The organism is Nostoc sp. (assembly GCF_036916735.1).
In the GTDB taxonomy this organism is placed as follows: Bacteria; Cyanobacteriota; Cyanobacteriia; order Cyanobacteriales; family Nostocaceae; genus Nostoc.
Genome location: NZ_JBALFV010000031.1, coordinates 1 through 46,913, shown reverse-complemented (window position 1 = coordinate 46,913; position 46,913 = coordinate 1). Strand labels below are relative to the sequence as shown.

The following is a 46,913-nucleotide window of genomic DNA, read 5'->3' as shown; positions in this document are numbered from 1 at the left end:
AATAATTTTCGGGCGAGTCCAATCAGTTTTCCTATTGCTAGTTGAATAACATTACCGTTTTTTCTTTCCCCAAAGTAACAAAAGAGGGATTACACAACTTTTTCATTACGAGCGCCCGAAAACTCCGTTTCCGAACTATTCCTCAAGCACAACGTGCCCTCTCCAACCAACTGCACAAAGTTTTTTCTTTCTTTGTATGAAACCACTCTGCTCTGGCAATTTTGCCAGAGCAGTTGAGGGTGAGGGTCAAACCTGGAAAGTTCGTCAAATCTAGCTTATACGTTAAGTTGACACCTATGCCCTATGCCCCATTCCCCACTCCCCATGCCCAAAAACTCCATCCCCTTGTGGGATGGAGTTTTTCATGCTTGTAATTGACAGAGCAATAAACCAAACCATTGATTTGGATCTGTCCACACTTCGAGAGGTAATAAACCCTGTGTGGTGAGTTCTTGCTTGATAATATTGAGGTCAAATTTGCGGGAAATTTCGGTGAGGATAGTCTCACCTAGTGCAAAATTAACCTTGAGGTTAAGAGCGCGTAATTCTACAATTTGCGATCGCAGGCTACGTAAATGCATTTCTATTTGATGCTCATTTTGATTGTAAAATGCCCAGTGTTCAAACTGGGGGGTGTCAAAATTCCCCTCAAACTGTTGATTTAAATGCTCTAACATATTGAGGTTAAATGCTGCCGTCACTCCCTGGCTGTCGTTATAAGCTGGTTCCAAAATTTGTTTTGACTTTCGTAAATCTATCCCCAACAAGAAATACTCACCTACTTGTAGGGCTTCTGTAATTTGAGAGAAAAATATACTACATTCATTAGGTGTAAGATTACCTAAACTGCTCCCAAGAAAACAAATCATCCTACTAGGTAATTGCGTCGGTAGGAGTTTTGCAAGGGCTAATTCATAAGTTGCCGCTAAAGCATAAACTTGCAGTAGAGGATAATCTCTTAATAACTGCTTGGCGCTACTTTCCAATATACCTGCACATACATCAATTGGTAAGTAATGCAGAGGATAGTCTAGCTGCTGGTAGGCATTTAGCAAAATGCGGGTTTTGGTAGAATTGCCACTGCCAAGTTCTACTAATTCACAAGCGCCAGTTATCTTGGCAATTTCGCCAGCATACTGTTGTAAAATTATTGTTTCTGTGCGTGTGAGATAATATTCTGGTAAATCACAGATTAGCTCAAATAGCTCAGAACCACGGTTATCATAAAAGTAACAGGGGGGTAGAGATTTAGATGTTTGAGTTAATCCCTTCACTACATCACTCCCAGTACTAGGTGCAATTATTTGAGTTGCTCCTATCAAACACTCCATCCGCAAGCGTTTTTCAATGGTGTTTTGAGAAGTAACGTTCCTGTTGAGAGCTTTAGATATCGACATTAAACCTCCGTATGCTTGGCGTAATAGGTTACCTGTAATGGCACACCTTTACTCTAATTAGTGAAACACATAGCCTACGCCCCGCTACGAACAGAGCAATTACGTTTTGTGACAAACAAGCTGCCCAAATTAAAAGTATTTTGAAAACAGCAGGTACTCCTATCGATTCTTACGATGTACTGATCGCAGCAACAGCACTAACTCACAATCATATTGTTGTAACATCTAATGTTCGAGAATTTCAAAGAGTACTCAGCTTGCAAATAGAGAATTGGCGTTCTTATTAAATTACATATCAATGTATTGGAAATCGGGCTTTAGACTATTAATTGTATTTTTAGGGCTGTGGCTACTCCTGGATCTGGGTTCTTGCGTAGGATCAGAGATTTTTTGGTTTCAGGAAGTCGGTTATCTGCAAGTATTTCTGTTAAGGCTAGTGACTCGTGCTGTTTTGTGGATAGTGGTGGCTGGGATAACTGCTGCTTATCTATTGCTAAATCTGGCTCTAGCACAACGACTAAAATATTCCCAGTCTCTAAAAATTGAGGAAGTCAGGCTTGAAGAAGCAGAACTCACTAGTGAATTAACAAATTTTCTTAGTCCTCATTATCCAAGACACAACCAAACCCGTAGACTTGCACCGCAACGCTTAAAAAAAATGAGATTGCGCGGGTTATTACCCCTAACTCTAGTACTGAGTTTGTTGATTGGGTTAATGCTGGCTCACTATGGTCAAATTACTGTTTCTTATTGGCATTCTTCAGTTAACCAAGGTATTTTACCAATTCCCGTTTTATTCCGACCAGAGACAATATGGCAACTTTTGAGGGAGATTTTCTCTCAAGTCTCCTATCTTGGTTTAATTGTGGGAGTAGCGATCGCAATCTTAATTTATCCCCAATTTTTACTAACTGCGATCGCAATTCTCTTCAGTCCGATTTTTGCGTTCATCATATTCCAACACTGGCCAAAGGTGCTGCAATATTTCCATCCTACTCTTTTCAACAGTACTGAGCCTTTATTTGGTCAAGATATCAGCTTTTACATATTTTCCTTACCCGTTTGGGAACTGTTAGAACTCTGGCTAATGGGATTATGTTTGTATGGCTTTGTCGCCGTTACTCTCACTTATCTCCTATCGGCTGACAGTTTGAGTCAGGGAATTTTCCCTGGTTTTTCGCCTCAGCAACAGCGTCATTTATTCGGTATGGGTGGCTTGTTGATGCTGGTAGTGGCTCTGAGTTACTGGCAAAGTCGCTATGAACTTGTGTATTCGGCCCGTGGAGTAAGTTATGGTGCCAGCTATACGGATGTGACAGTCCAGTTGCCAGCTTACACTGTTTTGTGCATCGTGGCAGTAGCGATCGCCTTTTACCTCCTTTGGCGAACGCTTTTCTGGAAACCCAAATCTCAGTATCGTCACTTGGTGTTTTACGGGTTAGGGGTTTATCTCATATTAGTTGCAGCTGCTGACCTTGTTCTACCTAAGGTAGTGCAATATTTAATTGTTCAACCTAATGAGTTACAACGAGAACAACCCTACATTCAGCGTACTATTGCCTTGACTCGCCAAGCATTCGATTTAGAGGTGATCGATGCTAGAACCTTTAACCCCCAAGGAACATTAACTGAAGCTGATATTCAAAAGAATGACTTGACAATTCGCAATATTCGCCTATGGGATGAGCGGCCACTGTTAGAAACTAACCGTCAGCTGCAACAAATTCGGCCATATTATCGGTTCCCTGATGCCGATATTGATCGATATACTCTAGTAACAGATATAAATTCACGCCAACCATCAGCCCCCCAAAAGCCACCAGAACCTAAGCAGGAAGTAATTAAACCAACAGAACGCCGACAGGTACTAATTGCCGCAAGAGAATTAGACTATAATGCTGTACCACAGGAAGCTCAAACATGGGTTAATCGTCATTTAATTTATACCCACGGTTTCGGATTTACTGTTAGCCCAGTTAATACAGTTGGAGCGGGCGGGCTACCAGAATATTTTGTCAAAGATATTAGCGGTAATAGTAGCGCCCTTACAACTTCCAATGAAGCCATTCGTGACAGTATTCCTATTGGGCAACCCCGGATTTATTACGGTGAAATAACCAATACCTATGTTATGACTGGCACAAGAGTTAGAGAGCTAGACTATCCTAGTGGTAGCGATAATGTTTACAACTCTTACGATGGTCTGGGTGGCGTTGAAATTGGTTCAGTATGGCGGCGCTGGCTGTTTGCTATGTATTTGAAAGATTGGCAGATGCTGCTGACCCGAGACTTTTTGCCAGAGACAAAGGTGCTACTGCGGCGAAATGTCAAGCAAAGAATTCAAGCGATCGCACCTTTCCTCAAATTTGACAGCGACCCCTATTTAGTAGCTGCTGCTGCTAATCAAGATTTCCCAAGTAATCCCAGTTATCTTTACTGGATTGTTGATGCCTACACGACAAGCGATCACTATCCCTACTCAGACACTGGTAGCGAAGGGATAAACTACATTCGTAACTCGATCAAGGTAGTGATTGATGCCTATCACGGTAGTGTTAACTTTTATATTGCCGATCAGAGCGATCCGATCATTGCCACTTGGTCAGCAATATTTTCCAACATGTTCAAACCGCTCAGTACAATGCCAGTCAATCTCCGCAGTCATACGCGGTATCCAGTGGACTTTTTTAAAATTCAATCTGAGCGGTTGATGACCTACCACATGACTGATCCCCAGGTATTTTACAATCGGGAAGACCAGTGGCAAATTCCCAACGAAATCTATGGAAGTGAACCCCGGCCAGTAGAGCCGTACTATTTGATTACTAGTCTACCCACCGTGCCCTTTGAAGAATTTATCCTGCTTCTACCTTACACTCCCAAACAACGGACTAATTTAATCGCCTGGTTAGCGGCGCGATCGGATGGCAAGAATTACGGTAGGCTGGTGCTATATGTCTTTCCTAAAGAACGCCTGGTTTACGGCCCAGAGCAAATCGAAGCGCGGATCAACCAAGATCCAGTAATTTCCCAACAAATTTCTCTGTGGAATCGCCAGGGTTCGAGAGCTATCCAGGGCAATTTATTAATAATTCCCATTGAGCAATCGCTGCTGTATGTCGAGCCAATCTATTTAGAAGCCGCACAGAATAGCTTGCCAACTTTGGTGCGGGTAGTTGTGGCTTACGAAAACCGAATTGTCATGGCACAAACATTAGAACAAGCCTTGCAGGGAATTTTTAAACCACGAATTACACCAGCCCCGGCGATTATCCGTCCCTTTGAAGAAGCAGCCCCGCCAGGTTAAAATAATTCGTAATTTGTAATTCGTAATTCGTATAAACTTAAAGTTACCCCATACTCACCCGCAAGGGAGCTTTTGCAAAATATCTATTAATAAAATTTATTGCAGCAGACATAGTTTAATAATTCAACATAATGTAATAGACACTAAAAGTTAATGAACATGGTGCAAAGTAACCAACTAGAGATACGCCACATTAGTCCTAAAGTGAGGCAGTTGATTCAAATGTACGCCGATGTTAATAACTGTATGTGACCTGAGATGTTAGAGCGCATTGTTTTAGGAGCATCCCAATGCAAGCAAATTTATTTAAGATAATGAGTTGTCATTGCCAATGAAGCGTAAAGCCTTCTCTTCTCCTATCAAAGACGCTGCGCGAACGAGACGCTACGCGAACGGCATAGCTTCGCTTAACGCGGTAGCGTCTCTAAGAGTTGCGGAATGTAGGCGGAGCCTTCCCGAAGGGTAGCAATCGCCAAAGTACAGATGTTGCGATTGCTTTGCTTCACTACGTTACGCTCGCAATGACAAATCATGTTTTTACACATTTGGGATGCTCCCATTGTTTTAGAGTGGAACACCCAACAAAGCGAGAGTGAACGACCACCAGAAGACAAAGATGAATAGTTTTCTGCTATCATTTTTAGTCCGCTTTTAGCGAGAGACTTTCATGAATTTGGCTCTTTAGTTGTAAAAAAACTCCTTCAAAGTCATCATGCTGCCTGTTAAAGTGAATTTAGGAGTGCCATTTTGAGCAACGATTCTTACTTCACCATCTTGGATCTGAATCTTATTTTTAATGCTATTCCATAGAGTATCGAAGCTGTGATCATCGTTGTAACCATTGGCTTCAAGGAATCTTTGGCGTACTTCTGTTTTTAGTGCTAGTGCTTCTGCTGCTTGAGTTTGCGCCTCAAAATGCTTAATTACATCTTCGTAAGCACTCTCTTTTAGAGTTTTGTTTTCAGCCATAACTTGCTCTATCTAAGTTTTTGTGGCTTGCAGTTGGGACGCTAAAGCGGCTGATTTCTGATATTCAAGTTTTAAGGCTTGCTTTGCATTCGCTAACAAAGCTTTATAATCTAGCTGATTTTGATCTTAATTTTTTTCGGATTGCATTTTTATCTCTTGAGCAACACATTTAGGGTGAAAAACTTTCGTTAGTTATATTATAAAAACTGGTGAGAGTTTAATAAATGTTTTATGTGTTCTCTAAGTATTTATTATTGTTATACCAATAATGGTGATTACAAGCGAGGATTCTCTTGAATACTACTTATACTGTAGTAAGGACTTTAGTCCTGAATTTTTAAGCACGCTTTGTGATTACTACTAACACAAGTTGCGGATTATCAAATTCTAGGTTTTTTGCATTTGTTGATTTATGCGATTGTGCAACCCCAACTTCGACTGAATCAAAAATACAATTACTGAACCAGTTTAAAGTATTATAATTTGCTCATTCCATAAATGCTTGTCGAAGAGTAAATGCAAAAATAAATGCTTCAAGTTTCAGTAAAAACCTTTTATACGTCACTGCATGAATTGACTTTGGGAAAACACGAGTGATACAACTAAATACGGTTTTAATATAATGCCGAGTACATTGTTTAATGTATTGATTCCAAGGTGAGTCTTGACGCTTGGAATTTTTCTTTTGCATCACTTTTAACGAGATTTGGCTTGTTTGTTCCAGGTCATTCTCAACTGTGTAATCGGTAGATCCTCAATCGCGATAAACTTCACTCCCTGCTGGTAAATTTAACGGTAAACAATTGAATGCACACAGATCATTTGCACTACCAGGCATGAAGGCAAATTCAACAGGGATAACACTTTTTGTCGTTAATAACTGAATTTTCACATCGGAAAAATAGCGTTTTTAGAAGCAGTATAACCCGGAGGCAGAGCGTCTCCGGCTCCGCTCTGTATTCTTTCGAGTTGATTAACTTAACATTAAGGATACCTATGTTGTCACAAATCGCTACTGGAAATGAGTCTAAAAGATATTCAGCACAATCACTAATTTGTTTTAGTATCATTCCTATTTGATCAAACAAGTCGTTAATCAGCATTCAGACACCGTGTAGTCGTCGATGAAATCGTGATTTTTCTAACATATCAGATATCAAGTTATGGTCTTTCAGATAGCCACAAGCCTTATTCTGGTAACCGTCAAAGTATATCGCAGCGCAGATAGCAGTTGTAATAATTTAATTTCTGCATCGCTCATGTCTGTGCGACAATCTTCATTATGAGCGATCGCCTTCAACAGGTGATCGATGATAGCATAGACGGTAATTATTTCATTTAACATCTGCCCCTCCTAATTTACTTCTTGGATGGGATTTTATTACTTAACTGACCATCTGCGCTCTCTCGGCAGCATAACTAGCAACTTGGGTTACTAACTCATCAAAATTAATGGGACAGACCAGTAGTTAGCAAAGGCATCCTGTATAAGTACAACGGCTAAATCATTGCTTTGGGGCAAATCAGTATTTATAGGCTACAGCCGGGGCCTTCAAGTCCTTCTGCAAAGCTGATTAATTCCAAGTACTCTGGATTCTCTACGAACTTTTTGGCTGCTAGCAATCCGGCAATGCTCCAAGTTTGATAAATTCTAGCTTCTTTGCCAATCAAACGACCATTGTTGCCATCGTAGTATTCTGGGAATTTATCCTTAACTAAACGTCTTTCGGCAATGGCGATCGCTGCTTGAGCAAGTTCTGTTCGTCCTGCTTTTACTGCCGCAGCAGTAAAGAACCACAGTAAAACAGGCCAGTTACCGCCGTTGTGATAAGACCAAGCGCTATTTTTAGAGTCACATCCTGTAACAATTTTCCACTCTAAACCTTCCAAAGCTGGAAAGCAGATTTTAACAGGCATATAGCCAATCAAGTCTTGCCAGCGTTGGGCAAATAAATTCATGATGCTTTGAGATTCGGCATCGCTTGTTAAAGAAGCTAAGATTGCCATCAGATTTCCCAGAGCAAAAAAGCGGAAATCCATGCGTCCCGGGCCCAGATTTCCGGCTAAATATCCTCCAGTTCCAGGTAACCACTCGGTCAACCAACTGGGGATAGATTCTGAGTGGATGTTAAATTTATTTGCAACTTCTTTACCAAATTCGTTACCTTTGTAACGATAGATTTCCCCCAATCGCTTCAGGTCTAGCCAATAATAGTTGCTGATATGAAATTTCAAAGATCCCAATCTCTTATTGACTTTGCCAAGGTAACTATCGCCATCCTCATCTGGTAAAAGCAATTCACTCGCAGCCCTGAGAGACGCATAGAATAATACTTGAATTTCTAGAGGATGTTCGTAAACTCCCATCCGACGATCAATCATAAACGCGCCGTCGGGAACCAACATTGTTGGGTACAGGGAAAACCGATGTACCAGGCAAAGATCCAAAATTAGCTTGATTCCTTGTTGGAAATTTGACTGACGTGCTAGGGTTAAATCGCCTGTAGCTTTTTCATAAGCACGTAGCAGGAGAATCCACCACATACAAGAATCAACTGGGGGAACGCGAGCGATCGCCTGCTCACCAAAATCAGCGACCAAAAATTCCTCATTCCCATTAGAATAGACTTTGAAACTTGCAGGCATTAATCCTGCTCCCGGTTCAAAGCAGTCCATCTGCTTTTCATGACTTTGTAATTTTAGTGTTTCTACTAAGAAGTTACGCACAATCTCTGCTTTGCCATGCATGAGAAACACCAAGGCAGAAGGGACAAAATCGCGGAGGAAGCACTGGTCATAATTGAGTGCAGCTGACTCTAGATCGTGGGCGGCTACAGTACCAATGGGTTTTCCTTGGTAATAAATTACTGACTTTTCTAACAATTCCCAGGCTTCTGCTTCTAGCAGACTGTTCTTATCGATTGCGCTAGTCATGGGCGTCTAATTCCACTAATGGTATGTATCGGCTCAACTGTGGAAAGTACGCAAGCCCTATCTCAAGCTGACTGAAGAGGTAAGGGAACAGTGTTGACACAAATATGTCGGTTGCCATATTCCAATACTAAAGTTTTGGTTAGGTTTTCCATACCGTCTCCCTAAACCAGTAGCGACTTTACACCACAATTTTCGATATTTCCGCAGGCTTTTTGCAATGTCATTTCTTCCGTATCTATCGCAGCATCAGGGTCTTTGCAGTAATTAATGGCAATGTTGCACCCTTGTTGAGCAAGTCTGATAGCGATCGCTTGACTGATACCTGAAGTTGCACCTGTAATTAAACCATTCTTTCATTTTAACCCTATCATATTTCTTCTCTAAGCTGCCCTTACTTTTAATTATGAATTACGGATTTTTAAAGAGCGGTGTTTGTTACGGACTATGCATAATAGAACAATTAGCAATATAAGCGCTTTGATCGTTGATGGCTCCACTACCTTCTTCACTTCCGTAGGAGTCTTAGGAGTAACATTACACGGAATCTCAATGATCTGTGTGTGATCAGAACCATTACCACTGGGAGTCAGATCGCATTCATTTGTGTTGGTGAGAGACAAAGGAGTAACAGATGAAATAGATCCTTGAGCTGAAGAACTATCGCCATTCAATAGTAGAAGCAGAATTAAACCAAGACCTCCAATTCCGAATATTGGCCAGAGTGGAAAGGAATCAGGATTGTCTTGTACCAAAACATCTCCCGTAAAGGCAGGGGAAGTATCGAGGCCTATTACTTCTCCATCCAACGCTATTGGATTATCACTCAGTAATATATCTCCTGGAATATCTTCTCCTAAGAGTTGACTAAATTCCTCTGGAATTGCGTTATTAGGACGTCCGAGTTCCCCACCATTTTCGGAGTATGGAAATGATAGTACTTCTAAAATCCTCTGTTGAAGTTGGTTTGGATTTCCAGAACTCAACGCATCCAAGCCTGTAGAGATTTTATTGAAATAAAAATTCGTCATCTCTGGCGACAGACCTAAAGATTGAATCTGCTGCTTAATGTTGGGGATTTTTGAGGCTTCCTCAAAGAGTAGTCGTCCGTATGACAACTTCAAGTCTAGTAATCCGTTACGGAGACTGATCGAGTTATTGGCTCCTGAGTATGGTGACCAGTAGAACTGCTTGGTTACAAGTCCAAGTCCTTCTACTGGATTCCGACTAACAGGTTGTCCAAGAAGGTATTGAGATCCATCCATGATCTCGGGGGATTGGTTTCTCCAAAATGAGGCGTAAGGCACTTCAGAGAGATTGGGATTGTTACCGTAAAAGCTAGCGAAATTCTGGAAGTTTTTTTCCCCACCAGCTGCTCGTATCAAGAGGTTTTGATAGCTAGTTCCATCGTTTAAATCCAGTAATCGCTGGATTACCGAGCCAGTTTTATTGCAAGTCAAACCAAATCCCACATCACATCCAGGAATGACTCGCATCTGGCTCAGATTCTGGTTATTGATTTGGTATTGGAGATACTCATACTCCAATCCTTGTTGGATACCATAACGTCCAATATTGAGCTGTGCAAAAGCAGACTGACACGTAGTGAGGACTACTGCAACAGATGATAATACGATGGTCGCAAACCGAACCCCCTTCTCTATAAGATACTCCTCAAAAGGCATTGCAATTCTTTGAACAATTGATTTAGGCAAGATGCACCTCCACTAAATGACAGCAATTTCACTGGTTGTTCACGTCCCTGTTTTAGTTCGTAGGGTCGATATTAATAGCTTTGGAAATTCAATAGGTCATAGCAATACCTCAGACTCACCGAGTCTTAACATTCACTTTTAAGCTGTTCCACATTTAAATTGCATAAGCTGAGCAGGCTTTTCGGCCCACCCCATAAGAGTTATATTTAATTCGATTATGCAAATTAGATGTTTTTTAGCTTATTTTTGGTAGCTAAGATTGGGATTGGGAAAAAATTTTTTTATAAATTGAGTGAGGTTTGAATCCCATCTATAACTCATTTCACTCCCCACTCTCCCCTTTATTCAACTTTTAACTAAAGAAATGTTGATCGTGATTCCGGTACCTTTGAGATTTCCTGATGAGAGTGTGTGATATAAAATCAATCCCCGGTTTGGTTGGTCGAAAAGAAACCCGCGACGTGTGGGTTTGATCTTCCCTTCTTTTACTAACGAGACAAAAGCTTCTAAATACCTACGTATACCTTGACGGTTCTCTGGACTAGTACTCATGTGACGCTTAATCAGCATCATAAAGAAGTCCAAACTACGATTTTCCTGTCCCTGAATCAGACTGCCCTCATCTAGGAAAGAACTTGCTATGAGCCTGTCATCAACTTGTTTAACCTTAAATAGGGTAAAGTAACGCCCTTCTTTTTTAGGATCGTTGGCATAACAGACCCAAGAACCCTCTTGATTCTGTATAAAACCCTGTTCAGCAAGGTAAGAAAGCACAGAATTACTTGCCTTGGTTTGTACTGGAGGTAATAAATTATCAATGGGATCTAAAGAGCAAATCTTCTGCGTTGTTTTCCGTAGAGAAGCAGCAAGAGTCTCCTGGGTATAGACTTGCCGGGGCTTGTCATTAGCCATTGCCATACTAGACATCGCAACGATCGCAGATACTTGGATAGCGATCGCTCCAAACAAACCAACAATGATATTCATGTTTTTCCTGTTACTTTTGCTGAGGTTATTCAGAATTGAGTCGTTACTAAATCAAGATTGATCTAGCAGTCCTAAATCATTTATTAAATTTAAGTGTTTGCCTCATTTGGTCGAGGTAGCTTAAGTTTTCAACAATGAAATAGGGATTTTATATAGGTAACTAACCACAAAAAGAAATCAATATCTAAAGAAAACCCACAATATTAATGTCTTATTGACAAGACAAATTTAGCTTTTCTATACTTTTAGATATACGAAAAACAAATGACTTCCTGTCAAAATCTTTCTATTTACTCTTGTCTAATTTTTTGCCATTTGAAGAGGGTTTTGTCCCTTCGCTAGTTCTAATGATTTCTAAAAGAGGACTTTGTGAGCTATTTAGTACCTTATATAAGCAGAATTTCAAAAGCTCTGTGCTTTGCACATTATGGCTTTTGTAGATTTACTTGGGAGGTTGAATAATTTTTCTTTTTTGGAGGTAGCGCACTTAACTAACTGTTTCAGCATGTTTTAAAGTTGATGTATAAAATAATATCTCCTAACAGTAAAATAATATTACCATGAGCTTGAGACATGCAACACTATTGTGGACAGTTGTCAAAGTTGTACACAATGAATTATAACTACCTCTTGATTAAATTTCATCGTAAATAGCTGAGAATCAAAATCAATTTACTTCTAGATCACTAGTATTTTAAGATATAGTACTTTTGTTCTAGCAATAATAATATATATTTTAAATATAACTTTAGATTACTAAGTATAAGATTTCCAATTTAGCAAGCTGTTGTTGCTAATGCTCGTAGGACTCACGCATGAGTTACGGAATAACGTAGACGCTGCATCGGCTTGCCCCAGGCTACTGCAGAGGCGCACTGGCTTCTGTGCGCCCTTGCGGTTAAGAGACTTGTACCCCTCCGGGGAAGCAAGCTAGCAAGAGCGTCTCCCCTTGGGAGAAGCAACTGGCGCGACACGGAGAAATCAGAGTTTGAGAGATATTTTGCGTAAGTCCTAGATCGCTGTAGGCCGTTCTATGCAGACTTAGCTAGTGTCTATCCCGATGTTGGTAATGCTTACTATTATTTAAAACGTGTATTTAGGGGAAGAGCCGCCTTTTTACAACAGATTTCAACTTGGTGAGGTACAACAATACCCTACCCGCACTATCGCGCACCCTTCCCTTGGAAGGGGGAGGGTTAGGGAAAGGTATACCTCATCTAGTTGCAAAACGCTGTATTTGCCTGGGCACGAATGACAGCCTTGTTAGCATTTGCTTTTGGCGATCATGTTTCTCAGATATGGAGACTAGAAACGTTTTCGTATTCTCTTTATGCAGCTATAGCGATATATTTTAACAGAAGAACATCTATTTATAAGTGCATAATCTAATTTCTCCCCTTGGGTATATAACTTAAAAATATAAGCAAAACTATCGACAGATATGGCTAAGGTTTTATTTTGCTAAACCTATAATTAAACCTTTATAAACATTAAAACTTGATCTACTAAAAAATCTATACTAATTTAGTTATCAAAAAACATAATAAAACCTAAATCTTATCTTAAAATTTTTTTATATTTACATCTCTACTATAAAAAAATTATAACTTTGTTATGATTGACGTAATATCAAATCTTGTTTCTAAAATTTGGCTAAATTTTCTTTCTCAAAGAACGTCTATCCATTCCAATACGGTTCAGTTAAGGAAAATTGTAGGTTGGGTTAAGCAAAGCGCAACCCAACAAAGCCCTGAAAATGTTGGGTTCCCCTGCGGAATCTTGCTACGTTCTTCAAACGCCACTTGCTACCCTACGGGAACGCTAAGAGCGAACAAGTCGGGAAACCGCAAGGGCGCAATAGCTCTTCAACCTACACATTTTAAGATTTTTGGCACTAACCCAAGTGTATTACTATATATTCACAACGAAACAGTGTAACCAACCTAATCTCAATGACACAATAATAGTCATGATATTTTTCTAGTTACCAAAAATCAAGGCACTAAAGACATATAGTAAAAGGTAAATAATATGTATAATCCTCAAATGTTGGCAACAGCTATAGCAGGTAATAATAACTTAGATCAAGTAATCGTAAGTGAAGCAACAAAAGATAAAGCACAAACGCATGAATTAACTATTACTGATATAGCAATATCTTTATCCCCTGTTGGCTTTGTAATTAGTTGGATAGTTTTTTTCCTAATATTGCGAAAAATTAGGGCACTTTTAGATTATAAAATGGTGTTTCCCGTCAAAGTTTTATACAAACTCCCCTGTAAAAACTGTAGCTTTTATTCCAATAATCATTATCTAAAATGTGCGGTTAATCCTTCTATTGTTCTTACCGAAGAAGCGATTAATTGCTCTGAATACTCACCTAGCAAAAAAGATTCTTCTTCCAAAAATCCTTTTGTTTAGAAATAATAATTATTAATCTGATACTGCACGAGTAACAAAAGCTACATATTAAGTAATTTCTTTGATTGGTGACGTCTTGGTTCGGACAAGTGATCGCTTGTCTTTTTCCATTACTTTTATCTAGCTGTACCCTGATTAAGTTGAATTAATAACTAATACCAATTCTGTATGAAGATGCGCTTATGGGGCAAGAAATAAAAAACGAACCGCCAAGAGCGCCAAGTACGCCAAGAAATAATCAATTAAGAGATTTAGCGCAGCTTCACAAAGAAACGGTATAAGTAAGATAAGTACCCAAAGCGCTATATTATCGTAATCCACTGCAACAGCTAAAGATGCTACCTTATAACTTACTCATTATTCTGACTTTTCACGGTAAGTCCTAAAGCCCCGAAAAAGCGTGGCTTTTTCCATAGTCTAATTCTCAATAATTTTAAGTTAATGAAAATAGCTAACGAAAAAATTAGGGCTTGGGAAACCCTCAAAATGAGCTTCTCTATATACCGTGAAAAGTCAGACCCATTATTCAGCTTGATTTTTAGTTTTAATCTGTTTGTAGATAGCTGCAATATTGCGGGCATCATCAATGCCACGATGGTGTGTACCTTTTAATTCTATCCCCAACTCATTGAGAGCCTGTGCCATACCAAATTTTTTAGACACACCAAGATATTCTGAAAATTCCTCTTTGATGTTTATGTGTTTTGAACTAAAAAAATAAGGGAAATTATGAAACGCGCAATCTTGAATAAATTGCTTTTTGTCGTAATTGCCCCAAGAACAAAAAATATGATTGGGAAATAAATAAATCCATTCTTTGAAGTGAGAAATTGCCTCCAGAAATTTTAGCGCTTCGTCAACATCATGCTGACGAATACTAGTCAATTCGGTGCAAAAAGCTGTCAGTTGCGGATGTCTCACAGGTTGAATGAATTGCTGAAACTCAGAATCAATTTCCCAGGTTGCTCGATTGAGCATCACAGCACCAATTTCGATAATTTCCATTTCGTGACGAGGAATAGTCCCACTGTCACAGCATGTAGCCTCCAGATCAACTATCAGATAATAGTGGGATATTTTAGTTTTCATATTATATATTAGTAATAAATTATACTTAAGTTTCTAAAAATAGGGACTTTAGACTGATAGATAAAAAAGGTTTAACCCAACGGAGTTGAATAGCGACATTAAGAGCGATGCCTACGGCGGGCTGCGCCAACGCAGCCAACGCAAACCACAGCACACTTTCTCCCGCCAACATTAAAAAAGGCCAAATTGTGCTATTGGAATTCCAGCCAAGTTCTATCTGAGTTAATCCCCGCACTAAGCCAAAGGCCAGTACACCACCAGCTTTGAGTTGGGGATTTTTATCTGAGCGGATGATATAGCGGTAGGTGACACCAAATAGGAAACCAGTAAAACTTGCAACTGCACCACTCACCCACAAGTGCCAGTCAAGATCATTTTGCAGACATGTGAGTGTCTGAAAATGCTTTGCCAGTACTAAAGTATTCAACAGACTAGCGATCGCAAAAGCGAAATACACAGATAACCCCTCAATTATTCCAGCTTTAAGGGATTCTATGCGTTCTGCCATTAATTGAAGAGCTAAAGTTGTGTTCACTCTATATAGAAATTAGGGATTGGGTACTTGTACTGAACTTGTCCTGAGCGTAGCCGAAGGGCGTTGCCGAAGTATTGGGAAAATTCTTCCCCAGTCTTTAGTATGATAAATGCTAAAGCAGTTTTGTAATTAATTAAATGTTGCTATTCTATAGGAATTTTGATTATAAACTCGGTTCCTATACCTGGTTGAGAATTTACATCTAATACACCTTCGTGTTTCTCTACAACTATTTCATAGGCTATCGACAAGCCAAGTCCAGTCCCTTTCCCAACGATTTTTGTGGTAAATAACGGCTCAAACAAGCGTTGTTTAACCCGTTCAGGAATACCAATCCCATTGTCAGCAATCCGAATTACAACCGATTGTTCAGAATCTATTTCTGTTATAATCTGAATCTGAGGAATTTTATTGCTCATTTTGTCTTGGATAATAGCTTCATCAAGGGCGTCAATTGCGTTTGCTAGAATATTCATGAATACTTGATTCATCTTCCCGACATAGCAATTTACCAGTGGTAATGTTGCATAACTCTTAATAACTTTAATGCCGGGACGATCGCCATTCGCCTTGAGGCGGTGTTGTAAAATCATCAGTGTACTATCCAATCCTAAATGCAAATTTGCAAGTATTTTTGCATCACTATCCGAGCCAGAGAAGCTGCGAAGTGAATTAGAAACCTTCTGAATTCGTTCCGACCCTAGCTGGAATGAACTCAAGATATACCCAGAACTTTAGTATTCCCAAACCATGAAGTGGAAAAGCGCGATCGCTAATTTTTTACATTTATCTTTATTAATGCTTGAAGTACCACCGTACCAAGAAAAAATGATGTATTGTTTGCGTAGGCGTAGCCCACACTTCTCTACAAGACGCTTTTGCTAGCTTGCTTCCAGGAAGTGGAACCTATCCCACTAATACCGAAATATGGTAATCTACTTCTCGTATAAGAGGGGTGTATCTGTGTATGGCTGGGCGTTTTGAAGGATTAAGTGACCTGGAATGGAAGTTGTTTGAAGATATATTTTCTAAGGAGCCAAAAAAACGTGGCAAAGGAATGCCTCATGCTCCCTATCGTCATGTATTAAATAGTATGCTGTACATCCTGATAACTGGATGTCGATGGTGTGACCTACCTCAGGGGAATGTGTGGGCATCCAAAAGCTCATCTCACCGATGGTTAAAGCGATGGCGCTCAGATGGAACATTTGAATATTTACAAGCGCGTATTCTTGCGATGCCTGCGGCGGGCTACGCCTACGCTAATGAGAAAGGATTGATAAATTGGGACTTTGGCGCGGTTGACGGGTCTTTTTCCCCCTGGGAAGGGCGGGGGTGAAGAAGTTGCTTATGGTGGCAAAGGGAAAGGTATTTTAATACACACGCTTACCGAGGGGAATGGAATGCCCTTGGCTAATTGCACTACCCCAGCCAACGGTAACGAGAGAGAACAAGTAATACCTCTACTTGATAAAGTTAAGCTTAAAACATTAAAACGTGGCAGACCACGTAAGCGAATCAAAGTACTAGCTGCTGATAAAGGTTACGACTCGAAACAAAAATGTGCTGAGCTACGCAAACGAGGTATTCGTCCTCAAATCCCACGCGCGAGTTTGGAAAACCAAGAAAAACAGAGGAAGACCAATCAAAATTTCTGTTCCTAGATTTCAGCAAGAGCGGTGTTTTGCTTGGTATCAGCGCAAATATCGCCGTCTTGTTGTTAGATGGGAACGTCAAAAAGTTTACTTTGACGCATTCATTGACCTTGCTACAATTCATATCTAGATTAACAAAATAATATTAGTGGGATAGGTTCGAAGTGGTCCGACATGGTTCGACTGCGCTCAGCCGCTCAGTGACCATCGTAGACATGGCACGCCCAACTTAGAATGTCATTTCTAAAAAAATCTCAGCCTACCCAATCCCTGTATGATAAATATTAGAAACCTTTTGTAATTATTTGAAAAGCGGGACTATGGAGATTTTGACACTAGGTTGGGTATCACTGTTAGTTGTGTTCACTTGGTCAATTGCAATGGTAGTTTGGGGACGTAACGGACTGTAGAGGCATCGTGGAAAGTCCATTCTTGAGTATTTTAACTTTAGTTGCCGTAGTGCTACTGTTAGTAGTCACTGGTGGTATTGGTTATTTGACCGTAGCAGATTGGCGCGATCGCCGTCGTCGAGATGAAGACAAACGCACCACCCGCAGCGCCACTCCTAAGCGGCGATAATTTGCTTGTGGTTGAACAATCTTTTTGTAGGGACACGATAATATCGTGTCCCTACACTATTTTATTTGGCATTCCTAGTAAATAACTGTTACCTTTGCGATCACAACGGGAATCATGAGATAGAAGACTTTCAATATTTAAAGTCCCACTAGGAATGGAAAACTCCTCTACTACTCAACCCATAGAACCAAATTCACAACAGCAAGAATCTCATTCAAATGTGAGATCCTCCTTACGTCAAAATGAGCAACAAAAAGCCTTATCTGGAGTTATTGCCCGCATCCGCGAGTCTCTAGATATAGAAACCATATTCAAAATTACAGTTACTGAAGTCCGCCAGCTTCTGAAAAGTGATCGGGTTAGTGTGTTTCGTTTTTATCCTGATTTGGCATGGGAAGGGGAATTTATCTACGAAGATGTGGCAACAGAATGGGATTCGGCACTAGCAGCCAAACTGCACGACCACTGCTTTAGCGAGGAGTTTGCACAACTGTATCAGCAAGGTCGGATTAGAGCAATACCTGATATTTATCAAGTTAATGCCAGTGATTGCTACATCCAGATTCTAGAAAGATTTCAGGTACGTGCCAATATAACTGCCCCCTTGATCAAAGGTAAAGATTTATGGGGATTGTTGTGTATTCATCAGTGTGGTAGTCCTCGACAATGGGAAGCATCAGACATTGAGTTTGTCCAATTAATCGCCGAACATTTAGGAGTTGCTTTACAGCAAGCAGATTATCTGGAACAGGTAAAACTACAATCAGCAGAACTAGCACAAGCAAAAGCCAGAGAAAAAGCAGCCCAATGGCAGAAAACCATCGCCATAACCATTGAGAAAATTCGTCAATTCCTAGACTTAGAAAGCGTTTTCCACACAACCACCAAAGAACTTAGGCAGCTGCTAAATGCTGACCGAGTAGCTATTTATCGCTTCAATCCCGATTGGAGTGGTGAATTTGTGTTTGAATCAGTCGCAGAGGGTTGGGTTTCCCTTACAGAGAGACAGTCGCAACGGCCAGAATTGAAAGAGAACGTCAGCGAATGTAGCGCTAGAGATTTAGCTAACCCCCCAGTCGCTGATACCTACTTACAAGAAACAGAGGGTGGTAACTTCACTCAGTGTAAAGTGTATCGGCTTTGTAATGACATTTACAATTCAGGCTTTAGTGACTGCTACATTAAAATTTTAGAGATATATCAAGCAAGAGCTTATGCGATCGTTGCCATTTATCACGGTCAGAAGCTCTGGGGCTTGCTAGCAGCGTACCAAAATGCTGGAAGTCGTGATTGGCAAAAAGATGAGATTTACTTGCTTACTCAAGTGGGCACACAACTAGGTGTAGCTTTGCAGCAAGCAGAATTTATCCAACAAATGCAAATCCAAGCAGCAGATATCAGTAAAGCTGCCGAAAGGCAAAGGGCATTGGCGCACACAGTAGAAAAAATTCGTCACTCTCTTGATATTGAAGCCATATTTAAAACTACAACTCAAGAAGTCCGTCGGTTATTAGAAGTGGAACGAGTAGCAATTTATCGTTTCTATCCTGATTGGAGTGGCGAATTTGTCGCTGATTCTATTGTTGATGGCTGGACACCAATGATTAAGCCGCAGCCTGTGACAGAAGGCGTTTTTGTACAAGGAAAGCAAGCGGGTAAGTATGCACGGAATGAAGTTTTTGTGCCAATTTCTCAGGGCGAGAAATTGTGGGGATTACTAGTAGCTTATCAAAATTCCCAGCCTCGTTATTGGCAAGATGAAGAAATCAACTTATTGGCACAAGTTGGCGCTCAATTAGGGGTAGCATTACAGCAAGCTGAGTCTTTGAAACAGATGCAGTTGCAAACCCAAAAACTGGCTCAAGCTGCTGCACGAGAACGAAAAGCAGCCGAAAGACAGGAGGCATTAGCCGCAACGGTGGAGAAAATTCGCCAGTCTCTTGATATTCATACCATCTTTGCCACCAGTACAGAAGAAGTCCGGCGGCTATTAGAAGTTGATCGAGTCACAATCTATCGATTCGGGGCTGATTGGAGTGGTGAATTTGTTGCTGAGTCTTTAGCCCAAAGTTGGACACCAATAAGAGAAATTGTACCTGTAGTTGCAGATGATTACTTACAAGAAACGCAAGGCGGAAGGTTTGCTAATGGTAAAAGTAATGTCATTAAAGATATTTACAGCACCAATTATTCTATTTGTCATATTGCTCTGCTTGAGCTAATGCAGGCTAGGGCATATATGATTGTGCCAATTTTTCAGGGTGAGAAACTTTGGGGATTACTAGCAGCTTATCAAAATATCAAGCCCCGTGATTGGCAAGAGGATGAGGTAGATTTGCTGATGCAGATTGGTACTCAGTTAGGGGTAGGGCTTCAACAAGCGGAATTACTCGAACAAACTCAACGTCAAAAAGAAGAAATTACCCAGACTTTTAAAGAATTACAGTACACTCAGAGCCAGTTAATTCAAAGTGAAAAAATGGCGGGCTTAGGGCAGTTAGTTGCTGGTGTAGCACATGAAATCAATAACCCGATTAGTTTTATTTATGGCAACATCACTTATGTTACTGAACATACCGAAAATTTATTTAAATTACTGCGCCTTTATCAGAAACATTATCCTATAGCAACAGGAGAAATTCAAAAGCAAGCAGCAGCAATGGATTTAGATTTTATTAGTGATGACTTGCCCAAAATTTTGACTTCAATGAAGATGGGGGCAGAGCGGATCTCTCAATTAGTATTGTCATTACGAAGTTTTTCTAGACTTGATGAAACAGGAATGAAGCCTGTTGACATTCATGAAGGCATCGATAGTACTTTGCTAATTTTACAACATCGACTGCAATCACAAACTAATTCTTTTGCTATTGAGGTAGTTAAGCAATATGGTGAATTGCCCCCAGTAGTTTGCTATGCAGCCCAGATGAATCAGGTGTTTATGAATATTCTCAACAATGCGATCGATGCACTGGAAAACTCAGTAACTAGTGGAAAAATAATTGAAAATCCGAAAATTTGCATACGTACAGAAATCATAGAAGGGAATATTGTTCTGATTTGGATTGCTGACAATGGTTGTGGGATTCCAGAGATTGTGCGCTCACACATTTTTGAACCTTTCTTTACTACCAAACAACCTGGACAAGGCACTGGCTTGGGGTTATCTATTAGCTACCAAATTATTGTGGAAAAACATGGCGGTAATATCAAGTGTGTTTCTGAACCTGGTAACAGTTGTGAGTTCTGGATACAAATTCCGATGAAACCGTGAGTTAGCTAGAAGAACTCTAAGCCCAACACAGCACTGTTAGACGGCGATAACTTTTTTACATTTCGCTAAAAGGTAGAAATATTTATTAGCACTTTTACACCTATGCTAAAATCAGCCCCTAGCTTCGAGAACAGCTAGACTGTAGGAAAGCTTACAGAAAAAGTGAATACTACTTTTTGTTGGGCTTTTACTAAAGGTCTGAAAACTTTGATTTCTATTAATATACATAATTATAGATTTATATAGTGCGTAAGTCTTACCTAAGAATGAGGGCAATTCCGTAGAGTCTTTATAAGGTGATACCTGTACACTTATTTAATTTTGTTACGGAAATCACACCATGAGTTCTCAACAAAAATCCAATAGTAAACAAGGCGAGACTGCTGCCAAGAAAGAAAGCACAGCAGCTAAAAAAGCTGATAAAGCTGATAACTTGGATTTAGATTCACTTCTTTCTGCACTAGAAGGAGACTTGACTGCTCTTGATAGCGAAACTGCTACTGGCTTAATCGATGAGTGGTATACTTATTTACACAAAGCTAAAGAGCCAGAAATCAAAGAAATTGCCGATAACCTCAAGCAACTCAAGCAACTGGTCAAAAGTGGTAAGGCCACAGGTCATGAAATTGGTGAAGTGCTAACTGAAATTGGTGAGCAAACAGGCAATGTTGCTTCTGATACTGATAAGGAACTAAAAACTCCGTTACAGAAGTTGGGTAAGCAACTTCGCAATATAGGTGTTTCACTAGGTAAGGCGGAAGACCGCGAACAGATTGAACACATAGAATCAGTAATAGAAACCCTTGAAGGAGACTTGACTAAAATTGAACCTGAGGCGGCGCAAGGTGCAATTGATACGTGGTACACCTTATTGCATAAGTCTGAAAACGAGAATCTCCAAGAAGTTGCTAATGGACTTAAAGAACTTAAGCAACTCTTGAAGCGCAAAACCGCCAAAGGTGCTGACTTTGCCGAGGTGCTGACGAAACTGGGTGAACAAACTCAACAAGCTGCAACTGAAGCCCCAAGGGGATTTAAGGGGCCAATTCAAAGATTAAGTAAGCTTTTAAGTAAAGCTGGCAAGTCATTGGATTAATTTTAAACTCTGTTTAATTACCAATAATAAAAGCACCTCATTTCACTTTGGCTGAGGCTAATGTGGAGTGGGGTGTTTTGTATAATCACATCACTACGTTTTCGTGTTTTACAACTGGTTTATCTCAGTTACCAAATTATTTGTTAACGAACCACAAAGACACTAAGACACAAAGGAAGAAGAGGCGATGCCTTTGGCGGGCTTTCCTGCGGAACGCTACGCGAACGCCTATGCATAGTGGAGATTTTGCAGGTAATGCCTTCTCTACGAGACGCTAGGCGTAGCTTGCTTCTCCGTAGGAGTACGGCGGGCTTCTCTACCAGAGGCTACGCCCTAAGCATAGCTATGCCGCAGGCTTTACGCCTACGCTTTTTTAACGAACCTTTCTAGGCGCAGAAAACACAAAGGAAGAAGAGAGCGATCGCATTTGTTGTAGAAAATGGAATTAAGCGATCGCGTTTATTATGAAGGTGCAATTAGACTATGACTATTTCACTCTAATTCTAAAAACAGTGACTCTAAATCTCTATATCCACTGATGACACGGGCAATATCAATTCCATCTTCTCTGGGATAGTAGAAGATGATATATTCTTCAATGTTAAATCCCCGTAGATTCGCAGATAATTGCTCATAACTCTTCCCCATGTTGGGAAATCCAGCAACTAATTTGCATTTTTGGCGAATTGCATCAAAAAGTTTACTAGCAGCACTGGGACTATTCTGGGCAATATATTCACAAATAGTATTTAAATCTTTGACTGCTTCATCAGAAAAAGAGTAGTTACTCATTTTTTAGACTCAGCAATTTTATTGATTTTTTCTTGTAGTTTAGCAAATACTATCTCACCATCTGTAACTTCTCTTCTATCAATTTGTTCTTTCCCAACCACTATTTTTTGCCGAAGTTCTTTTAAACGTTGTTCTCGTGCTTGTAGCAATTTGAATGCTTCGTTCATTACTTCTTCGGCATTAGCATATCTCCCACTTTGAATTTGAGATTGAATAAACTGCTCATGCTCAGGTTTGAGGTAAATATTCATTGCAAATAACCCTACTAACTTCACTGTATTCAAATTTTATCGCTAATTGATTTGACGAACGAATACGGCTCAGTTTTCAACTCAAAGATTAATGTGATCGCATTTGTCATAGAGATGAAATCAGGCGAGCGCTTTTTTATCTCACGCAAAGGCGCAAAGGAAGAAGAGAGCAAGCGCTCTTTTTAACGAACAGCCAAGACGTAGAGGAAGAAGAGGCGATGCCTTTGGCGGGCTTTCCTGCGGAACGCTACGCGAACGCCTACGCACGGTGAAGATTTTGCAGGCGATCGCTGATCATAATTTCACTACCATTAGTAATATAAGTTGCTCTCTGAATAAATATGGAAACTAAAGAAATTCTTCAAGCACTTCCAAGCCTGAGCATAAGCGATCGCCTGAAGATAACTGAATCAGCCCTGCAATTGGTTCTTCAAGCTAAAGATGAGTAAAAAAGCCAATTAGCACTAGCCGCAATCACAGCAATTGTAGACTATGCACCTGGTAGTGAATTAGATATATTCTCTAACTTAGAAGGAGAAGACTTTTGTGAGTATCCAGATGAAGATTTCCACAACTCAAAGAATCATGTACAGAGGTGAACTGGAGGCATCCCCTCTATGCTTAGGCAATTTATGAGAAACTAGAAGATATTACAAAAAATAATTTATGTTAGGTTTGGAAAGAGTTACATTTGATCCTCGCATTATGGCGGGACAAGCGTGTATTCGCGGGATGCGGATTCCAGTTTCATTGGTAGTTAATTTGGTAGCTAATGGCAAATCTGTAGAAAAGATTTTAGAAGAATATCCTGATTTAGAACCAGAGGATATTCGTCAATCTTTACTTTACGCAGCTTGGTTAACTCAAGAACGGGTTTATCCTTTCAAAACTGCTTAATTCAGTAAAATGAAATTTTTAGCTGATATGGGAATTTCTCTACGCACTGTGTCTTGGTTGCGTAGTTCTGATTATGATGTGGTACATTTGCGCGATCAAGGATTGCAAAGACTACCAGATGATCAGATTTTAGTGAAATCTCGTACAGAAGAGAGGATTTTATTAACTGTAGACTTGGATTTTGCCCAACTTTTAGCCACTAGTGGGGATAATTTACCCAGTGTAATTTTGTTTAGATTAGGAAATGAAAATTACAACGCAATTAATGAGCGTTTGACAGAAGTTTTAAGGGAATGTCAGGCAGATTTAGAACTAGGGGCGATTATTTCTGTCAGTAACGAAACTTTCCGGATAAGGCGATTACCGATATAAGTTAAGTTGATTAATTGTTAGTGTAGCTTACTGTAGCGATCACATAGTGGAGATTTTTCAGGCGATCGCTCTTTTTAACAAACCACAGAGGCACAGAGAATACAGAGGAAGGAGAGAAAATATCGCACGGTGAAGTTTGGCAGGCGCTCGCTTTTTTTTACGAACCACAGAGGCGCAGAGAACACTGAGGAAGAGGAGGAGCGATCGCACTGTGGAGATTTTGCAGGCGATGCCTTCTCTACGAGACGCTACGCGAACGGCGGGCTTCGCCTACGCTTTTTTAATGAACCACAGAGGACAAAGAGGAAGAAGGGAAGAGGCGATTGCTTTTTTAGAATTTAGTAACATAAATATGTAATGCTAAGAGAAAATTTAATTTATTTAAATAAAATATTCTGCCAATGGATAAAATAGATGAAGGTGAATTTGCTATATACATTGATGATTCTGGAAGTCCAAAGCCTGATCCCAAAGACCAATATCCCTTCTTTGCTATGGGTGGCGTTTTAATCAAAAGGAACGATGAGCAAATAATTAAACAATTAGTATCAGAGTTTAAAAGTCGCTGGTTTATTCCTCAAGAACAACCCTTGCATGGTAATGAAATACGATCTCGCAAAAAAGGCTTTGCTTGGTTAGGTAAGCTTCAAAAACCTGAGCAAGATAGATTTTTGGAAGACTTGACACTTATTATTATTAGTTGTCCAATAATTGTTCATGCCTGCATAGTGTCTCGTCAAGGATATCTCAATCGTTATCTTGAAAAGTATGGTGAGGAAACCTGGGAGATGATGAGAAGTGCATTCTCTATTGTAGTTGAACGTAGTGCCAAGTATGCTGGGATGAATAATGGTAGTCTAATGGTTTATTTTGAAGCCGCAGGAAGAAACGAAGATACTTTACTTAAGCAATACTTTCATGATTTAAGAGCAAAAGGACATCCTTTTGATCCTAATAGATCGGATAAATATTCACCTTTATCTGCTGAAGATTTATCAAACACACTACGTGGAATAGACAGTAAGACGAAGGCAAACGCAATTATGCAGATTGCTGATTTATGTTTGTATCCCATCGTTCGTAGCAAAGACAAGCCCGATAACCAAGCATTTTTGTCCCTCAAGAATGCTGATCTACTTGTCGATTGTCGCTTGACACAGAATCAGATTAATACATTAGGAATTAAGTACTATTGCTTTGACAACCCCTAAAAACAACAAAACCGCCTTGTTAGCGGTTTATGATGCGGCAGTCATACGACTACCCCTAGGCTGTGCCTAATTACTATAATATCTTCTAACTTGCTGATTGTCAACTCAGAATCACTTAATGGAAATTTGGAGGTATGATCGCTTTTTTGACGAACCGCCAAGACGCACAGTAAGAAGAGGCGATCGCTTCTTGTTTTAAAGTTGAATTAGGTACTCGGATTTCTGCTTATTGCTACTACAAGAAGAACTGCCACTGGATAAAATCATTGTATTAGCATAGTGTTATTTCATACCCTTTGACTAATTCTTGGTTTCTTCTTTGAGTTTCTTGTTCTAGTTTTTGTGTTGGTGTAGCTAGATTAGCTAAATAGTGAATGAGATGAACCAAATAGTGATTTGTGTGGTTGATTCATTCTTTTTTCTGTATACAATACTGCATACAATGCTGCTAAGTGCATAGAATGCTGTATCATTTCATATTGGTGCAGTTTTCTTTCATCCTCTTCGGCTAATTGTTCGCTTCTTCTTTGAGTTTCTTGTTCTAGTTTTTGTGTTGGTGTAGCTGGATTAGATGAGCCAAATAGTGACTTGTGTGTTTGATTCATTCTTGCTCCTGTATATAATGCTGCTAAGTAAATAGGATTGTTACTCATTTAATAAAAAACCTCTTGTAGTAAATTGTAAGAGTTTTATTATAGAAATTTTATATAGAAGAATTACGGTATTAAGATTATTTTTGAGTAAAAAACTTGCCTTAGGAATATAACACCCCCAAGGCAAGCAAACTCTCTAATTCTTTCTTTACTTCACGCCCTTTGCGGTTCGCTAAAGTTGCTTCACTTCCGAAACCAACTTCGCCACCATATCCTTAGCACTACCAAAAAGCATCGTCGTTTTATCCTTGTAGAACAACTCATTATCTACACCGGCAAAACCCGTACTCATCCCGCGCTTAATCACAATCGTCTGCTTCGCCCGATCTACTTCCAAAATTGGCATACCATAAATCGGGCTATTTGCATCACTCCGCGCCGCCGGATTTACCACATCATTTGCCCCAATTACCAAAGCCACATCCGCTTGTTCAAACTGGGGATTAATATCTTCCATGTCGTACAATTGCGTATAAGCCACATTTGCCTCTGCTAGTAACACATTCATATGCCCTGGCATTCTCCCAGCAACGGGGTGAATGGCATACTTGACATCAACGCCCATCCGTTCTAGCTGATCTGACAATTCCCGAACGCTATGTTGCGCTTGAGCAACTGCCATCCCGTAACCAGGCACAATTACCACAGAACGGGCATAACCCAACATCATCGCCCCTTCTTCGGGATCGATGCTGCGGACGGTTTGATCGATCGCACTACCACTAGCAGCAGCACCAGAAGTAGATCCTGTACCAAAAGCGCTGAACAGCACACTAAATAAGGAGCGGTTCATCGCCTTACACATAATCTCGGTAAGAATTAAGCCAGATGCTCCCACCAAAGCCCCAGCGATGATTAACATATTGTTCATTACCACGAAACCAGCAGCAGATGCCGCCACACCTGACAACGAGTTCAACAGCGAAATTACCACTGGCATATCGCCGCCACCAATGGGGATGACGAACATCACACCCAGCACTAAGGAAACAGCTACCACTCCCAAGAATACAGGTAAGCTATCTGGTGTGATGATTAAATAGGCACTACCTACCAAATAAGCACCCAGAAGCAACAGGTTAAATGGTTGCTGGAAAGGAAATGTAATCGGGGAACCGCTAACTAAACCTTGCAATTTAGCAAAGGCTAAAAAACTACCTGTGAAGGTAACGCCACCAATTAACACGTCCAATAGCATGGAAATGTTCACATCTAGGGGTACGGGTGCGCCAGAATCCAATAATCGCCAGAATTCGGCAACGGCGACTAATGCTGAAGCTGCACCACCTAAACCGTTGAGTAAACCCACCATTTGGGGCATTTCCGTCATTTGGACTTTATAGGCAACGATCGCCCCAATTCCCGATCCAATTGCCAAGCCCAACAATATCATCTCGTAGTTCAATACATGCTGATCTAGCAATGTCGCCACAATTGCCAGCAGCATTCCCACAGATGCAATCACATTACCGTTTCGCGCTGTAGCTGGTGATCCCAGCTTTTTTAAACCAAAAATGAATAAGGATGCAGCGACTAAATATGTCAGCTGAATGCCAGTTGGTAAAAAGTCGCTCACGCCTTAATCTCCTTTTTCTTGAACATTTGCAGCATTCTATCTGTGACTAGGAAGCCACCTACAACGTTGACTGTAGCTAGTACTACAGCAATTAAACCAAGAATCACTGACACAGTTGTTTCTCTAGCACCTGAAGCTACTATTGCCCCAAGTACCGAAATGCCAGAAATTGCGTTTGAGCCTGACATTAAGGGCGTGTGTAAAGTCGGTGGTATTTTGTTGATGACTTCAAAGCCGATAAAAGATGCCAAAACAAATACAAACAAAGCAGCAAGTAATGCCTCTGTCATGAAATCAAAACTCCTTTTAGAATGGGTATTGGGTACTGGGGATTGGGTATTGGTGTATTGGGTACTGAGAAAGTATTGCTAAGTATCTATTTCCTAGTCCCCAGTCACTAGTCCCTAATTCCCAGTCCCTAATTAACCGCTGGTTGTTGAGTATTCGATGCTTGTAGCGCATCCCGCACTCGTTGATTGCGAATTTCACCTGCGTGGGTAACGCAAGCTGCATCAACGATGTCGTCGCTAAAGTCAACCTGCAAAGCTTTGTCTTTAATTAGCAGTTGCATCAACGATGTTACGTTCTTGGCATACAATTGACTGGCATGAATTGGCATCGATGATGGGAGATTGATGGGGCCGATAATTGTCACACCGTTCCACACAATATCTTTGCCGGGTTCGGTGCAGGCGCAGTTACCACCCTGGTCAGCAGCCAAATCCACAATCACTGAACCGGGTTTCATTTGTGCCACCATTTCTTCTGTAACTAGCCGTGGTGCTTGTTTCCCAGGTACTTGGGCAGTGGTAATTACCACATCAGAATTTTTGACGTGTTCGGCGACAACTTCTTGGGTACGTTGTTTGCTAGCCTCAGAGATTTCCTTGGCGTAACCGCCAGCAGCAACGGTTTCTTCGTCTAATTTGACTTCAACGAATTTTGCCCCTAAGCTTTGCACTTCTTCTTTAACAGCGGGACGAATATCAAAGGCTTCTACCACTGCTCCCAAACGTCTAGCGGTGGCGATCGCTTGCAATCCGGCTACACCAGCGCCCATAATAAATACTTTCGCTGGAGCGATCGTACCTGCGGCTGTGGTTAACATCGGAAAATATTTCGGTAATGCAGCTGCGGCAATTAATACAGCCTTGTAACCTGCTAATGAAGCTTGCGAGGACAAAGCATCCATACTTTGCGCCCTGGTAGTACGGGGAATCATTTCCATACTCAAGGCTGTGACTTTACGATTTGCTAGTTGCTGTGCTACAACGGGGTTTCCCAAAGGATTGAGGAAACTGACTAATACAGCCCCTTCCTTTAACAAATCAATTTCTGAGCGTCCATCTTCTCGTTCTTGTGGAGGGCTGACTTTCAGCAGAATATCTGTTTCGCCCCATAGTTTGGCAGTATCGCTGATTATTGTGGCTCCTGCGGCTTCATAGTCAGAATCACTGAAAAATGATCGCTCTCCTGCACCTGTTTCTACCCAAACTTCCAAACCTTGTTTTACCAATCGAGCAACGGTGTCAGGAATTAATGCCACACGACGTTCACAAACTTCAATTTCTTTAGCAACTGCTATTCTCATGAAATCTCCTGAAGATAAATACCTAATGTTCTGCCAAGTAAGCGATTGTCTAGATGAGGCGTGTCCCGCACTCATAGTACTTAGGCAGGAACATCACCCATGAATTTTACTTGTAGATTGAACCTTGAAACTTTCCTCTCCCACTCTTAGCTGTCTAAGCAAAGCCTGACTTTGCCGCTCGCAGATGTCATATTTTCAGATAGTTGCAAACAGGGTTACGTATTGCACATCCTAAATTGATTCCCAAATTTTGCATCTTTATCTTCAGCTTATTTTCGGGATTGAGAAATTTTGGTATTCCTTTCTTATAGAGTAATATTGACCAAATTTTGAAAGCTTTATAATTTCCCAATCAAATTTTAATAATTACGACTCTGATTCCAACTTATTTTAATCAATTTAGCCGAACTTAACTAGCGATCGCTGGTGGCACGCCTCAATTTTTATAACAAAATTCTCAAATTTAGATACACTTATACATATTTTGAAACACAATCCAATCCAGACTGTATTTATACTGAGTTATAAAATTGACCTAATTAATCATCAAATCACCACTCTGTAAGGGTAATGAAGTAAATCGAGTATATGGGAAATTTATAACTAAGTAATTTTGCTGTTGCCTAAAGCTCAGTTAGGATGGCACTTTTTTTGTTATTGAACGTCAATTGTCAGGAAGTCAGTAGTAAAGTTTAGTAACGAATACTAACATACAGTTATTTTAGATAACAGATTTATATTTTGGTAGAGGAAGCCTGATTATGCGACGTTTACTTTCTGCTTTAGCCGTTACTAGCTTTCTGGTTACTGGATTACCAGCCTTAACTTGGGCACAAAGTTTACCTGGATTTACGCTATTTAGTGGCGTAAAACAAGAAAATCAGCTACCCTTTAGGTTAGATTTTGGTGGACAAGCCAATGGTTGGGATCGATACATATTAAGGATTCCAGCCCAAAAAATGAAATTGGCTGTTGGTCAATTTGCCATTACTTACCCTGATTATTACAAAGGAACTTTTGACCAGAAAAAAATTGAAGTCCGAGTCAAAGGCAAAGCAGTTCCGCTTTCTGAGGTGAAGTGGGACAAAGAAGGTAAGCTGATTAATATTTTCCCCCAAGATCCAGTACCAGCAGGTAGTGGAGTTGAGGTAGTCTTATCTAACGTGAAAAACCCAGCCTTCGGCGGAGTTTATTATTTTCGCTGTCAAGTTCTTTCTCCTGGCGATGTGCCACTATTGCGCTACATGGGAACATGGATTTTGAGCATCAATTAATTTTGGGGAGTGGGGAGATGAGGGGGAACTCAATTCAAAATCAAAACTTGTACTGAGCGCAGTCGAAGTATTCAAAATTCAAACATTTTAGAACTTCTGCCTCCTCTTTGCCTATTCCCTATTCCCTAATAACGTAATACAATTAGAGATTGTGAGTTTTTATAAAAATCACCTAAGAGGAGAAGAGTATGAAAAGAACACTAGGCGGCACTAGCCGTAAGAGAAAAAGAACCTCTGGTTTTCGTGCCAGAATGCGGACACCAGATGGCAGAAACGTGATTAGCGCTAGAAGAAGAAAGGGACGTCACCGTTTAAGCGTTTAGGGCGTATCTAAGCTAAAAGAGCATCTGTGGCTTTGCCTAAAGCAAATCGGCTAAAATCCCGCAAGGATTTCCAAGCAGTTTTCCGGGAAGGGATTCGGCGTCATGGCTCTTATTTAACATTGAGAGCCTTAAAGCCTTTATGTTCAACAAAACCTTCTTTGCCCACTGCCACCCAGACAACACAAGCAACTGACTCAGTACATCTTGCTAGCACGCGGATTGGCATTTCCATAAGTACAAAAGTCAGCAAAAGGGCAGTGGTTCGCAACCGAATCAAACGGCAAATTGCTTCTGCTTTATATAACTTGTTGCCTAAATTATCACCAGGATGGCGGCTAGTGTTCATTGTCAAACCCACAACAGCAAAATCTAAGTGCGTAAGCTCACAATTTCTGCAAGAATTAGAGCAGTTGTTGGCACAAGCTGAGGTGTTCGATGGGAATTCGTGAAGATGTTTATTATGAAGGTGGCCCCCATATTGGGGATTTAATTGTCAACCTGTTGATTGGGCTAACCATTGTCGGGATACCATTAACAGTTGGGGCAATCGTCAGAGCATTGTGGCTGCGTTTCCGCATCACCGATCGCCGAATTACCGTGACGGGAGGTTGGCAGGGACGCGATCGCACTGACATAATTTACTCAGAAATTGTCAAAGTTGTCACAGTCCCCCGTGGCATTGGCTTATGGGGAGATATGGTACTAACCCTAAGAAACGGCAGTCGTCTCGAATTGCGGGCAATTCCCAAGTTTCGGGAAGTCTATGACTACATTAACGAAAGAATTGCTGCAAAAAATCCCGAATATAGCGCTACTGCTAACAAGTGATCAGAGCAGGGAGTAAGCTTGCCGTGACTTGTACTGAGCGTAGTCGAAGTAGCGTAGCCCAACGGGAGTAGGGAGTAGTAAATGCAAAATTTACTTAGATAAAATCAAAAATTCAGAACTTCCCACATTACTAGTAAAAACTACATACCATCCCCACTTCCCACTCCCCTTTTTTTGGATGTGCGGCTATCCGTAGCAAAGGGTAGTCGCACATAATTTATGATTTAGATAAATTAGATTCAGTTTACAGTACCTCAGGTTGAATTCAGAATAATGGATTTTGGTATCGGCTTTCTCTCGAACAACGTGATGCTGCCAATCATAGATTTCTTCTATGGTATTGTGCCTAGCTACGGATTAGCGATCGTTGCTTTGACCCTGATAGTCCGCTTCGCGCTCTATCCCCTGAGTGCTGGCTCAATTCGCAACATGCGGAAAATGCGAATTGTACAACCTCTGATGCAGAAGCGGATGGCAGAAATCAAAGAGCGCTATAAGGATGAACCGCAAAAGCAGCAGGAAGAAATGGTCAATGTTCAAAAAGAATTTGGCAACCCCTTAGCAGGCTGTTTTCCATTACTAGTGCAAATGCCGGTCTTATTAGCACTGTTTGCCACTTTGCGGGGTTCGCCTTTTGCAAGTGCGAACTACAGCGTTAACTTGCAAATCTTTCCTGCAGAACAAATCGAACAAATTCAACCGCAAGCCTTTGCCACTGCTCCTCAAAATATTTACATTGCTGATGGAGAACACGTTAAAGTAGCTGCCATCCTTCCTAGTGGTAACAGACTAGCGGTGGGAGAACAAACTAAGATCCAATATCAGACCATTGAGGGCAAACCATTTCAAGTACTCTTAGCAGAACACCCAGAAAATAAGCTTATTCCTGATTGGAAAGTCACTAAAGGTGAAGATAGGGTAAAAATTGATGCCCAAGGCAATGTAGAAGCATTGCAGCCCGGAGAAGTTACTATTCAAGGAACAATTCCTGGATTAGCAGCAGACAAAGGCTTTCTATTTATTGACGCCTTAGGCAGGGTTGGCGCAACTGATCCAGATGGCACAATCCACTGGGATATCGTCGCTATGATCGTCTTTTTTGGAATCAGCCTTTATGTTAGTCAAATGCTTTCTGGGCAAAATTCCAGTGGTGGCAATCCGCAGCAAGATACAGTTAACAAAATCACTCCAGTTATTTTTTCTGGGATGTTTTTGTTCTTCCCTTTACCGGCTGGGGTGCTAATGTATATGGTAATTGGTAATATTTTTCAAACTGCACAAACTTATCTTCTCTCCCGCGAACCTCTACCAGAAGAACTGCAAAAAATTGTAGCAACTCAGGAGAAAGAAGCAGTAGTTGCAGAACAAAAGGCATTGCCATTTGAACCAAAAAGTGCCAAGAAAAAGGCGACAGGGGGATCATGAGCAATATTCCCATGCAGCGAGGTCAGCAGTGGTTAAAAACCCTGCTGGAACTCACTGGAACACCTACTGAAATTCAGGGTCATTTAGAAATTGCCCAATCTCAAGATGGCGATTCTCCAGAACCAGATAACTACTGGTTAACAATTGACCAAACTAATTTGACGACAGAACAAATCCAGGTATTAATTGGTGCTGATGGTTCTGTATTAGATGCAATTCAGTATTTAGCAAATTCGGTTTTAAACCTAAGCCAACCTCTAGATGAACAAGCTTCTTACACCATTGAGTTGAATGGCTACCGGGTCAAAAGAGAAGCCGAAATTCGCGCATTAGCAGAAGCAGCAGCCGATGAAGTGCGCTTTTCTGGTAGAGAAGTGGAAATCAAATCCCTCAGTTCTGCTGAAAGGCGGCAAATCCATACCTTCTTGAAGGAGTTTGGAGATTTAGAAACCTTCAGTCGTGGTAAAGAGCCGCATCGTCATCTAGTTGTGCGACCAGCTTCGTTGGAAGGAGTTAGGAGTTAGAAGTCGTTCAATTTTGGATTTTAGATTTTTTATTCAATCCAAAATTCCAAATCTAAAATTGGCAGAGTTAGGAGTTAATTGAAAACTCATAACTATATAATTTCAAAATTCCTCTTGTTGCCTAAAATAAAGATGTAGTATCAGTATTATTGCTGGTAATGAAGATAAATTCTTAGTGAGGATGTCTCACAAATCCTATGGACGCAATTTATATTCCGCAGCTAACTAGGGCATCGGAGCGGACAGAGGAAGTTCAGGTTAAGGAATTTCTCCCAGGTCTGGAAACGTTGACACCAGTTCGCGGTCATGTGCGCGTGGAGCATCATGGCAATTACCTGGAAGTATCCGCTCAGGCAGAAACAATTATTACTTGTACCTGCAATCGCTGTTTGCAGCAATACAATCGACGTTTAGGGCTTGATACGAAGGAAATCATCTGGTTAGACGAAACTGCAAATCAGACACATGACTTGCCCCTAGAGCGGGAAGTGACTATGGAAGATTTGCTAGAAACCCTACCGCCCGATGGTTATTTTTATCCCAACGAATGGCTGTATGAGCAGATGTGCTTGGCAATTCCCCAACGCCAGCTATGCGATCGCAATTGTCCAGGCATTCCTATAAGTACTACTGTTGATACTTCTGATACTTCTGATAGTTCTGAAACTCCAGTTGATAACCGTTGGGCTTCTCTGGAAGCACTCAAAAAGCAACTTCCGGGATAGACAAATCACTTTCAACTTCGTTGACGCGCTATTAATAGCGCGTTTATTTGAATTAGTTGATTTATAATTATACTTAATTTAGCCTCGGCTAAGTGGTTAATTTAATCGTCTTCCGCATTTAGTGCAGAAGTTGAAATTCGCTGGATTAGTGCAACTACAATTAGTACATACTATTATATTTTTTTCAATTGGAGTTTGAGATGGAGTATCTCTATTAATATTGTTGGTTGAATTAAATTCAGTGAGTGCATTATTCCTATCAGTAGATTGATGAATTAGTTGTGAACTTGGTTGAATAAATACTGGTTCCATTTGGGCAAAATGTTCCAGAAGCATTCGATGAATAAAAATGTAACTGCCTCCAACTTTTTGCAAAAAGATATGTTCAGTCGCATATTCAAGAAAGCGGACATAGTTTAGAGGTATGCAATTCTTGGTATAAAGAATGAGGCGTAAAGTAAAGTGTTGTAGGCAGGCTTGGCCACCCCCAAACACAAGCCCAGATACAAGCCCAAACACTAAACACAGTTGCAGCCATTCTTTTTTTCCGAAGATTTGTTCACCAATGAATCTCCCAAATAATGCCCCAAGTAATCCGCCAATCAATCCCATTATCAGGGCATTCTTCACTGAGTTCCATATCCCTTGGTTAGGAATTGTTCTTATCACTATCTCTGGGCCTCTCAGTCCACCTAACAATCCTAAAATCAGTCCATCAATTAGCCCATATAGTAAACCTAATTGCAGCCCAGTTAGAAGATCAAATGTTGTAGCGTTAACTAATTGCAGCCCAGTTTGGAGATCAAATGGAGTCTTAACTAGCTTAAAAAAGAGTCCTACAATTAGCCCCAAAAGCAATCCACCTGGTAGTCCACTCTTCAAAAAGTTTTTGGCTTCTTGCCAAGACCATCTCAAAGTTTCAACTGGTTTGATTTCTGCCGTACTCCACGCTAAAGGTAGTCCAGCCGAAATTACACCAATTAATGCGCCGGGTGATTTATGTATTTGCCAGCCGATTAACCCACAAGTGATTACTCCAATCAGACAATTTGCAAATTTATAAAGGATTTTTTGCACTCGATTTGGCAAGGATATAGGCTGTATTCTTTCAAGAAAAAAGACTGTTTGAGACTTTTGAAACATCTGCTGTGCTAACCAAATTAGCCAGCGCATCGCTTGCACTTTTGAGTATTTTGGCTCATATTTACGACGCTTAAACATCCGTTCAATATAAGCATCGAACAGGTGCTTTCGGCGTTCTTCTTTAGAACCTGTATTAGGTAAATCTTCAAGTTTATTACCTTTATAAGCCAGAGTCATGACGCTTAAAGTCAGGGGAGACTTGGCTAACTCTTGCAATGTAGTGTCTTCTTGAAGCAATGTTTTTACTGCTTCCAGTTGTTCACCAGCCCTGTCTAAATATTGGTTAACTTGCTGAAATGTCAAAGATTGAATGCAGATAGCACCTTGCAATTCTAAACGAGTTGAGAGAGCTTCATAATCTCGGATACGGCTTGTCACCACAATTTCAATCAATCCATGTTCTTGCATGAATTGGTTGATGGCTTGAATGCAGCTTTCCCGACGCTCGGTTTTTACTTCATCTAAACCATCTAGCAGCAGTAATAGTTGTTGATCTTCAATCCAGACTTTACCAAGCGCTTTAGAAATTTGATATGTACTATTCAATTCCTCAATCAGCCAATCAGCAATTGTTTGCTGTTTATTCCCCCAAGAAGATAAGTTCAGCACTACTGGAATAGGTTGGCTCAAATCTTTTTCAGTACAAGCAATTAATTCTTGTGCCAGCTTCAGGAGAGTGATCGTTTTTCCCGCGCCAGGTTCTCCTAAAATCAATAAGGTTCGTCCTTTTCCCATCTGATTGAAGACATCAGTGACACTTTTCCTTTCAGGTAAGGTTTGCCCAGGCTCATTAGTAATTTCTTGGACAATGTTAGATGGGCGCTTTACTGCGTCTAATCGTTCTTCCAGCCCCAGATCAATTAGACTTTTGGTATACAAAGATTTTTCTAGTACGCCTTTAATCCAATACTGTTTGACTTTATTAAGTAAAACTTCTCGGAAACGGTACTCCTGTTTCCCTGAAGGAGGTTTTACATTCCTCTGACCTATTAGTTTAGCAAAGCTGAAGTTTTCATTCACAGTTAGGTACTGAATTTGGTGCAAGTCCCGTCCAGCCTGTCCAATTTGAGCTTCCCGAATCAAAGCACCATCAATATTAAGATTTTGATTCATAAACTTTTTTTATGTAAAAAACAAAATACTTTTAGCTGCAACTCCTAACCAAGGAGCTAATTGTTTAGCAATTGGCTCTAACTTTTGCCAAATCCCTTGCCCTGCATTAAACGTTTCGTTCGCTTCTTTGAGGACTTTACTAGCTTTTTGCAAACTTGTTGCCGCAGTGTTTTTGTCTGGTTCTTTTTCATTAACTGCATCGGTTGCATAATCCAGATGTTTCAGTGCTTGTTTCTTTTGGTCTTCTGGTAAATCTGAATTACGAAATATCGATTCAATTTGTGCCATTAATTCCGCAACCTCAGGTAAGGTCAATTCTTTCTCAGTTCCACCCTGAGTATTTTGCTGATTTTGGGTCATGTCGCCAGCAGCCTGTCCAACTTGAACACCTGAAAATTGACCGCCGCCAATATTGAGGGACATTCCTCCAGGATTTTTGAGCTGTGAGTTATCTTCTGCCATTTTATTTGCTTGATAAAAACATAATTTCAAATTTACTTCAAATTGAGCAGATAACTTTCCCGAATATTAAAAAAATTACGTATATACTGAGCTAATTACTACATCACGGATGGCAGCGTAAATTCACTCGTTTACGGATGGCAGCGTAAATTCACTCGTTTCCAGTTTCCACCTACAAATGCAAGCTTCGTGGCTTTGCTTCAACTTTTATGTAAGCAAAACTTCTCCAAGTTTCATTCGTTGGTGGAGCTAGGTAACGAGAGATATATTCGTTTTTAGTTGTGAGACACAATACAAAGAAAGAACAATGAGAGAAGAACTAATAACCACAGCTAAATATGAACTTCCGTGAAGAGTTTAAACTGCTGCTACGTGCCCGCTACCCTTTGATTTATATTCCCACCTATGAAGAGGAGCGGGTAGAAGCAGCTATCCGGGAAGAAGCAACCAACCAGGGTAATCGCCCAGTGTATACTTGGGATTTTGTTGATGGCTACCAAGGAAACCCCAATGATGTTGGGTTTGGGCGGCGTAATCCGTTGCAAGCTTTAGAATTTATTGAAAAATTACCAGCTTCCGCGCCTGCGGTATTGATTCTCCGAGATTATCATCGCTTTTTAGATGATGTAGCGATCGCCCGCAAACTCCGCAACCTGTCCCGACTGCTCAAGTCGCAACCAAAAAATATTGTTTTACTGTCGCCGCGCATCGCCATTCCTGACGATTTAACCGAAGTGTTGACAGTTGTCGAGTTTCCCTTACCGGCCGCCCCAGAAATTAAAACTGAGGTAGATCGCTTATTGCAAAGTACTGGTAATTCCCTTTCTGGCAAAGTTTTAGATGATTTGGTGCGCTCTTGTCAAGGGCTTTCAATGGAACGGATTCGCCGAGTCTTGGCAAAAGCGATCGCAACCCACGGAGAATTGCGACCAGAAGACGTGGATCTGGTTTTGGAAGAAAAGCGCCAAACTATCCGCCAAACTCAAATCTTGGACTTCTACCCTGCCACTGAGCAAATTTCTGATATTGGCGGACTGGATAACTTGAAAGATTGGTTGATTCGGCGGGGAGGTTCATTTACTGATCGAGCGCGACAGTACGGATTACCGCACCCCCGTGGTTTAATGTTGGTGGGTATTCAGGGAACTGGTAAATCGTTAACAGCAAAAGCGATCGCTCATCACTGGCATTTACCCTTGCTACGTTTGGATGTGGGAAGGTTATTTGGTGGTTTGGTGGGTGAATCAGAATCTCGGACTCGCCAAATGATCCAAGTAGCTGAAGCCCTAGCTCCCTGTATTTTGTGGATTGATGAAATAGATAAAGCCTTTGCCGGACTTGGTAGCAAAGGTGATGCAGGAACAGCTAGCCGTGTATTTGGCACTTTTATTACCTGGCTAGCCGAAAAAACCTCACCCGTTTTTGTTGTCGCCACCGCCAACGACATCCAAGCTTTACCGCCAGAAATGCTCCGTAAAGGGCGATTTGATGAAATTTTCTTTGTGGGATTGCCCACCCAAGAAGAGAGAAAAGCAATTTATGATGTTCATTTATCCCGACTGCGCCCCCATAACTTAAAAAGTTATGACATCGACAGGTTAGCTTATGAAACACCCGATTTTTCTGGGGCAGAAATTGAGCAAACTTTAATTGAAGCGATGCATATTGGATTTAGCCAAAACCGCGACTTTACTACTGACGACATTTTAGAAGCAGCTAGTCAGATCATACCCTTAGCACGAACTGCCGTAGAGCAAATTCAGCAACTCCAAGAATGGGCTGCTGCTGGGAGAGCGCGTTTAGCATCCAAACACAGTCCTTTGAGCGAACGCCTCCGGCGCACTACGTGAACGCATTCAGCAGTAGCTCAAATGATGAGTTAGTCAAAACGATTTTGGATTTTAGATTTGTGATAGTGCAGCGTAAAGCCTTCTCTTCTCCTATCAAAGACGCTACGTGTAGCTTGCTTAAGAGCAGGGGTAAGCTTAGAGCAAGTCGTGAGCGTCTTTTAAATTGGTTCAGCTCACAAGGGACTGGGTATGAACCAAGAAATTCTTTCAATCCAAAATCCAAAATCTAAAATCTAAAATTGCTGGTCAATAGTTAATCATGAATTACTATTAACTATTGACCACTGGTGATCAGGTTTTAACTATGTTGTCTAACTTTATAAAGTTTATACTTGGGTTTTTCTTAGCGATCGCTGTTTTAATAGGTGGCGGCGCTGCAATCGGACTCTATTTCATGAATCGCACCGGCATACCTCCTGCCAAACCCGTTTTTTCTAATGATAGTCCCTCGGTGAAAGCCCAAGCTCCCAAAGCAACTGAGCCTGGAGGAGCTAAACCCACTCTTAAACCTGGGACAAAGGCTAAATCGTCTTCAAGCCCAACCTCCACTTCCACAGAATCACCAAAGGCTACCCCATCACCAAAACCTTTGCCATCGGGAGCTTACCGAGGGCGTGTTAGTTGGCCTGAAGGCTTAAGTTTGCGATCGCAACCAAATCAAGAAGCTGAAAAGATTGGTGGGGTTACTTTTAATCAAAAAATTATTATCTTGGAAGAAAACCAAGATAAATCCTGGCAAAAGATTCGTTTGGAAGGTAGCGAACAAGAAGGTTGGGTGAAAGCAGGTAATACTCAAAAAGTTGATCAACAATAGCTTAAAAAATCAGAAAATCAGATGTATCTACTTAATAACATCTGGAGCTACTTGAGATTGCTTTACTAGAAAATAGGAAGTATGTATCAATGTATCAATTGGAAGCTCAATTTGAAAAGTAGTTCCTTGCCCCTTGGCAGAAATACAGTTGAGCTTACCACCATGTGTTTTAACGACAATCTGATAGCTAATTGATAACCCCAATCCAGTTCCTTGTCCAACTGGTTTAGTTGTGAAAAAGGGATCATAGATTTTATTTTGTACATCTTCACTAATGCCAGATCCATTGTCGAAAATTTGAATGTTGACCCAACCGACTTGATTAATGGTTGTTTTAATCCGAATTAAAGGTGTAAAACTAGACTGTAATTTGATGTTATTAAGCTTTTGTTCTAACACATCAATGGCATTTGTAAGTATGTTAAAAAATACTTGGTTTAACTGTCCGGGATAGCAATTTACTAAGGGTAAATTACCATATTCTTTAATTACAATAATTTCTGGGCGATTGTTCGACGGGTAACTAATACGGTTCTGAAGAATGAGTAGTGTCGAATTAAGTCCTTCGTGGATGTCCACAACCTTCAATTGTGCCTCGTCTAAACGAGAAAAGTTACGCAGGGATTCCACAATATATTTAATACGATTGGCTCCGGCTTGCATTGAGTTGAGTAGTTTAGGTAAATCTTCTAGCAAAAATGGCAGATCAATAGACTTTACTTGAGCTTGAACCGCAAGCACTGGAGTTGGATAATGTTGCTGATAGATATTGATTAATTCTAAAAGTTGTCGTAGATAAATTTCCGTATGAAACAGGTTTCCATAAATGAAGTTAGCAGGATTGTTAATCTCATGAGCAACTCCCGCTACCATTTGTCCTAAAGAGGACATTTTTTCTGTTTGAATAAATTGCAATTGAGCTTTCTGAAGTGCCAACATAGCTGTCTCTAATTCTTCAGACCGAGACTCAGCTAGAGCAGCTAGTGCTTCTTGGTTTTGTAAGGCTTGTTTGAGACGTTCTTCGTTTTCTTTAAGATCAGCTGTTTTGACTAGTTGAACACTCAATTGTTCGTTGAAAAAAGATGTGAGTAGCGTCCATCCTAGAAGGAGTAATGTGAATAAGCCAATAATCGCAGCTATCCAATAGGTTGCAGCTGTATCAACTGTCGAAAACTCGATCGATTCGACGACTGAAAAATGAGTAGCCATCAAGCCTGTGTAGTGCATTGAGGGAATGGCAGTACCCATGAGAATTGCACTGCCAATCCTCAAAAAGCGTCCTGTTACTGTACTATTAGCTCTGAGGTTAAACCCTACCCAGAGGGCAACTAGTGAGATGAGAATAGCGATCGCAATGGAGAGTGCAACTACACTCAAGTCATAAGACATTTTGGCTGCTAAACGAATAGCAGCCATGCCGATGTAGTGCATTGCACTAATCCCTATGCCCATCAGGAGGCTACCACTCAACAACCGCAAAATACCAAATTCTGGCTGGCTAACTAAGTACAGGGCTAATCCAGAGGCCAAAATTGCAGGTAGCACCGAAATCAAAACTGTTAACCAATCATAGTCAATAGGAATCGGCAGACTGAACGCCAGCATAGCAATAAAATGCATTGCCCAAATACCAATTCCCATTGCGATCGCTCCCCCTAGCAGCCACGGCCACCTTTCCTGTGATTTAGCCTCTGTTACTCTTATAGCTAGATCAAGTGTGGTGTAAGCCGTAAGCATGGCAATGGTAACGGAAAATAAGACTAAGCGAATATCGTAGATACCGTGGAGCATTAGGTTGAATATTATCCGCGATTTAATGGAAGACTAGATCCCTATTTGTCTACGTTGCTCATGCTTGAAACCCAAATAGGTATAGCAAAAATTTTGTCAGGCAAATAGAAAACAAGCCTCCAAAGCTTTACGTTGCTTATTATTCCCCTACAGAAGCTTGCATATCATATCAGTCTGGGGAATTTATTGTAAATAATCATACTAAAGACAAATAGAATATAGAGCCAATGGTATGATTTTGTATACCCATAACTTCAAAAAAGCAAGTGAAAACAGGGGTAGATAGCTATTTAACCAAGCTTGCCTTAGTCTACGAGGCATCCGAAAGCGTCAAGGTTGTTGCTAGCGTAGCTAATTTCAAATTTTTGAATTGGAAAAAGTTATCTAGTGGTGCTGCAATGCGTCTTTTGTCTGTAGCGCTGATTACAGGACTGCTAAGTATCGCTGGACAAGCTTTAGCACTTCAGAAAATAGGAAGTAATGGCGCTGAAGTTAGCAATAGCCAGAGGTGTTTAAAAAAGTTACGCTACTTTAACGGCCCGGTGAGTGGCAAGTTTGCTAGCTTGACTCAGAGTGCTGTGATCAAATTCCAGCAAGCCAATAGAATCCCTGCTGATGGTGTTGTGGGTGCTAGTACTCAAAGAGCCTTGCAACGAGCATGTCAAACTAGAACTTCTAGCAGGAATACCAGTACTAGATTGCGGTCAAGTGGTCAATATCCTGTTCTCTCTCAAGGCAAAACTGGTGCAGCCGTGACAAGGTTACAACAGCGTTTGCGGCAGTTAGGCTACTTGAATGCTAATCCCACTGGGAATTTTGGCCCAATGACTAGAGATGCTGTAATTGCATTCCAGCGAAATTATCGCATATCTGGTAACGGGATTGTGAATCAACAAACTTGGAACGCACTATTGGGTTCCTCTCCGACTATAGGCAGATCAAAGCTTTCTACTCAACAAGTGAGAGAATTACAAGTGCGTTTGCAGCAGCTAGGTTATTTTAATACTGCTGCGACTGGAAATATTGGTCCAATGACCAGGGAAGCTGTCACCCGATTCCAGCGAAATTACCGCTTACCTGTTGATGGCATCGCTAATGCTCAAGTTTTAGAGGCAGTACGTAGAGCCTCCACTAGTGGATATACTACTCAACAACCAGGCAGAAGTTATCTGACTGTAGGCGATCAAGGAGAAAATGTCAGATTAGTTCAAGAGCGTTTATCGCAGTTGGGTTTTTCTAATACTAATCCTGATGGTTTTTTCAGTGATTACACCAGAGAATCTGTGATTGCATTTCAGCAATCATCTCGCTTGAATTCGACTGGAAATGTAGATTGGCAAACTTGGGAAGCATTAGGGTTGAATAACTCGAATGTGGGCAATTATACTGAAAATACTGGTTATGTATTTTCTAGTAATAATGACTATGTAGCACCTCAGACTAATCGCTATGCATTACCTCCCACCAAGGGCTACGTTGTACCTGTGAGTAATGGCAACACATTAGTTGCTAATAATCCCTACAGAGTAATAGTGCCAATTTCCAATAATAATACTCTGATTAAAGTGCAACAATATATACCCAATGCCGTTACAGAGCAATCGCATCTAGGAGATTATGTGAATGCTGGAGCATTTAGCGATCGCGCACAAGCAGAAACACTATCAAAAATGCTCCGCTCTTATGGTCTGGATGCACGGGTAAAATACAATTAACTAATTCGTAATTCGTAATACTTCGGCTACCCTCAGTACAAGTTTGTAATTCGTAATTTGTAATTAAATTGACAAACTCAACTGCGAACCTTCCTGAGTTTTATTCACTTCAATCCTGGCTTGGAAAGCTTCTTTGAGGTGAGGCATGTGGGTGACAGTGAGGATGCAAGCGAAATCGGAAGCGATCGCATTAATCGCTGCAATCAAGCGATCGCATCCTTCAGCATCCTGTGTACCAAAACCTTCATCCACAATCAGCAATTGCAACGCCGCCCCCGCCCGTTGCGCTAATAATTTCGCCAAAGCTAAACGGATGGCAAAGTTAATTCTAAAAGCTTCTCCACCAGAGTAAGTTTCATAAGCTCGTGTTCCTCTAGAATCAGCGATTAAAATATCTAGAGTGTCTATCAGCTTGGCATTTTTCTTGGTTGATTTAGCACTACGCCCAGCTTTTTGAGTAATAAATTGTACATGAAATTGATTACCACTCAGCCGCGAAAGTAGTTGATTTGTCTCAGCTTCCAGTTGCGGTAACACATTTTCAATCATCAGTGTTTGGATACCATTTTTACCAAAAGCTTGCGCTAATTCCTGATAAACACGACATTCCTGTTTGCAAGATTGTAATTGCTGCTGCTGTTGTTCATACTGAATTTGCAGCGTTTCTAATTGATGCGCCAGTTGTTCTAAACGCCCTAATTTGGCAATTTGCTCATCGAGTTGTCGTCTGCGTATTGCTAACTGCTGCTCTAGAGCTTGAATTTGGGCAGAGGGGTTAGCTGTTGCTTGTAATTGCTGGATAATACTTTCGATTTGCCCGCCGAGTTTTTGCCGCTCCGTTACTCTGGCGCTTCTGGATTCCTCTAACTCTTGCAATCTCATCTGGAATTGGGGATACTGCTGCTGGGCTGACAGGAGTTGTTGATACCGCAAATGCCAAGATTGAGCTTGGCGAACAGCTATACGCAGATTATTGTGCTGCTCAGAACTATAGCCAATTTCGGTAATGTGACGCTCAAGAGCCGCGATTTGTTTAGCACATTCAGAATCAATCTGATCTTGCTGGATTTTGGCTTGTAATTGAGCAATTTGGGATTGTAATTCTGGTTTTCGAGCTAACAGTTGCGCTTGTCGCTTAGTAGCGTCTTTAATTTGTCCTTGTTTAATTTCTGCCCATCGCCACCGCTCAACTTCACTTCGGGCGAGGGCGTGGTCTTGTTCATTATAATTAACTTGTTGCAGATATTGGTCTAGCTGCCGGAGTTCGGCTTGTTTATCAGGAGCGTAATCACCAGCTTGGAGCGATCGCTCTAAATGTTGTTTTTCAGCAGCAATTTGTTGTAACTGTTGTTGGACATCAGTTGTTGCTTCTAACTGTGCTGCCAACTGTCCGCGTTGTTCGCGTAAACCATCGTAACCCGCCAATTGTTGCGATATTTCCCGATATTCCTGTCTAAGTACCTGAATTTCTCTGTCTGACACAGCCATTTGTTCCCGGACTACCCAAAACTGCCCTTGAGTATCTTCTATTTCAGTTTGGGTTTTTTCCACTACCCGACTCCAGTGATGTTCATCTAAAGGACGCTCACATAATGGACAAAGTGCTTCAGGGTTTTGGAGCATTTGCAATTTTTGCTCTAATTCTCCCAGCAGTTTTTCATAATCCCGTTGGTGAGCTTGCAGGCGTTCAATAAAGTGCCGCCTTTCTTGCCCTTTTTCCTGGACTCGTTGCAGATAAACTCGCTTTTTCTCCAGTTCCTCAATCTGAATTGCCACATCCATTACCGCTTGTTGCAGTTGCGGTTGGCGGCGATGCTGACGTTGCAATTGGTTCTCAGTACTTTGGAGTTGTTCGAGTCGCACTACTAAACCTGCATGAGTGCGATCAAGTTGGCTTTGTAAAGTTGCTCGTTGTTGCAACAAGGGAGTAACTTGCATTTGCAATTGATCTAGGCGAGCAACATGGTGACGAGCTGCGGCGAGTTGTGACAAAGCAGCTTCTACTTCACCTGATTTAGTTAAAGTTTGCTGAATTTCTCGCTCTTGTTGCTGCAAAGCTTCGATTTGGGCTTGGGCTTGTTGTAGTTGCCGTTCAATTTCGTGAATTTGTTTGGTAAGCTGTTGTTGCTTTTGTTGGCGAGTCTGCCCAGCGCGGGTGTATTCTTCAAATTTGGTAGCAAAGGCTTCTTCTTGAGATTGGAGACTTTGATATTCAGCATATCCAGCTTTAATTTCAGCTTCTTGATGTAATATTTTTTCTAAATCTGATAGCTGAGAGCCTATAGCTGATTGTTCTTGTTGGAGGCGATCGCAATCTTGGCTAAGATTTTGGTATTGCTGCTTTACAAAACTGAGTTGCTGTTCCCAATTTTGGCGCTGGTGCTGGACAACTTGCAAACTTTGTAACTGAATATTATCAAAAGCTTGTACCTGTTGCAGTTGGTTAAGTTCGGCTTCTAACTCCACTCTTTGCGCTTCGGTTGTCTGGCGTTGTTGCAGTTGAATTTTGATCGAGTCCAAAGAACGCTCTAACTCTACTGCCCTGGCTTTGAACTGACGAGAAGATTCCTTTGCCCGTTCTTCCAAATCATCATACTGATTGAGTTTTAACAACTCCGCTAAAATTTCTTTGCGTTCCGTCGGGCGTTTGAGCATGAACTCATCTGCACGACCTTGGCGTAAGTAGGCAGAATTAATAAATGTATCATAATCAAGCTTGATATGTTCTAGAATCAAATCCTGTGTTGCTCTTACCCCTTTGCCAGTCAGTGAGCGAAACCCAGATGGTATTTCTATTTGAAATTCAAGAACGCTAGTACCTCCCCGAATTCGGGTACGAATCACCCGATATTTTTGCTGGTTGCTTTTGAAAGTAAAATCAACTCGAACTTCTTTCGCCCCAGAATAGATGACATCATCTTCAGTGGTGGCACGGCTTTCACCCCAAATTGCCCAAGTGATTGCTTCCAAAAGTGAAGATTTACCTGCACCATTGGAACCCGAAATACAAGCCGTATGCAAACCGCCAAAATCTAAAGTTGCATCACGGTAACTAAGAAAATTTTTGAGGATAAGTTGTACTGGGATCATTCACGCTATAGCGCCACATCTACTTTTAATAAATAACAGTACAGATGCACTGTTTGTTAGTTTAGCTATCTAGATATCAGGTTTCTAGTCTTGAAGACATCAATTTTACAAAATTTAACAATAAAATCAACAAATTTTTCTTGTTGCATGAAAAAGTTTTGCTGTCTTTGGAGAAAAATAAAACTTATGTGGAGGTTTGTTGTTATTTCTGCCTCTTATCTGAGAGAAAAACATTCATAGAAGAGTGACAATAATGTGTAGGTTTTGCCTAAAGAATCACTCTGATGTAGGTTGAGTTAAGGAACGTAGCAAGATCCCGCAGGGTAACCCAACAAACCATACAAAATGTTGGGTAACGCATTGCCTCAACCCAACCTACAATATCAGGCAATGGCGTAGCCTAGAGCAGGCATCGCACTTTTGATCTCAATATCTGAGCCGTTCCCCCTTGGAAAGCAGGGCTAATTTATTGTGATGAGAGAAAAATTAGGGTAGCCAGAAATTAGATACACTAAATCTTTATAGCGGCTGATTTGAT

Annotated in this window: 40 protein-coding genes and 2 pseudogenes; 22 read left to right on the top strand and 20 right to left on the bottom strand. The window is 40.9% G+C overall.

Features of this window, described 5'->3' with window-relative positions; translation table 11 throughout:
• Positions 1-362: 362 nt before the first annotated feature.
• Positions 363-1,397, bottom strand: coding sequence for an L-histidine N(alpha)-methyltransferase (gene egtD / locus V7L20_RS07820; protein ID WP_334743525.1), 1,035 nt, complete (start codon positions 1,395-1,397; stop codon positions 363-365).
• A gap of 56 nt (positions 1,398-1,453) precedes the next feature.
• Between egtD and V7L20_RS07815 the strand changes: the two genes are divergently transcribed.
• Together V7L20_RS07815 and V7L20_RS07810 are read left to right on the top strand one after the other, a co-directional pair.
• Positions 1,454-1,684, top strand: coding sequence for a PIN domain-containing protein (locus V7L20_RS07815; protein ID WP_334743526.1), 231 nt, complete (start codon positions 1,454-1,456; stop codon positions 1,682-1,684).
• An 11-nt stretch (positions 1,685-1,695) separates the two neighbouring features.
• Positions 1,696-4,704, top strand: coding sequence for a UPF0182 family protein (locus tag V7L20_RS07810; protein WP_334743524.1), 3,009 nt, complete (start codon positions 1,696-1,698; stop codon positions 4,702-4,704).
• Between the two features lie 681 nt (positions 4,705-5,385).
• On the opposite strand, the gene V7L20_RS07805 is transcribed toward V7L20_RS07810, so the two are convergent.
• The 6 genes and pseudogenes from V7L20_RS07805 to V7L20_RS07780 form a co-directional block, all read right to left on the bottom strand.
• Positions 5,386-5,673, bottom strand: coding sequence for a hypothetical protein (locus tag V7L20_RS07805; RefSeq protein ID WP_334743523.1), 288 nt, complete (start codon positions 5,671-5,673; stop codon positions 5,386-5,388).
• Between the two features lie 487 nt (positions 5,674-6,160).
• Positions 6,161-7,018, bottom strand: a pseudogene (locus V7L20_RS32545) (IS982 family transposase).
• A 185-nt stretch (positions 7,019-7,203) separates the two neighbouring features.
• Complete coding sequence (locus V7L20_RS07795) at positions 7,204-8,607, bottom strand: glycoside hydrolase 100 family protein (protein WP_334743521.1); 1,404 nt, start codon at positions 8,605-8,607, stop codon at positions 7,204-7,206.
• A gap of 164 nt (positions 8,608-8,771) precedes the next feature.
• A pseudogene (locus V7L20_RS07790) lies at positions 8,772-8,948 on the bottom strand (sugar dehydrogenase); the annotation flags it as partial.
• 60 nt (positions 8,949-9,008) lie between these two features.
• Positions 9,009-10,319 (bottom strand): hypothetical protein, encoded by a 1,311-nt coding sequence (locus V7L20_RS07785; RefSeq protein WP_334743520.1) that lies wholly within the window; start codon positions 10,317-10,319, stop codon positions 9,009-9,011.
• Positions 10,320-10,664: 345 nt separating this feature from the next.
• Complete coding sequence (locus V7L20_RS07780) at positions 10,665-11,306, bottom strand: hypothetical protein (RefSeq protein WP_334743519.1); 642 nt, start codon at positions 11,304-11,306, stop codon at positions 10,665-10,667.
• Positions 11,307-13,337: 2,031 nt separating this feature from the next.
• Between V7L20_RS07780 and V7L20_RS07775 the strand changes: the two genes are divergently transcribed.
• The gene (locus V7L20_RS07775; RefSeq protein WP_334743518.1) at positions 13,338-13,727 is read left to right on the top strand and encodes a hypothetical protein; all 390 of its coding nucleotides are present in this window, start codon (positions 13,338-13,340) and stop codon (positions 13,725-13,727) included.
• 522 nt (positions 13,728-14,249) lie between these two features.
• On the opposite strand, the gene V7L20_RS07770 is transcribed toward V7L20_RS07775, so the two are convergent.
• The 3 genes from V7L20_RS07770 to V7L20_RS07760 form a co-directional block, all read right to left on the bottom strand.
• Entirely contained in the window at positions 14,250-14,816 is a 567-nt protein-coding gene (locus tag V7L20_RS07770) for a 3'-5' exonuclease (RefSeq protein WP_334743517.1), read from the bottom strand.
• Positions 14,817-14,841: 25 nt separating this feature from the next.
• On the bottom strand, positions 14,842-15,324 hold the full coding sequence (locus V7L20_RS07765; RefSeq protein WP_334743516.1) for a hypothetical protein: 483 nt from the start codon (positions 15,322-15,324) through the stop codon (positions 14,842-14,844).
• A gap of 170 nt (positions 15,325-15,494) precedes the next feature.
• Positions 15,495-16,070, bottom strand: coding sequence for a sensor histidine kinase (locus V7L20_RS07760; protein ID WP_334743515.1), 576 nt, complete (start codon positions 16,068-16,070; stop codon positions 15,495-15,497).
• Between the two features lie 248 nt (positions 16,071-16,318).
• Between V7L20_RS07760 and V7L20_RS07755 the strand changes: the two genes are divergently transcribed.
• From V7L20_RS07755 to V7L20_RS07730, 6 genes are all read left to right on the top strand, one after another.
• Positions 16,319-16,690: a transposase gene (locus V7L20_RS07755; RefSeq protein WP_334743514.1), complete on the top strand. Its 372-nt coding sequence runs from the start codon at positions 16,319-16,321 to the stop codon at positions 16,688-16,690.
• A gap of 64 nt (positions 16,691-16,754) precedes the next feature.
• Positions 16,755-17,015 carry a transposase gene (locus V7L20_RS07750; RefSeq protein ID WP_334743513.1) on the top strand — a complete coding sequence of 87 codons (261 nt, stop codon included), beginning with the start codon at positions 16,755-16,757 and terminating at the stop codon, positions 17,013-17,015.
• A gap of 311 nt (positions 17,016-17,326) precedes the next feature.
• Positions 17,327-17,416, top strand: a complete 90-nt coding sequence (petN, locus tag V7L20_RS07745) for a cytochrome b6-f complex subunit PetN (RefSeq protein ID WP_012408302.1) — start codon at positions 17,327-17,329, stop codon at positions 17,414-17,416.
• 7 nt (positions 17,417-17,423) lie between these two features.
• A complete protein-coding gene (locus tag V7L20_RS07740; protein ID WP_334743512.1) occupies positions 17,424-17,585 on the top strand; it encodes a hypothetical protein in 162 nt (53 codons plus the stop codon).
• A 154-nt stretch (positions 17,586-17,739) separates the two neighbouring features.
• Positions 17,740-20,859, top strand: a complete 3,120-nt coding sequence (locus V7L20_RS07735) for a GAF domain-containing protein (RefSeq protein WP_334743511.1) — start codon at positions 17,740-17,742, stop codon at positions 20,857-20,859.
• A 340-nt stretch (positions 20,860-21,199) separates the two neighbouring features.
• Positions 21,200-21,955, top strand: a complete 756-nt coding sequence (locus V7L20_RS07730) for a hypothetical protein (RefSeq protein WP_334743510.1) — start codon at positions 21,200-21,202, stop codon at positions 21,953-21,955.
• A gap of 492 nt (positions 21,956-22,447) precedes the next feature.
• Here V7L20_RS07730 and V7L20_RS07725 read toward each other — a convergent pair whose 3' ends face one another.
• Complete coding sequence (locus tag V7L20_RS07725; RefSeq protein WP_334743509.1) at positions 22,448-22,747, bottom strand: type II toxin-antitoxin system RelE/ParE family toxin; 300 nt, start codon at positions 22,745-22,747, stop codon at positions 22,448-22,450.
• A complete protein-coding gene (locus tag V7L20_RS07720; protein WP_334743508.1) occupies positions 22,744-22,998 on the bottom strand; it encodes a type II toxin-antitoxin system ParD family antitoxin in 255 nt (84 codons plus the stop codon). The genes V7L20_RS07725 and V7L20_RS07720 overlap by 4 nt, the downstream gene beginning before the upstream one ends.
• A 666-nt stretch (positions 22,999-23,664) precedes the next feature.
• Between V7L20_RS07720 and V7L20_RS07715 the strand changes: the two genes are divergently transcribed.
• The 3 genes from V7L20_RS07715 to V7L20_RS07705 all read left to right on the top strand — a co-directional run bounded on the left by V7L20_RS07715 (position 23,665) and on the right by V7L20_RS07705 (position 25,478).
• Positions 23,665-23,895 (top strand): DUF433 domain-containing protein, encoded by a 231-nt coding sequence (locus tag V7L20_RS07715; protein ID WP_334743507.1) that lies wholly within the window; start codon positions 23,665-23,667, stop codon positions 23,893-23,895.
• 9 nt (positions 23,896-23,904) lie between these two features.
• Positions 23,905-24,267, top strand: coding sequence for a DUF5615 family PIN-like protein (locus V7L20_RS07710; RefSeq protein ID WP_334743506.1), 363 nt, complete (start codon positions 23,905-23,907; stop codon positions 24,265-24,267).
• Positions 24,268-24,668: 401 nt separating this feature from the next.
• On the top strand, positions 24,669-25,478 hold the full coding sequence (locus V7L20_RS07705; RefSeq protein WP_334743505.1) for a DUF3800 domain-containing protein: 810 nt from the start codon (positions 24,669-24,671) through the stop codon (positions 25,476-25,478).
• Positions 25,479-25,837: 359 nt separating this feature from the next.
• Here the strand turns inward: V7L20_RS07705 and V7L20_RS07700 are convergent, their stop codons facing one another.
• From V7L20_RS07700 to V7L20_RS07685, 4 genes are all read right to left on the bottom strand, one after another.
• Positions 25,838-26,131: a hypothetical protein gene (locus V7L20_RS07700; RefSeq protein WP_334743504.1), complete on the bottom strand. Its 294-nt coding sequence runs from the start codon at positions 26,129-26,131 to the stop codon at positions 25,838-25,840.
• 172 nt (positions 26,132-26,303) lie between these two features.
• Positions 26,304-27,707, bottom strand: a complete 1,404-nt coding sequence (locus V7L20_RS07695) for an NAD(P)(+) transhydrogenase (Re/Si-specific) subunit beta (RefSeq protein WP_334743503.1) — start codon at positions 27,705-27,707, stop codon at positions 26,304-26,306.
• Positions 27,704-27,997: an NAD(P) transhydrogenase subunit alpha gene (locus V7L20_RS07690; RefSeq protein ID WP_138499926.1), complete on the bottom strand. Its 294-nt coding sequence runs from the start codon at positions 27,995-27,997 to the stop codon at positions 27,704-27,706. Before V7L20_RS07690 ends, V7L20_RS07695 begins: the two co-directional genes overlap by 4 nt.
• Before the next feature lie 128 nt (positions 27,998-28,125).
• On the bottom strand, positions 28,126-29,298 hold the full coding sequence (locus V7L20_RS07685) for a Re/Si-specific NAD(P)(+) transhydrogenase subunit alpha (protein WP_334743502.1): 1,173 nt from the start codon (positions 29,296-29,298) through the stop codon (positions 28,126-28,128).
• A gap of 761 nt (positions 29,299-30,059) precedes the next feature.
• Between V7L20_RS07685 and V7L20_RS07680 the strand changes: the two genes are divergently transcribed.
• The 7 genes from V7L20_RS07680 (at position 30,060) to V7L20_RS07650 (ending at position 34,397) form a co-directional block, all read left to right on the top strand.
• Complete coding sequence (locus tag V7L20_RS07680; protein WP_229452389.1) at positions 30,060-30,572, top strand: DUF2808 domain-containing protein; 513 nt, start codon at positions 30,060-30,062, stop codon at positions 30,570-30,572.
• A gap of 188 nt (positions 30,573-30,760) precedes the next feature.
• Complete coding sequence (gene rpmH / locus V7L20_RS07675) at positions 30,761-30,895, top strand: 50S ribosomal protein L34 (protein WP_094327629.1); 135 nt, start codon at positions 30,761-30,763, stop codon at positions 30,893-30,895.
• Positions 30,896-30,921: 26 nt separating this feature from the next.
• A complete protein-coding gene (gene rnpA / locus V7L20_RS07670; RefSeq protein WP_334743501.1) occupies positions 30,922-31,344 on the top strand; it encodes a ribonuclease P protein component in 423 nt (140 codons plus the stop codon).
• Positions 31,331-31,723, top strand: coding sequence for a PH domain-containing protein (locus V7L20_RS07665; RefSeq protein ID WP_334743500.1), 393 nt, complete (start codon positions 31,331-31,333; stop codon positions 31,721-31,723). Before rnpA ends, V7L20_RS07665 begins: the two co-directional genes overlap by 14 nt.
• Positions 31,724-31,996: 273 nt before the next feature.
• Positions 31,997-33,148, top strand: coding sequence for a membrane protein insertase YidC (gene yidC, locus V7L20_RS07660; RefSeq protein ID WP_334743499.1), 1,152 nt, complete (start codon positions 31,997-31,999; stop codon positions 33,146-33,148).
• On the top strand, positions 33,145-33,672 hold the full coding sequence (locus V7L20_RS07655; protein ID WP_334743498.1) for a Jag family protein: 528 nt from the start codon (positions 33,145-33,147) through the stop codon (positions 33,670-33,672). Before yidC ends, V7L20_RS07655 begins: the two co-directional genes overlap by 4 nt.
• A 197-nt stretch (positions 33,673-33,869) precedes the next feature.
• Positions 33,870-34,397 carry a YceD family protein gene (locus tag V7L20_RS07650; RefSeq protein WP_334743497.1) on the top strand — a complete coding sequence of 176 codons (528 nt, stop codon included), beginning with the start codon at positions 33,870-33,872 and terminating at the stop codon, positions 34,395-34,397.
• 96 nt (positions 34,398-34,493) lie between these two features.
• Here the strand turns inward: V7L20_RS07650 and V7L20_RS07645 are convergent, their stop codons facing one another.
• On the bottom strand, positions 34,494-36,653 hold the full coding sequence (locus V7L20_RS07645) for an NACHT domain-containing protein (RefSeq protein ID WP_334743496.1): 2,160 nt from the start codon (positions 36,651-36,653) through the stop codon (positions 34,494-34,496).
• 9 nt (positions 36,654-36,662) lie between these two features.
• Complete coding sequence (locus V7L20_RS07640) at positions 36,663-37,115, bottom strand: hypothetical protein (RefSeq protein WP_334743495.1); 453 nt, start codon at positions 37,113-37,115, stop codon at positions 36,663-36,665.
• Between the two features lie 338 nt (positions 37,116-37,453).
• On the opposite strand from V7L20_RS07640, the gene V7L20_RS07635 reads away from it, so the two are divergent.
• Together V7L20_RS07635 and V7L20_RS07630 are read left to right on the top strand one after the other, a co-directional pair.
• On the top strand, positions 37,454-38,965 hold the full coding sequence (locus tag V7L20_RS07635) for an AAA family ATPase (protein ID WP_334743494.1): 1,512 nt from the start codon (positions 37,454-37,456) through the stop codon (positions 38,963-38,965).
• Positions 38,966-39,269: 304 nt separating this feature from the next.
• Positions 39,270-39,779, top strand: coding sequence for an SH3 domain-containing protein (locus tag V7L20_RS07630; RefSeq protein WP_334743493.1), 510 nt, complete (start codon positions 39,270-39,272; stop codon positions 39,777-39,779).
• 27 nt (positions 39,780-39,806) lie between these two features.
• Here the strand turns inward: V7L20_RS07630 and V7L20_RS07625 are convergent, their stop codons facing one another.
• A complete protein-coding gene (locus V7L20_RS07625) occupies positions 39,807-41,570 on the bottom strand; it encodes an MHYT domain-containing protein (protein WP_334743492.1) in 1,764 nt (587 codons plus the stop codon).
• Positions 41,571-41,836: 266 nt separating this feature from the next.
• Here V7L20_RS07625 and V7L20_RS07620 point away from each other — a divergent pair, with 266 nt between their 5' ends.
• Entirely contained in the window at positions 41,837-43,285 is a 1,449-nt protein-coding gene (locus tag V7L20_RS07620) for a peptidoglycan-binding domain-containing protein (protein WP_334743491.1), read from the top strand.
• 63 nt (positions 43,286-43,348) lie between these two features.
• Here the strand turns inward: V7L20_RS07620 and V7L20_RS07615 are convergent, their stop codons facing one another.
• A complete protein-coding gene (locus tag V7L20_RS07615; RefSeq protein ID WP_334743490.1) occupies positions 43,349-46,375 on the bottom strand; it encodes an SMC family ATPase in 3,027 nt (1,008 codons plus the stop codon).
• Positions 46,376-46,913 lie beyond the last annotated feature (538 nt).

Coding starts and splice junctions, on each gene's coding strand:
- V7L20_RS07765 (WP_334743516.1), bottom strand. CDS start 15,324: ATGGCAGAACGCATAGAATCCCTTAAAGCTGGAATAATTGAGGGGTTA.
- V7L20_RS07775 (WP_334743518.1), top strand. CDS start 13,338: ATGTATAATCCTCAAATGTTGGCAACAGCTATAGCAGGTAATAATAAC.
- V7L20_RS07630 (WP_334743493.1), top strand. CDS start 39,270: ATGTTGTCTAACTTTATAAAGTTTATACTTGGGTTTTTCTTAGCGATC.
- V7L20_RS07625 (WP_334743492.1), bottom strand. CDS start 41,570: ATGCTCCACGGTATCTACGATATTCGCTTAGTCTTATTTTCCGTTACC.
- V7L20_RS07665 (WP_334743500.1), top strand. CDS start 31,331: ATGGGAATTCGTGAAGATGTTTATTATGAAGGTGGCCCCCATATTGGG.
- V7L20_RS07685 (WP_334743502.1), bottom strand. CDS start 29,298: ATGAGAATAGCAGTTGCTAAAGAAATTGAAGTTTGTGAACGTCGTGTG.
- V7L20_RS07710 (WP_334743506.1), top strand. CDS start 23,905: ATGAAATTTTTAGCTGATATGGGAATTTCTCTACGCACTGTGTCTTGG.
- V7L20_RS07680 (WP_229452389.1), top strand. CDS start 30,060: ATGCGACGTTTACTTTCTGCTTTAGCCGTTACTAGCTTTCTGGTTACT.
- V7L20_RS07635 (WP_334743494.1), top strand. CDS start 37,454: ATGAACTTCCGTGAAGAGTTTAAACTGCTGCTACGTGCCCGCTACCCT.
- V7L20_RS07735 (WP_334743511.1), top strand. CDS start 17,740: ATGGAAAACTCCTCTACTACTCAACCCATAGAACCAAATTCACAACAG.
- V7L20_RS07755 (WP_334743514.1), top strand. CDS start 16,319: ATGGCTGGGCGTTTTGAAGGATTAAGTGACCTGGAATGGAAGTTGTTT.
- V7L20_RS07810 (WP_334743524.1), top strand. CDS start 1,696: ATGTATTGGAAATCGGGCTTTAGACTATTAATTGTATTTTTAGGGCTG.
- V7L20_RS07725 (WP_334743509.1), bottom strand. CDS start 22,747: ATGAGTAACTACTCTTTTTCTGATGAAGCAGTCAAAGATTTAAATACT.
- yidC (WP_334743499.1), top strand. CDS start 31,997: ATGGATTTTGGTATCGGCTTTCTCTCGAACAACGTGATGCTGCCAATC.
- V7L20_RS07750 (WP_334743513.1), top strand. CDS start 16,755: ATGCCCTTGGCTAATTGCACTACCCCAGCCAACGGTAACGAGAGAGAA.
- V7L20_RS07640 (WP_334743495.1), bottom strand. CDS start 37,115: ATGGCAGAAGATAACTCACAGCTCAAAAATCCTGGAGGAATGTCCCTC.
- V7L20_RS07795 (WP_334743521.1), bottom strand. CDS start 8,607: ATGACTAGCGCAATCGATAAGAACAGTCTGCTAGAAGCAGAAGCCTGG.
- V7L20_RS07700 (WP_334743504.1), bottom strand. CDS start 26,131: ATGAGTAACAATCCTATTTACTTAGCAGCATTATATACAGGAGCAAGA.
- V7L20_RS07690 (WP_138499926.1), bottom strand. CDS start 27,997: ATGACAGAGGCATTACTTGCTGCTTTGTTTGTATTTGTTTTGGCATCT.
- V7L20_RS07705 (WP_334743505.1), top strand. CDS start 24,669: ATGGATAAAATAGATGAAGGTGAATTTGCTATATACATTGATGATTCT.
- V7L20_RS07715 (WP_334743507.1), top strand. CDS start 23,665: ATGTTAGGTTTGGAAAGAGTTACATTTGATCCTCGCATTATGGCGGGA.
- V7L20_RS07780 (WP_334743519.1), bottom strand. CDS start 11,306: ATGAATATCATTGTTGGTTTGTTTGGAGCGATCGCTATCCAAGTATCT.
- rpmH (WP_094327629.1), top strand. CDS start 30,761: ATGAAAAGAACACTAGGCGGCACTAGCCGTAAGAGAAAAAGAACCTCT.
- petN (WP_012408302.1), top strand. CDS start 17,327: ATGGAGATTTTGACACTAGGTTGGGTATCACTGTTAGTTGTGTTCACT.
- V7L20_RS07720 (WP_334743508.1), bottom strand. CDS start 22,998: ATGAATATTTACCTCAAACCTGAGCATGAGCAGTTTATTCAATCTCAA.
- V7L20_RS07655 (WP_334743498.1), top strand. CDS start 33,145: ATGAGCAATATTCCCATGCAGCGAGGTCAGCAGTGGTTAAAAACCCTG.
- V7L20_RS07650 (WP_334743497.1), top strand. CDS start 33,870: ATGGACGCAATTTATATTCCGCAGCTAACTAGGGCATCGGAGCGGACA.
- V7L20_RS07615 (WP_334743490.1), bottom strand. CDS start 46,375: ATGATCCCAGTACAACTTATCCTCAAAAATTTTCTTAGTTACCGTGAT.
- V7L20_RS07770 (WP_334743517.1), bottom strand. CDS start 14,816: ATGAAAACTAAAATATCCCACTATTATCTGATAGTTGATCTGGAGGCT.
- V7L20_RS07730 (WP_334743510.1), top strand. CDS start 21,200: ATGAGTTCTCAACAAAAATCCAATAGTAAACAAGGCGAGACTGCTGCC.
- V7L20_RS07645 (WP_334743496.1), bottom strand. CDS start 36,653: ATGAATCAAAATCTTAATATTGATGGTGCTTTGATTCGGGAAGCTCAA.
- V7L20_RS07805 (WP_334743523.1), bottom strand. CDS start 5,673: ATGGCTGAAAACAAAACTCTAAAAGAGAGTGCTTACGAAGATGTAATT.
- egtD (WP_334743525.1), bottom strand. CDS start 1,397: ATGTCGATATCTAAAGCTCTCAACAGGAACGTTACTTCTCAAAACACC.